The following is a 56635-nucleotide window of genomic DNA, read 5'->3' as shown; positions in this document are numbered from 1 at the left end:
TCGCCCCCGTGGCCGAGCTGCACCTCGATGCGCTCCTGGACCGCCTGGGCCCCGGCCGCACCCTCGCCGCCTGAGCGCCCGGCCGAGCCGGTCGGTACCTCGCTGCCTGAGCATCCGGCCCGTCGGCCGGACCGTCGCTGCCTGAGTATCCGGTCCGCCGGCCGGACCGTCGCCGCCTGAGTATTCGGCGGGTTCCGCCGTCTGTTCGCCCTCGACGACGGCGACCGGCGGGCTGCCGCGCTGTTGCGTCACCCCGACCTCCTCGCCCCCGTGGCCGAGCTGCACCTCGATGCGCTCCTGGACCGCCTGGGCCCCGGCCGGACCTTCGCCGCCTGAGCGCCCGGCCGAGCCGGTCGGCCCCTCGCCGCCTCAGCATCCGGCCTGCCGGCCGGACCGTCGCTGCCTGAGTATCCGGCGGGTTCCGCCGTCTGTTCGCCCTCGACGACGGCGACCGGCGGGCTGCCGCGCTGGTGCGCCACCCCGACCGCCTCGCCCCCGTGGCCGAGCTGCACCTCGACGCGTTCCTGGACCGCCTGGGCCCCGGCCGCACCCTCGCTGCCTGAGCATCCGGCTCGCCGACCGGACCTTCGCCGCCTGAGCGCCCGGCCGAGCCGGTCGGCCCCTCGCCGCCTGAGCATCCGGCCCGCCGGCCGGACCCCCGCTGCCTGAGCATCCGGCCCGCCGGCCTGGCCCTCGCCGCCTGAGCGCCCGGCCCGGCGCCGGACGGCCCCCGGTGCCGTACGCGCCCGTCGGGCCGCCTGCCGTGTCGTACGCCCTCCCCGGGGGTACTGCGGAGCTGGTCCGGATCCGTGCGCCGTGAGGTGAGGCCCGGCCATGACCTTCAAGAACCCCGTGCACCGTGGCGGGCCGCGCCGCGGCCCGTTCGAGCAGTTCGCCGAGTACGCCTCCAACTTCACCAGCTCGCCGGTGTTCTTCCTCCTGTGCCTGGCCCTCGTCGGCTTCTTCGTCGCCGCGCACGTCGCGCATCTGCGCCTCGAACTGCTGCTGCTGGCGGGCGAGTCCATGACCGCGGTCACCCTGCTGCTCCTCGCCCTGCTGAAGAACGCCGAGATGCGGGCCGAGCACGCCATCCAGCGCAAGCTCGACGCGATCGCCCGGGCCCTGCTGGAAGCCCACGCCGACGACCGGAGCCGGGCCTATGAGGACCTGCGGAACGCGATCCGCATGGAGGAAGAGACCTGAGCGAGGGGGACGAAACGGCGCGGCGGTGCTTCACGCCGCCCCGGACAGGGACGACGATGCCGTGTCATGGACATTTTGCTCGTCGCCAGCGCGTTCAACAGCCTCACCCAGCGGGTGTTCGCCGAACTGACGGACCACGGGCACCGCGTGGACGTCGTCCTCGCCTCGCACGGCCCCGACCCCGTCCGGGCCGCCGTGCGCGAACTGCGGCCGGACCTCGTCGTCGCGCCGATGCTCAGGACCGCGCTGCCCGAGGACCTGTGGCGCGACCACACCTGTTTGATCGTGCACCCGGGGCCGCCCGGCGACCGCGGCCCGTCCTCGCTGGACTGGGCCGTCGCCGAAGGAGCGGAGGAGTGGGGTGTGACCGTCCTGCAGGCCGAGGCGGCGATGGACGCGGGCCCGATCTGGGCGGCGGAGCCGTTCCCCGTACCGCCCGTCGGCAAGAGCGACCTGTACCGCAACGAGGCCTCCGACGCCGCCGTCACCGCCGTCCTCACCGCCGTGCGGCGCTACGCCGAGGGCTCCTACAAGCCCCGGCCGCAGACGGACGACTCGGTCGGCGTGGTCTGGCGCGAGGTCTTCCGGCAGGAGCGGCGGCGGATCGACTGGGAGCGCGACGACACCGCGACCGTCCTGCGCAAACTCCGCGGCGCCGACTCCCAGCCGGGCGTCCTGGACGACCTCCTCGGCCGGGAGGTGTTCCTGCACGGCGGGCACCCCGAGGACCGGCTGCGCGGCCGTCCCGGCGACCTCCTCGCCCAGCGGACCGGCGCCGTGTGCCGGGCCACCCGCGACGGCGCGGTGTGGATCCCGGAACTCCGCCCCCGCAAGAGCTCCGGCGACCCGGCGCCCTTCCGCCGCCCGGCCGCCTCCGTGCTCGCCGCCTGGGAACCCTCCCTCCGGCTCCCGGAGGACCCCGCCCCCCTGGAGCTGCCGGACGAGCGGCGGACCTGGACCGACATCCGCTACCGGGAGCACGGCGAGGTCGGCCTCCTCGGCTTCTCCTTCCCCGGCGGTGCGATGAGCACCGACCAGTGCCGCAGGCTGCTCGCCGCCTACCGGCACGCGCTGTCCCGGCCCACCCGCGTCCTCGTGCTCGGCGGGGCCCGTGACTTCTTCTCCAACGGCATCCACCTCAACGTCATCGAGGCGGCCCCCGACCCCGCCCAGGAGTCGTGGGTCAACCTCAACGCCATCGACGACCTGGTCGAGGCGGTGCTGCGCACCACCGACCGGCTGGTCGTGGCGGCGCTCGCCGGCAACGCGGCGGCCGGCGGCGTCATGCTCGCCCTCGCCGCCGACGAGGTGTGGTGCCGCACCGGCGTCGTCCTCAACCCGCACTACCGGCGCATGGGCCTGTACGGCTCGGAGTTCTGGACGTACAGCCTGCCGCGCCGCGTCGGACCGGAAGCCGCCCGCCGGCTGACCACCGAGGCCCTGCCCGTGAGCGCGGCGTCCGCCGAGCGGCTGGGGCTCGTGGACCGCCTCGTACCGGCCGCGCCCGGCGCCTTCCCGGCCGAGGTGCGGCGGCTGGCGGCCGAACTCGCCGCCTCGCCCTTCCTGGACGCGCGGATCGCCGCGAAGGCCGCCCGCGCCGACGAGGAGCGCGAACCTCCGCTCGCCGCCTACCGCGAGGCCGAACTGGCCCGGATGCACACCATCTTCCACGACCCCCAGGCCCCCTATCACGCCCTGCGCTCGGCTTTCGTCCGCAAGACCCCGTCCGGCTCGCCCCGGCCCCTGACCCCGCCCGCCGGAGCCCTCCGGTGACGGCGCGGCTGCTGGTGGCCGGCGTCGGCAACATCTTCCTCGCCGACGACGCCTTCGGCCCCGAGGTGATCCGCGCCCTCGCCCGGCGCCCGCTGCCGCCCGAAGTACGGGTGCGCGACTACGGCATCCGCGGCATGGACCTCGCCTACGACCTGCTCGACGGGTACGACACCGCCGTCCTGGTCGACACCGCGCGCCACGGCCACCCCCCGGGCACCCTCGTTCTGATCGAGGCCGAACCGCCCGGCGGCGACGTCGTACCCGAGGCCCACGGCATGGACCCGGCGAAGGTGCTCGCCCTGGCCGCCCACCTCGGCGAGGAGCCCCTGCCCCGGGTCCTGGTGCTGGCCTGCGAGCCCGAGGTGCTGCCCGACGGCGACGAGGACATCCTGCCCGGACTCAGCGCACCGGTCGAACAAGCCGTCCCCCGGACCGTGGACGCCCTGCACACCCTGGTCCCGGCTCTGCTCGCCGACCCCCGCGCGCCCGCGCCCCCGTTGGGCTGCCCGGTGGAATCCGGGCCCCCGCACCCGGCTGCGCTGCCCGGTACGGCGGCCGGCTGAGCGGAAGATCGGTGGAACCCGCGCCGCAGCACGCGGCCGGGCTCCACCACCGCATCCGAGGAGCAGCGCCCATGTGCGGGTCCGACGTCAAGCAGGCCGTCCTCGCGAAGAACGACGATCTGGCCGCCGAGCTGCGCGCCGATCTCGCCCGGCAGGGCGTGACCGTCGTGAACCTGCTGTCCAGCCCCGGCAGCGGCAAGACCGAACTCCTCGGCCGGGTCCTGGCCCGCGCGGTGCAGCGCGAGGTGCCGGTGGCCGCGCTCACCGCGGACCTGGCCACCGAGAACGACGCCGTCCGGCTGGCCCGCTCCGGCGCCCCCGTCCAGCAGCTGCTGACCGACGGCCTGTGCCACCTGGAGGCCCGGCAGCTGCGGGACCGGCTGGCGGGCTGGCTGCCCGAGGACACCAGGGTTCTCTTCGTGGAGAACGTCGGCAACCTCGTCTGCCCGGCCGCCTACGACCTCGGCGAGACGCTGCGGGTCGTGCTGATGGCGGTCACCGAGGGCGAGGACAAGCCGCTGAAGTACCCCACCGCGTTCGGCTCCGCGCATCTCGTCGTCGTCACCAAGACCGACCTCGCCGAGCCGGCCGGCTTCGACGAGGCCGCCTTCCGGGCGAACGTGCACCGCGTCAACCCGGGCGTGGAGATCGTACGGTCCTGCGCCCGCACCGGCGCCGGCGCCGGCCCCCTCCTCGACCGCGCCCTCGCCGCCCGGGACGGCACGCTCCACCGCCCGCCCCTCGCGCCCCGTCCGCACGGCCACCAGCACACCGCGCCCGCCTCCGCCGTATGACGGCCCCCGCCACCGGCCTGGTGCGCCGCCGGCTCACCGTGCGCGGCACCGTGCAGGGCGTCGGCTTCCGGCCCCATGTGCACCGGCTCGCCGCGGGCCTGGGCCTGGCCGGATTCGTCGGCAACACCGGAGACGGAGTGATCGTCGAGGTGGAGGGCCCGGCGCAGGAGGTCGAGCGGTTCTGCGCCGCGCTGGCGGAACAGCCGCCGCCCCTGGCCACCGTCACCGGCATCGCCGGTGAGGACCTGCCCGCGACCGGCGAGGCGGGCCTCTTCACCATCCGCTCCACCGAGCGGGCCGGCGGCCGCACCGAGCTGCCGCCCGACACCGCGACCTGCGCCGACTGCCTGCGCGAACTGGCCGATCCGGCCGACCGCCGGCACCGGCACCCGTTCGTCACCTGCACCCACTGCGGCCCGCGCTTCACCATCGCCACCGGCATGCCGTACGACCGCGTGGCCACGACGATGTCCGGCTTCCCGATGTGCCCCTCGTGCGCCCACGAGTACGGCGACCCCGCCGACCGGCGCTTCCACGCCCAGCCCGTCGCCTGCCCCGGCTGCGGGCCGCGGCTCACCCTCGTCCCCGGCCTCGGCGGCCTGCGCCCGGCCCGGGACGCGCACGCCCTCGCCACGGCGCGGGCGTTGCTGGCCGCCGGCCGGATCGTCGCCGTCAAGGGCGTCGGCGGCTACCACCTCGCCTGCGACGCCACCGACGACCGGGCCGTCGCGACCCTGCGCGCCCGCAAGGAACGCGGCGGCAAGGCGTTCGCGGTGATGTGCGCCGACCTCGCCACCGCCGAGCGGATCGCGGCCGTCTCCACCGCCGAACGGCGCGCGCTGACCAGCCCCCGGCGCCCCGTCGTCCTGCTCCGCCGGCGCACTCCGGCCGACGGCCTGCGCCTCGCGGACCAGGTCTGCCCGGGCAGCCCGCACGTGGGCGTGATGCTGCCCTACACCCCCGTCCACACCCTGCTCCTGGGCCTGCCCGGTGATCCGCCCGGCCCCCGGGTGCTGGTGATGACCAGCGGCAACCGCTCGGGCGAACCCATCGTCACCGACGACGCCGAGGCCCTGGACCGGCTCGCCTCACTGGCCGACGCCTGGCTCACCCACGACCGGCCCATCGCCTCGCCGTGCGACGACTCGCTGCTGCGGGTCCGCCCGGACGGCACCGAACAGGTCCTCAGACGCTCCCGCGGCTACGTCCCCCGCTCCCTGCGGCTGCCGGTGCCCGTCCCGCCCGTGCTCGCGGTCGGCGGCGACCTGAAGAACGCGCTGTGCCTGGCCGAGGGCGAGCACGCCTGGTTCGGGCCGCACATCGGTGACATGGGCGAGCTGGCCACCCTTGAGGCCGCCGAGCGCGCCGAACGGCACCTGACCCGGCTGACCGGAGTCACGCCGGCGCTGGTCGCCGCCGACCGGCACCCCCGATACCACTCCACCCGGCGGGCCCGCGACCGTGCCGCCCGGCTGCCCGACGGCGCCCTGCGGCTGGTCCAGCACCACCACGCCCACATCGCCTCCGCGATGGCCGAAGGCGGCCTGGACGGCACCACACCGGTGATCGGCGTCGCCTTCGACGGCACCGGATACGGCGACGACGGCACCATGTGGGGCGGCGAGATCCTGCTCGCCGACTACACCGGCTACCGGCGCTTCGCCCATCTGACCCCCGCCCCGCTGCCCGGCGGAGACGCCGGTGTGGCCAACCCCTGCCGGCTGGCGCTGGCCCGGCTGTGGGCGGCCGGCCTGCCGTGGGAGCCGGACCTGCCCAGCGTGCGGGCCTGCACCGGGACCGAACGCACCGTTCTGCACCGGCAGTTGGAGCGGGGGCTGGCCTGCGTGCCGACGTCCGGCATGGGCCGCCTGTTCGACGCCGTGTCGTCGCTTGTGGGCGTGTGCCACCGGGCGGAGTACGAGGCGCAGGCCGCGATGGAGCTGGAGGCGGTCGCGCTCGAGGCCGTGGACGCGGACCGCGGGGCCTACCCCTTCGGACTCTCCCGGCCGGGACACATCGACCCGGCGCCCATGCTCCGCGCCCTCCTGGACGACCGGCGGCGCGGCACCCCCGCACCGCTCCTCGCGGCCCGCTTCCACCGGGGCGCCGCACGGGCCGTCGCCGGCATCTGCCGGCGCGCCCGCGCGGAGACCGGCCTGACCACGGTCGCCCTGACCGGAGGCGTCTTCGCCAACGGCCTGCTGGAGGAGGAGTGCACCGCGCTGCTGGCCGGGGACGGCTTCACGGTCCTGCGGCACGGCGAAGTCCCCCCGAACGACGGCGGGTTGGCGCTCGGTCAGCTCATGGTCGCGGGAACAGCAACCCACCACGAGACGGAGTGACCCCATGTGTCTGGCAGTGCCCGGCAAGGTCGTGTCCATCGACCATCGCGCCGACCCCCTCACCGGGCTGATCGACTTCGGCGGAGTGCGCAAACAGGCGTGCCTGGAGTACCTGCCCGATGTGCGGGTGGGGGAGTACGTCATCGTCCACGTCGGCTTCGCGCTGCAGCGCCTGGACGAGGAGTCGGCACGCGCCTCCCTGGAGCTGTTCGAGCAACTGGGGCTGCTGGAGGAGGAGTTCGGGGACGCCTGGGAGCAGGCGGCCCGGCAGGAGAGCGGGAGTGAGGCGCGGTGAAGTACATCGACGAGTTCAACGACCCCGAGCTGGCGCGCCGGCTGCTGGACGAGATCGGCGCCACGGTCACCCGGCCCTGGGCGCTGATGGAGGTCTGCGGCGGCCAGACCCACTCCATCATCCGCCACGGCATCGACCAACTCCTCCCGGAACAGGTCGAGTTGATCCACGGCCCCGGCTGCCCGGTGTGCGTCACGCCGCTCGAGGTCATCGACAAGGCCCTGGACATCGCCGCCCGGCCCGAGGTGATCTTCTGCTCCTTCGGGGACATGCTGCGCGTGCCCGGCACCGACCGGGACCTGTTCCGGGTCAAGGGCGAGGGAGGCGACGTACGCGTCGTCTACTCACCGCTGGACGCCCTCGGCCTCGCCCGGAAGAACCCCGACCGGCAGGTGGTGTTCTTCGCCATCGGCTTCGAGACCACCGCCCCGGCCAACGCCATGGCCGTCCACCAGGCGCGCCGCCTGGGTCTGGACAACTTCAGCCTGCTCGTCTCCCACGTCCGGGTCCCGCCCGCGATCGAGGCCATCATGACGGCGCCTCAGTGCCGGGTGCAGGGCTTCCTCGCCGCCGGGCACGTGTGCAGCGTCATGGGCACGGCCGAGTACCCCGGGCTGGCCGACAAGCACCGGGTTCCGATCGTCGTGACCGGCTTCGAGCCGCTGGACATCCTCGAGGGCATCCGCCGCGCCGTGCACCAGCTGGAGCGCGGCGAGCACCGGGTGGAGAACGCCTACCAGCGCGCCGTGCGCGAGGAGGGCAACCCGGCGGCCCTGCGCATGCTGGAGGACGTGTTCGAGGTCGCCGACCGCAACTGGCGCGGCATCGGCCGCATCCCCGCCAGCGGCTGGCGGCTGTCCGACGCCTACCGCGCCTACGACGCCGAGCACCGCTTCGACGTCACCGGCATCCGCACCGAGGAGCCCGCCGTGTGCCGCGCCGGCGAGGTGCTGCAAGGACTGATCAAGCCCACCGAGTGCGAGGCGTTCGGGAAGGCCTGCACCCCGCGCACCCCGCTGGGCGCCACCATGGTCTCCAGCGAGGGCGCCTGCGCCGCCTACTACCTGTACCGCCGGATGAACACCCCGGCGTCACAGGAACCGCAGGTCCGGCAGGTATCTGAGATTCCGCAGGTCTCGCACGAGGAGATGAACCCCGTTGGCTGACATCGCCACGCCCGGGACGGAGGTCGTCGACCCCGCGAACTGGAGCTGCCCGGCACCCCTGCGCGACCAGCCGGTCGTCGTCATGGGGCACGGCGGAGGCGGCGCCCTGTCCGCCGAGCTGATCGAGCACGTCTTCGCCCCCGCCTACGGCAACCCCGTCCTCGCCGCCCTCACCGACTCGGCCGTCCTCGAACTCGGCGGCGCCCGGCTCGCCTTCTCCACCGACTCCTACGTCGTACGGCCGCTGTTCTTCCCCGGCGGCAGCCTCGGCGACCTCGCCGTCAACGGCACGGTGAACGACCTCGCGATGAGCGGCGCCCGGCCCGCCTACCTGTCGACGGCGTTCGTCCTGGAGGAGGGCGTGGAACTGGAGGTCGTCGGCCGGGTGGCGCGGGCCGTCGGGGCGGCGGCGAAGGCCGCGGGCGTCACCGTCGCCACCGGCGACACCAAGGTCGTGGAGTCCGGACACGGCGACGGCGTCTACGTCACCACCGCAGGCGTGGGACTCGTACCCGACGGGGTCGACATCCGCCCGCAACGCGCCCGGCCCGGCGACGCCGTGATCGTCAGCGGGCCCATCGGCCTGCACGGCGTGGCGGTCATGAGCGTGCGGGAGGGCCTGGAGTTCGGCGTCGAGATCGCCTCGGACACCGCGCCCCTCGCGGACCTCGTGGCGGCGATGCTGGCGGTCACGAAGGACATCCACGTGCTGCGCGACCCGACCCGGGGCGGCCTCGGCGCCTCCCTGAACGAGATCGCCCACGCCTCCGGCACCGGCGTCCGCCTGCGCGAGCGGGCCGTCCCGGTCCCGGAGGAGGTGCAGAACGCCTGCGGCTTCCTCGGCCTGGACCCGCTGTACGTCGCCAACGAGGGCCGGCTGGTCGCCTTCGTGCCCCCGGAGCACGCCGAGGCGGTGCTGGCGGCGATGCGGGCACACCCGCAGGGCGCCGGCGCCGCCCTCATCGGCGAGTGCGTGGCGGACCACCCGGGCATGGTCGTCGTCGCCACCGGTCTCGGCGGCACCCGGGTGGTGGACCTGCCGCTGGGCGAGCAACTGCCCCGCATCTGCTGAGCCGCGCCCCGGGCCCGTCCTCAGCGCGGGGCCGGGTCCGGTTCGGCCGGCCGGACCTCCGTGATCTCCAACTCCCGTCCGCTGCGCAGCTCCTGGGAGGGCCGGTCGCAGCGCGGGCACCAGAAGAACGGCGGCATGCCCACCGCGAACTCCTCGGCGCACGGCGCGCACCAGGCGCGCGCCGTGACCTGCTCGACAACCAGTTCGGCCGCGGCGAGTGCCGTGTCCTGCCGGGCCACCTCGAAGGCGAAGTGCAGTGCGTCGGGCACCACACCGGCCAGCTCGCCCACGCGGACGGTCACCGCCGAGACGGTGTCCGTCCCGTCCGCGCGGGCGAGTTCGCCGGCCTGCTCCACGATCGCGGTCGCGATCGACAGCTCGTGCACGGCCGGCTCAGCGCGGGCGCTTGGCGCCGGAGCGCAGATTGCTCATGCGCCAGATGCGCACCTCGCGCACGATGCCCGGCATTTCCCGGACGAGCAGCGCGAGCGTGACAGCGCCGACCAGCACACCCTGGGCGATCAGCACCCGTTGTGCCGTCGTCCCCGTGCGCGCCGCGCCGCAACTCCTTGCCGCTGGTCGCTTTCCCATCCCGATGCCCTTCCGCTTGCGCATCCCGCCGGTCATCCCGGCGAGATGTTCGGCATGATCTTCATGATGGCGTTGTGCCGCTTCCAGTGGATCCCGGTGGAGCGGCGCGCGTCGGAGGTGCCGTCCCTGTGGTGTCCGGTCTGGTGCTGGTACGGGCCCTTGTTGCCCTGGTGCAGCCCGGGCACGTGTGTCGGTGTGTCGGGCTTCGCCTGGGGGCGGCCCACCCGGATGGCGCTCATGACTGTTCTCCTCTCCGGTCCTCACGACCGCTCGGTCAGCTCGGTGAAGAACCGCTCGACGGCCGGCCACACCCGGCCCCCGCCGGCGAGGCCCCGCCACTCCCGGCGGACCAGCGCGACCATCCGGAAACAGTCCTCGACCGGCACGATCCAGTGGTGGTCCATGCCCCGCACGGTGTTCACCAACAGAGCCTCCACCTCCGGCGCCATGGTCGCCAGCGGTGGACAGGCCGCGCGCATCACCGCCCAGCGGCCGGCGTCGACCTCCCAGCGCATGGCGCCGGCCGGGCTCGGGCCCTGCGCGGTGACCGTGCCGTCGGCCCGCGGCACGAAGAACACCAGCCCCACCGGCACCCCGAGCGGGGCGGTGTCCACCGGCTCCAGACGCACCCGCCGGCGCGGCACCAGCAGGTACCGGCCGCCGCCCGCGCCGTCCCCGGCGAACAGCACCGCGCACGCCCCGCAGGCGCACAGCAGCTCCGCGCGCTCGGCGGCGTACAGATGGCGGTGCTCCTCCGGCACGGGCTGTGCGCACAGCTCGCACCGCTCGGGGCCGTCCCGTTCGGCGGCGGAGCGGATCACCCGGGCCAGCGCGCCGTCCACGCTCACCGCGCCTCCCGTACCAGCAGGGAGTCGAGCGGTACGAAGGCGGGGGCGGGCGGCGCCGGCAGCTGTTCGACCGCCGTCAGTTCCGGCGCGGCCGCCAGCACCGCCTCCCGGACCGCGTCCGCAACCGTGGGCCCGCCACCGCAGCCGGAACCGCAGCCGCCTCCCTCGCTGACCCGCACCCGGGCCACCTCGCCCTCGACGCCGACCAGTTCCACGTCGCCGCCACGCTCGCGCACGGCGGGCCGGAGCCGGTCGACCGCGCGTTCGGCCCGGCGGGCGGGCGGCTCCGGGTGCAGCCCGTGCAGCACCAGCAGGTGCCCCAGCAGTTCGTCCCCGGCCAGCTGCCCGGACAGCTGCTCTGCGGCGAGATCCAGCACCCGGGCCAGCGCCTCGCCGTACACCTCGGTCAGCACCCGGACCGCCTCGACGGCCGTGGTCCCGGCGGGACCCGGCGCGGACTCAAGACCGGCCAGCAGCTCGTCCAGCCGGGCCAGCCGCGCCTCCACCTCCGGATCCGCCAGACGCCCGGCGTCAGCCATGGTTCGCCCCGTACGTCGGCGAGTGCACCGTCGTCAGCGTCCTGCCCTTGCCCACGTACATGTGCACCCCGCAGGGCAGACACGGGTCGAAGCTGCGCACGGTGCGCATGATGTCGACGCCCTTGAAGTCGTCCGGACCGTTCTCCTCGAAGATCGGCTGGCCCTGCACGGCGTCCTCGTACGGGCCCGGGGTGCCGAAGCTGTCACGGGGGCTGGCGTTCCACGGGGTCGGCGGGTACGGGTGGTAGTTCGCGATCTTCTTGTCCCTGATCACCAGGTGGTGCGAGAGGACACCGCGCACCGCCTCGTGGAAACCGCAGCCGATCGCCTCGTCCGGCACCTCGAAGTCCGTGAAGATCTTCGTCTCGCCGGCCCGCAGCAGTCCCATCGCCTCCTCGAGGAACTGCAGGGCCATCGCGGCGGCGTAGGCGACGAAGTAGGGCCGGGCGCGGTCCCGTTCGATGGTGTTGCTCCACTTGGGGATGTGCCACTCCAGCGTGGTCTCCGGCAGCGACTCGCCCTTCGGCAGGGTGATCCGCACACTGCTGCCGGTTGCCTTGATGTACGGCGTGTCGACCAGGGCGCTCAGCGCGGTGGACCACAGCCGGGCCAGCGGGCCGCCGCCGGTGTCGAGGGCGAGGTGCTGACCGGTCTCCGGGTGGTACCAGCGCGGGCTCATCACCCAGCTGTACTTGTCGCCGAAGTCCCGCTTCTGCGGCACCGGCACGGTGGTCTGGTTCCACGGGTGGCGCATGTCGACGGGGTTGCCCAGCGGGTCGTGGGTGACGAACGGCTGCTCGTTGACCCAGTCCTCGTAGTAGGAGCTGCCCAGCATGATGCGCAGGCCGAGGTTGATGTCGATCAGGTTGTTGGTGACGAGCTTGCCGTCGACGATGATGCCGGGGGTGACGTACATCGCCTTGCCCCACCGGTTCATGTTCTCGTAGCGGTAGTCCACCACGTCCGGGTTCTGGAAGGCGCCCCAGCACCCCAGCATGATCCGGCGTCGGCCGACCTCTTCGTAGCCGGGCAGGGCCTCGTAGAAAAAGTCGAAGACGTCGTCGTTCATCGCCACCGCCTTCTTCACGAAGTCGATGACGCGCATCAGCCGGGCGAGGTAGTCGGTGAAGGTGTTCGGCTGCGGCATGGTGCCGACCCCGCCGGGATACATGGTGGAGGGGTGCACATGGCGGCCCTCCATCAGGCAGAACATCTCCCGGGTGACCCGGCTGACCTTCAGCGCCTCCTTGTAGACCTCGCCCTCGAAGGGGTTGAAGGCCTTCATGATGTCGGCGATGGTCCGGTAGCCGTGGATGTCCCCGCGCGGCGCGTCGGTGCGCTCGGCGCGGGAGAGCAGCCCCGGGTTGGTGGCCTTGACCATCGCCTCGCAGAAGTCCACGAACACCAGGTTGTCCTGGAAGATCGTGTGGTCGAACATGTACTCGGCGGCCTCGCCGAGGTTGGTGATGTGCTCGGCCATCCGCGGCGGTTTGACGCCGTAGGCCATCTGCTGGGCGTAGTTGGAGCACGTGGTGTGGTTGTCGCCGCAGATGCCGCAGATCCGCGAGGTGATGAACCCGGCGTCGCGCGGGTCCTTGCCCTTCATGAACACCGAGTAGCCGCGGAAGAGCGAGGAGGTGCTGTGACACTCCACGACTTCCTGGTTGGCGAAGTCGATCTTCGTGTAGATGCCGAGATTGCCGATGATCCGGGTGATCGGGTCCCAGGACATGTCCACGATCTGCGCGGGCTTGCGCGCACCGGCCCGCGTGGTGTCGGTGGTGGTCATCCTGGTTCCTGCCCCTCGTTCGTCGTACGCATGGGTCTGTGGTGGCCTTCCGTCAGGGACGCCAGTGGGGGTCGTAACCGGTGGTCAGTTCCGGTCCGTTGTGATGCCACTTGGGTTCGCGGTTGACCGCGATGCTGGTCAGCCCGCGCAGCCGGCGGATGACCGCCCCGTACGGCTTGATCAGCGCGGACGACAGCGCACCGCCGGTCGGCTCGTCCATGAACGGCATGAACGCGTCCGGGAACCCGGGCATGGTGCAGCCGATGCAGATGCCGCCCACGTTCGGGCAGCCGCCGATGCCGGCCATCCAGCCGCGCTTGGGCACGTTGCAGTTCACGACCGGACCCCAGCAGCCCGTCTTCACCAGGCACTTGGGGGAGTTGTAGTCCCGGCCGAAGTCGGCCTGCTCGTAGTACGCGGCCCGGTCGCAGCCCTCGTGCACCGTCTTGCCGAACAGCCACTGCGGACGCAGCATGTGGTCCAGCGGGGGCGGCGGCGCCGCTCCGGCCGCGTGGTAGAGCACCCAGATCAGGGTCTCCATGAAGTTCTCCGGCTGGATCGGGCAGCCGGGCACGTTCACCACCGGCAGCGCGCCCTGCGACTTGAAGTCCCAGCCCAGATAGTCCGCGAGCCCCATGCAGCCGGTGGGGTTGCCGGCCATGGCGTGGATGCCGCCGTACGCCGCGCAGGTGCCGGCGGCCACCACCGCCCAGGCTCTGGGCGCCAGCTGGTCGATCCACCAGTTGAGGGTCTGCGGCTCGCCGGTGTCCGGGTCGTTGCCGAAGGACGTCCAGTAGCCGTCGCCCTCGATGATGTTCTGGTTGGGGATCGAGCCCTCGATGACCAGGATGAACGGCGACAGCTCCCCGCGCGCCGCCGCCCGGTAGGGGGCCAGGAAGTCCTCGCCGCCCAGGCTCGGGGAGAGCACCTTGTTGACCAGGTTCACCTTCGGCAGGCCCGGGATGAGCCCGAGCACCAGGTCCTCGATGGCGGGCTGCCCGGCGGCCGTCAGGGACACGGTGTCGCCGTCGCAGCTCATGCCCTCGGAGATCCAGAGGATGTGGATCTCGTCGAATCCGTCCCCGCGCGCCTTCGCCCGGCTGGGTTCGCGGGTCACTTCGGTGGTGCCGCTCTGCGTGGTCATGTCCTCGGCCTCCGCTGCAGTCGGTCCCGGAGTCGGTCGTAGGCCGCGGCCACCGGGGCCGCGAAGGTCAGGGCGGGCGGGTGGTCGGGGGCGCTCGGGTGCGGGCGGGTCGGTGCGCCCGCCTTCCCCTGCGCGATCAGCCGGCCCAGCCGGTCCAGGTCCGGCTGCGAGACGTGCTGCCGCAGCTGTGGCATGAGGGTGCCCTCCTCTTCCCGGATGTGTTCCGCCACCTCGTGCCGCAGCTGCTCGACCAGTTCGCCGGTGCGCTGGTCGCCCTCGCCGAGCCGGTCGAGTTCGAGGAGGATCTGCTTGACCCCCATGTGCTCGCTCAAGTGCTCGTCGACCTCCCGGTCGCCGTCCGGCAGCACCTTCCTGGCCAGCGGGTAGAGATGCATCTCCTCCAGCGCCGCGTGCTTGGACAGCTCCCGCACCAGCAGCTCCACGACGCCGCGGCGCTGCCGGTCGGAGGCCGCGGCCTGGTAGTCGCGGAACAACTGCTCGACCATCCGGTGGTCGTGCGTGAGGACGTCAAGGGCGTCCATCGAACCGTCCCTCCTCCGGCCGGCCGGCCGGACGCTCGGGGGGCCGCGGGGGCTGCGGCCGCAGTGGCCGGCCCGGGCCCGGTGGGCCGGCGGGGCCGAGGGGTTCGACCTCGTCGGGCCGGAAGTAGTGGAAACGGCCGTACCAGCCGTGCAGTTCGGCGGCCGGGTCGTCGTCGACCGTGACCGCGAGATGGACGCTGCCGTCCACGTCGTGGAAGACCGCCGCGACCTGCGCGGTGCGGCCGGCCAGGAACATGTCCTGCGCGTCGGCGCCCCGGCCGCGCGGGCGCAGCCGCACCCGGCTGCCGCCGCCGACGCGCACCCCGTCCACGAGCACCGTGTCGGTCGCCGGGGACAGGCCGTCGTCGCCGCCCTCCTGCCACCAGGCGGGCCGGTCGGCGGGCGGGGCCGCCGGCGTCAGGGAACGGATCGCGCCGTGCAGCCGCTCGAAGACCTCGCGGGGCATGGCCTCCACCCGGTCCACGATCTGCGCGGCCCGTGGGTCGGTGGCCCTTGCCTCGGCCTTCTCCTCGTCGGTCAGCAGCATGGTGCGCAGCGTGAGGATCTCGTCGATCTCCGCCGCGTCGTGCAGGTCGCCCGGACTCTCCGGCGCCACCTGCGGCCAGTCCGGCAGGATGATCGGGGCGGACAGCGCGGCGGCGCCGGTCGAGCCCTCCTGGGCGGCGCCGCCGAGCACGGGGAACGTGAACGCGTTGCGGCAGCCCCGCGCCTGATCGGCGAGCGCCTCGGGCGGATCGATCAGGGACACGAACTCCACGCCGTCCCCGCCGAGGAGGGTGTGGGTGGCGATCAGCGCCTGCCGCAGCGCCTCGCCGCGCGGGGCGTCCGGGTCCGCCGCCTCGCCGGTGTTCTCGGTGCGGACCCGCAGCCGGTACAGCTCCGGCGCCAGCGGCTCCGCCACGACCGTGACGGCGCCCCGCACCTGACGGCGCCGCCGCACGGTCCGGCCCGCCCCGTCCGGCAGCGGCTCGGTGTCCGTGCCGGCCGCCGCCGCGACGAGCGCGGTACGGCCGCTGCCGGTCAACTCCTTGAGCGGCAGCGCGAGTTCGCTCTCGCGGGGCACCGCCTCCTCGAACGACAGGTGTGCGGCGCCGTCGGCCGTGCGCAACGACTCGACCGGCCGGTGCTCCCCGTCCGGGCAGGCCGCCTCGATCTGCTTGTCCTGCATCTGCAGATACCGCACCCGCACCCGTACGACCGCGTCCGCGTCCCGGGCGCGCAGCAGGCACTCGGTCTGCTGGTACCAGGAGTCCGCGGAGCCGGAGATCCCCGGCGTGACCGGTCCGTCCCGCTCCACCCAGTCCCGGGGCAGCAGGACGCCGAACTGCCAGCGGACCCGGTTCTTCGGCGAGGACCGGCGGTAGGGGTAGAGCAGGTACCCCTCGTAGAGCACGGCGTCCGCGACGGCGCCGATCTGCTCGAAGGCGTCACCGGCCGGGCCGCGCGGCGCACCGGCGCACCGGTCGTCCAGCACGGCGGCGCGCGCCGCTCCGCCCTCGCCGCTTCCGTCGGGCATGCCGCCTCCTCGTCGCAGGTCTGCCGGCCCACTCCTTCCACCACGGTCACACCGGTCACAGACCCGCGCCCCTCCGGCGCACCGCCATTGCGCCGCGCGGGGGAAAACGAGAGCCCGTCAGGGCCTGTCGACACGCTGGGTGACGGGAGCAGGCGGTGGCTGCCCGCACGGACTGCTGGAGCGGCGAAGCCGGGACAGTCGGGCAGGGTGAAGACGCGTTGGCCGGGCACCCGGAGGACACCCCTCCCTTCAGGGCCGTCGTGCCCGTACCCGTTGGCGAGGGCGCTCAGCCAGTCGTCGGGGCGAGCACGGCGCCGACGTAGAACAGCACCAGTCCGGTGTCGGCGGCGAGCCCCAGCGGCTTCGCGTCGAGCAGCCCGAGCAGCAGTCCGGCCGCTCCCACCGCCTTGAGCAGGGCCAGGGCGGGGAGCCACGCGCGGGGCACGACCGGCGCCTGGCGCGATCACTGGCTGGCCGCAGACGAGCGCGAGGGCCGGCCGGTCCGGATCGGCGCGGTCACCGAGCACCTGCTCGCGGCGGGGGCGCTGGCGCCGGCGGCCGTCCGCTGAACCGGCGGGCCGGGCCTCTCAGGGCAGGCGTTCCAGGACCACCAGGGCCGCGTCGTCGCCCAGGTCGCCGTGCACGTGGTGCAGCAGGCCGCGGCGCAGGGCGGCCACCATCGCCTCCAGCGGCCGGCCGGCGTGCGCGCGCACGGAGGCGGCCAGGTCGTGGAAGCGGCCACGACGGTCGCGGCCCTCGATGAACCCGTCGGTGTACAGCACGAGACGGTCGCCGGGCCCGAACGGCACGGCCTGGGACGGGGGTTGGGCCGCCAGCAGGTCGCCCAGGCCGAGCGGCGCGCCGGGCTGCTCGGGCTCGTACGGCCGTGCCTCGCCGGCGTGGACGACATACGGCTCGGGGTGGCCGCAGTGCACGATGCGGGCCACGCTCTCGCCGGGCGGGAACTCCACCAGGAGCGCCGTCGCGAACCGCTCCGCGAACAGGGCGCCCGGGCCGTCGGGGCCCGGCCCGTCCGGTGTGCCGTCGAGGGCGGCGATCCGCCGGCGGGCCCGCTCGTCGAGCTGCTCCGCCACCTTCGTCAAGGACGGCTCCTGGTACGCCAGTTCACGGAACGCGCCGAGCAGCGTCGCCGAGGCGCCGACGGCCTCGAGCCCCTTGCCCCGTACGTCGCCGATCACCAGCCGGGTTCCGTACGGCGTGCTGAGCGCTTCGTAGAAGTCACCGCCCATCCGCGCCTCCGACTCGGCCGGCAGATACACCCCGCTCAGGGCGAGCGAGCCGATGCGGTGCGGGAGGGGATGCATCAGGGCGCGCTGCGCTGTCTCGGCGACCGAGCGGACCTGGCGCAGCTGCCGCTCCCGGCGCTGTCTGAGCGAGCACGCGGCCAGCGAGGTGAGGCCGACCACGAACAGGCTGCCGAGGGTGACGTCCGCGTCCGGGTGCCCGCAACTGCCGGCGTCCCACTGGAGCAGCCCCGTGATCACGAGCACCCCGCCGGCGAGCGCCGCCGTCGCCCAGCACGGCAGCAGCACGGCCGCCAGCACGGGGACGGCGGCCATCACCGGTGAGACGTGCAGCCAGTCCGGGGTGAGCAGATCGGTGACGGCGACGACCACCATGAGCAGCACGGGGGCCGAGGCCGGCAGTGCTCGGGTGGCGCGGCCCCAGGGAGCCCGGGCCGTGCCGCGGCGCGCGGGGTCGGGGGTGTGTCCGGATCCGGTGGGGGCGTCCTGGAGCTGGGAGGTGTGTGTGGTCATCGTCGCGGTGCGTGCCGTAGCGGGTCGAGGAGCCGGTGGGACCGGGCGGGCGGAGCCGGCGCAGGCGCCGACAGGCAGGTCAGCGCCGACGACAGAGGACGCAGCAGACGCTGGTCGGGGCCGCCGGTGCCGTCCGGCGGATCACAGCCATGGGCGCCGAGCCGGGCGAGGGCCTGGCGGGCGGCGGGCAGGGCGGGGTGCGGCCGGCCGCCGCGGCAGGAGTAGGCGCACAGTGCGGTCGTCCGCAGCAGACGGGCGTACGGCTGCGCGAAGGCGGAGCCGGGGCGGGAGCCCTCGGCCGCGCCGGGGTGGGCGTCGAGGAGCCGGCCGGCCGCCGTGACCTGCCCGGCGACGTCGGTCAGCGTGCGCAGCACCCGGTGGTCCAGGTGCCAGCGGCGGCGCCGGGCGGCCGGCCGCACGTTCCAGCGCAGGCTCTCGTGCGCCTCGTCCACGGCGGCACGGGCCCGGATCAGGGCCGTACCGAGGTCGTCCTCCCAGGCCGGCCCGAGGACGCCCCGCGGCCGCTCGCGGCGTACGACGGCGTCGGCGAGGCCGTCCAGGCAGCGGGCGACCCGCAGCCGCAGGTCCTCCAGGGCCCGCTCGGCGGACCGTACGCGCACGGCCGGGAACAGCAGCACGCTGCACAGCAGCCCGGAGCCGATGCCCAGCAGGATCTCCGCGAGGTGGGCGGCCAGCTCGTCGGGGTGGCCGCCGCGCACCAGGGCGAAGGTGAGCAGGGCGGTCATCGGCACATGCAGTCCGTGGTGCCCGAGGAATCCGTGCCGGGCCAGCAGCGCGGAGGCGAAGACGACCAGGGCGAGACCCGCCATGGGGGGTCTCGCGTACAGCGCCGCGGGCACGGCGAGCAGGGCGCCGAGCAGGCATCCGGCGGTGTAGCGGGTGGCGGCGGAGACCGTGGCCGCCACCGTGGTCTCCACGATGAGGACGGCGGCGACGGCACCGGTGCAGGGCGCGGGGATGTGCAGCAGCCGCGCGCAGGCCTGCCAGGTCAGCCCCGCCGCCACGGCCGCCCGTGCGGCCTCGGCGCCGCCGGCCCGTCCGATCCGTGCCAGGAGAGCGGGCAACCGCGCGCTGAGCATGTCCCGTCCGTTCCTTCCCTCGGATGCCGTCGATGTCATCGGATGCCGCCGGACCTCTCCGACCGGGCACGGCCGCCCAGGATAATCGGACAAAAGGGGCATGAGGCAAATAAGAAGTAGGAAGAGACGGCCAAGGGCCGCCTTATGCGCAACCTGTTCAATTCTCAACCGTGTGGGGCGTGTTCGGGCCTCTGTCCAGTCGGCACGCGGGCCCGTACACTGCGGATCCGCGGCCATGGGGGGCGCCGCTGACGGGGGGAGTGAGCATGTCCGGAGGTCCGTACGGTCCGAGCCAGGGGTTCGCGGTGCCGCCGCCGGTCCCGCCCATGCCGACGAGCCCGCCGCCCGCGCCGCCGGACGGATGGCGCGCCGCCGCGGTCGCCCTGCTCAACCTGAGCGGTCTGGGGCTCGGATACGCGCTGCTGCGGCGGTGGGTGCTCATGGCCGTGTGCTGGGCGGCGACCGTCGTCCTGCTGCTCGTGGCGCTGCCCGCCGACGCCGACGGGGTCCCGTCAGCCGCCCTCGCCGGTTACGCCGTCGTCCTGCTGCTCGCCGCCCTCCACGGCGGGATCGCCGGACTGCGCACCCGGCTGTCCTGGCCGCCCAGGGCGCCGCTGGCCCTGCTGCTGGGGATCGTGCTGCTGGCCGTGCCGGCGGGCGGCGCGCTCTGGTACCGCGACGCCCACGACGAGGCCGTGGAACAGGCGCTCCTCGCCCGCCTGGACAAGGCCGACCTGCTGGTGGCGACGAGCGGCCGCCGGCCGTTCACGTCCGCCGAGCCGGGCTACCGGTCGGCGCTGGAGGTCTACCGCGACCTCGCCGAGCACCACGCCGGCTCCCGCGCGGCCCGGCGACTGCCCGACAGCCTGCGGATCTACTACACGACGGTCGGCGCGGCCTACGGCCACCAGGACTACTGCGACGCCGTCGAGCCGCTGAAGTACCTGCGCACGGTGCCCGGCACCCTGCCGAAGGGCCGGCTCGGGTCATTGGCGGGCTGGCCCGACGACCGGCTCGCGAACTCCCTGTTCGAGTGCGGGTCACAGCGCCTGACCGCCGGCGGGACGGACTGGGACGCCCGCTTCGGCGACCTGCTGGACACCTTCCCGCGCTCCGAGGCGGCGGCCAAGGTGTCCCCGGCCGTCGACGCGGCGGTACGGCGGGCGAAGAAGGCCGTCGACGGCAGCGAACCCTGCGCCGCGGTCCAGCAGTTGCGCGACCTCGACACCCGGATCGGCGCACTGGCGAAGTCGTCGGGCGACGCGGACGGCACGCTGGCCGAGGCCGCCGGGCAGGCCGGCCGCAGCGGCGACGCAGGCGAGTACGCCTGCGGCGTCGACCAGTACAAGGACGGCGACTTCGACGCCGCCCAGAAGACCATGGAGCAGTTCGTCGCCGACAACAAGAACGCCCGGAACGCCGCCCGCGCCAAGAAGATCGCCATAGCCGCCGAGGTCGCCCAGACGCTCCCGAAGGCCGGGAAGAAGCTGCCCACCACCGGCTCCGGCGGCGGCATCTCCGTCACGGTGAAGAACGCGAGCCCGCACGACATCACCGTGCTCTACACGGGCCCGGTCACCGGCAGCTTCACCCTGAAGGCCTGCGGCGGCTGCAAGGCGTACACCCTCGCCGAGACCCTGACGACCGGCTTCAAGCCGTGCAGCGACAGCTCCAGGCACTATCCGCAGCGCACCATCAGCCTCCCGGCGGGCACCACCTACTTCGTGCACAAGCCGAACGGCACCAGCACCGCGACCCCGGCCTCCGACACGGCCGCTCTGCGACCCGGGTACATCTACACGGAGTGCGCCTACACGACCCAGACGTTCGGATCCGGTTACTGACGGAAGGCCGTCAGCGGCAGGTACGACTCAGGGCCTCCCCGGTGTGTCCGGGCAGGCCCTGAGCACGCCTACTCGTTCTCCGGGCGCTCGCCCTTGGGGCCGCGGCCGCGTTCCGTCCTCGGGCCCCGGCTCCGCCACCGCTCGTCCTCCTGCAGGGACTCGTTGGCGACGGCGTTCGCGTCCTGGTCGGAGAGGCCGGAACGCTCGGCGTCCTTGCGCAGCCGCGCCCTTCGGGTGTCGTACTTCTTGCTGCCGGGTTCAGGCACGACGATCACCTCCGCTTCCCGGGTCCCCAGCGTTTTCCGACGGCAAACGGGGGTCCCGCGCCGGGGCCGGGACCTCAGCCGGAGGGGTTGTCCACGCGCAGGCGCACCTGCTCCTCGAGGCGCCGCAGACTGCTGTCCAGTGCGCCGAACACCGTCTCCTCGCCGGGATCGTGATCGGTGTCGAAGAACGACAGGTGCACGGTGACCTCGCTGGCCCCGCTGCCGATGCCGGACACCTGCAGCCAGCCGGTGTAGCTGCCCTGCTCGCGCGTGCCCCACTCCAGACGCATCTGGTCGGGCTCGGCCCGCAGCAGGGCGGGCATGTCGTGGCCGTAGCGGTCCTCGTGCACCGTGACGGCGGGCGGGTCCTCGGCCTCCACGTGCACGGCGTCGGGGAGCCATGCGTCGAGCTGGCCCATGTTGGCCGCCTGGTCGAAGACCTGCTCGGGCTGTGCGGGCATCGTGCGGGACCATTCGTACTCGCTCATGCTGATACCGCCCTCCGCTCGGGAGTCCTACCCCGACCGCGTGCCCCGTCCACGGCGCCCGAAAAGTCCCCCCCCGTGTCGCCGGCGGTGATGTCGAGTGCGGCGCGGCGGGAGCCGAGGGGCACGTCCGCCGAGGCGCTAGGCGACGGCCGCGCGTGCCGTTCGCTCCACCAGGGAGACGCCCTCGCTCATCGAGGCGCTGCCGTTGGACAGGACGGCGACGAGGTACCGGTGTCCCTTGACGGTGACCTGGCCGATGCTGTTGACGTCCCAGAGGTTGGTGGTGGTGCGCTGCAGCCAGCCGTTCTTCAGCGCCCGCGGCGTCCCGGAGGCGCCCGCGGCCGAGACGCCCCAGCTCTGCTCGGGCACGACCCGGCCCATGAGCGTGCGGATGTAGGCCCGGGAGCGCGCGTTCAGGCCGGTGGCGCCGGAAGGAGCCGTCGCGCTGCCGTCGAACACGTCCCTGAGCAGCCGTATCTGGTCGCTCGCGGTCGTGCGGGTCAGGCCCCACTTCCCGCCGGACCCGGCCGTGGTCGAGGTCAGCCCCAGCCGCTTGTTGGCCGCCGCCAGCCCGGAGGCCTGGCCGATCTGCCGCCACAGCGCGTCGGCCGCCGTGTTGTCGCTGCGCTCGATCATCGGCTCGGCATGCCCGCGCTCCTCGGCGGTGAGCTGCCGCCCCGCGTCCTGCGCCTTCAGCAGCAGCGCCGCGAGGATGTCGACCTTGACGATGCTCGCGGTGTCGTACGCGCTGTCCGTTCCGCGCACCACCGGGGTGCGGCCGGCTGCGTCCAGGTCCAGTACGGCGGCCGTGGAGTGCGGGGAGGCGGCCGGCGCGGGGGCGGCCGCGGCCGGTGCGGGGTGCAGGGCGGCCAGAGAGGCCAGGGCCGCGGCCGAGGCCAGGAGGGCACCGGCCCGTGAGCGTGCGGAGGCGGGGGAGAGGTGAAACGGCATGGCCACGAACGTAGAGAAAACGTGCGCCCGCCGACGTGGCGGCGGTCACCATCACGCGCGTTCCGGGCGAATTGTGAGAAGAGCCACCGGCCCCCTGCTCTTCTACGCACCGCCCGCCGATTCCTCTGGTCGGCGGGGCCCGGCGACACCTTCTCGCGAGCCTCTTGGGCACTCAGCCCGCCGACATCCGCATTGAGGTGCACGATGGTGGGGTGACACTCGACGGCCGGGCCCGGGAGACCGCCCCGAGCCCGCTCGCCGCCCGCCCGGCGCACTCCTGCCCGGCGAGGGGTACGTGGAGTGGAGGCGACGAAGCCGCCGGTGCGCGAGAGGAGGCGGTGACGATGACCCGGACACCTCCCACGACGGTCACACCTGTACGGCTGTGGCGCTGGCACAGCAACCCGCTCAGGCGGCACAGCGACGTCGTCGAGGCCTGGATCGTCCTGGCCACCTGGGTGCTCGCCGTGTTCGGCGGCGCCGCCGCCGGGCTCGCCGCGGCCGAGACCGCGGGTGCGGCCTTCTCCGCCCGCCAGGCACAGGTGCACGCGGTGTCCGCCGTGGTCACCGACGGCGTGGCGCGGACCTCGGCCTCCGGGTCGGGCTACGCCGACGGGCGGGTCTGGGCCACCGTGCGCTGGACGGACGCCCACGGCGCCGTGCACACCGACCGGGCGAAGGTCCTGCCCGGCGTCCCCGCCGGATCCCAGGTCACCGTGTGGACCGACCGCGCGGGGCATGTGGTCTCCGCGCCCGTCACCGGCGCCGCGGCGGACCTGCAGGCGGCCCTCACCGGCGTGCTCGTCGCCCCGTCGGCCGGTGCGGCGGTCTGGGGCGCGGGATGGGTGGTCCGCGGCCGGCTGATCAAGCGGCGCATGGCCGAGTGGGACGAGGAGTGGAAGCAGATCGGACCCCGGTGGGGGAACCTCAGCGGGGGACGCGGCTGACCTGCGCCTGCGCAGAGTCGCCGCAAGGTGCAGGCCAGACGCGAGGACGGCACGGCGGATGGCTGCGTGCCGGGGCGGGAAGGGCCACCCGCTTCTCGCGGATCCGGATTGCGCGGTGCACGGCTGCGAGCCGCTTCCCCGCGTCTGTTCTCGGTCCTTCCCGCCACCACCAGCACACCACGGAATCCGCCGTCCCACCAGGCCTGGCGCCCCTTCACGGCCGTACTCCCGCAGGGACCGTCACCCGAAAGGGTCGTTCCGCCGCCGCGCGGGGCGCCCCGGCGCATGTTCGGGGCCGGGCAGGTCAGACATCCGTCATGGACGGACCGACTCCCGGAAACCCGCTGCCGCCCCCGCGCGTCCCGCCGCACGCCGACGTCGTGTTCACGGCGGACTTCGGCTCCACCCGGCAATGGGTGGCCGGCCGCACCTGGGCGTATCCGGACTCAGGCCCGGTCAACCCGGGCGACGACAAGCTGGACCACCTGGTGCCCGACGCCGCCTACTCCCGCTCCGGCGTGTTCAGGGCCACTCGCCGGGCGGACGGCTACTGGGACACCGGCCTGCTGACCACCGAGGGGAGCGAGGAGGCGTTCACCGTCCGCTCGGGAGACATCCTCCAGGCGCGGGTAAGGCTGCCGGGCGAGGCCGGGGCGTGGCCGGCGATCTGGACCTGGCGCGACGGCGACCAGGAGATCGACGTGTTCGAGTACCACCCCGACCACCCGGACCTGCTGGAGTTCGGCAACCACGTGCGCGGCGCCGGCCACTCCTTCCAGGACGCCGCCGTCCGCCCCGGCGCGTGGCTGGACCTGCGCACCGAGTTCGGGCCGCGCTCGGTCGTCTGGTCGGTGAACGGCGCCCCGGTCTTCGCGGACCACCGCGGCGTGGGCCACGGCTGGCACGCCTACCTCATCGTCAACCTGTCAGTGTCCGCGGGCCGTTACCACCCGGCGCCCGCCGCCGACACGACCGAGATGTCCTTCGAGGTGAGCAGCCTGGTCGTACGCCGCCCCGCCCACCGCGACGCGCCGTGCGCCGGGACGCGGGGCAGCGCGCTCCGCGACGACCGGGCCCCGTGACCGACGAGCCGGAGCGCACCCTGTGCGGCCCGGCTCCGGTGCCCCGTACAACCTCTGGCCCTCCTCGCGTGTCCAGTACATGATCAGCCGGCCGTAACGGGCCGGGTCGTGTCCTGCGCCTTTTCCGAGGAGACACCCATCGTGCGCTCAGCCTTCCGCCCCGCCGCGACCTGCGTGGCCGCCACCGCGATCGGAATCGGCTTCCCCCTGCTCGCCGCACCCGTGGCGCACGCCGAGGACCCCGCCCCCGATCTCGTGGTCTCCGCGCTGCCCGCCGCCGCGCCCAAGCCGGGCGAGGTGTACGACCGGTCCGTCACCGTCACGAACAAGGGCACGGCGGCCGCGGACGGGCTGACCTTCCGGATCCGGCTGACCCGCGGCCTCGACTTCCCGGCGCACGTCGACGGGTGCACGTACTCCACCGACGCCGACCAGGTCGGGCAGGCGCTGTGCCGGCTGGACACGGTGGTCGAGCCCGGCGCGTCCGTCACCGTGCCCGTACGGTTCAAGGCGCTGCCGAAGGCCCTGATGGAGGCCGTCGAGTACGGCACGAGCCCCACCGGCGCGGTTCCGGGGGAGGGTTACGACGACAGCTACCGGCTGCTGAACCTCACCGCGGACAGCACGGCCGACCTTCACGCAGAGGGAGACCTGGCCGAGGGCGCGCCCGGCAGCAGGGTGACCGTCACGGCGACGCTGCGCAACGACGGCCCCGGCTGGATCCGGAACCAGCAGAGCGACGACCAGCCGGCCCTCATGGTACGGATCCCGAAGGGCACCGTGGCCGTCGAAGTGCCCGAGGACTGCCAGCCGTTCGGGATCGACGGCCCGACCGGACCGTCCGAGCCGGGGCATCCCGTGTACGTGTGCTCACCCGCGGACCACACCTTCGAGGTCGACCAGTCCCTCGACTACCCCTTCGTGCTGAAGATCGGCAAGAAGGCCGAGGACACCCAGGGCGCGGTGACGGTCAGCTCCGTGTACGGCATCCACCCCGACTTCGACAAGAATCCGGCGAACGACACGGCCTACCTGAACGTCGACGTGACCCGCGACGGCGACCCGGGCACGAGCACCTCCGGCGGCGGCACGAACGGCGGGGACTCCGGCGACGGCGGCACCACTTCGAGTGGCGGGGGCAACGACCCGCACGGCCAGTCGACCGGCGGCTCGGGAACCACGGGCACGACAGGAACCACCGGCACGACGGGCGCGACAGGCACGACGGGGACGACCGGCGCCTCGGGGACGTCCGGAACGTCGGGTGCGTCGGGCTCCGGCGGCAGCCTCGCGGCGACGGGCAGCGACGACATGCCGGTGCTGGCCGCGGGCGCGGTGGCCGTGACGGCGATCGGCGGCCTGGTGCTGGCGGCCGTACGCCGCCGGCCGGCCGGAAAGTGAACCCGGCCGGGGAGTCCGCCGTACGCCTCACGCCTTGCGCAGGACGACGAGGAGCACCAGCAGCACGGTCGCGCCGGCGGCCGTGCCGTGGGCGACCACGGCCGTGAGCGGGAAGTGCCGTTCGGCCGTGGCGGCCCCGTGGGAGTGGCGGCCGGAACTGGGCAGCCAGCGCAGCAGCATCATGAAGCCGAACGCGGCCACGATCAGCACCACCGCGCACGCGGCCCAGGCCGAACTCCGCACCCCTCCCACCACATAGGCGGTCCAGGCGGCCAGCCCGGCCACGGCCAGGGCCACATGCCCGAGCACGAGCCACAGCGGCAGTCGCGTCACACCGGGCGTGCGCTGCCGCAGACCGCCGTGCCGCACCCAGACCGTGGCGAGGTATCCGCCGAGCCCGGCGGTCAGCAGCCACGCGCACAGAACGAAGCCACGCATGCGTCCCGCCCCCTGTCCTGTCTCCGACCGGCCTGCGACGGCGTCAGGCCCGCGTGGCCAGCACACCGCACAGCGCAGGAGGAGTCCGGACATCCATCCGCCGATTCACCCGTAGGGATGAAAAGTGGTGCTGCCGTCCCATGGGCCGCCGGAAGAGTGCAAGAGCGCGCCGTTCAGACCGAAAGCCGACCGCGCATCGCCCGGGCTTCGCCCACCCGTTGATCACCACGACCGGGCTTCGTACGCTCTCCCGATGGGACACGACGACCTTCCGATGCTCGAACTCGCCTTTCCCGGACCGGAACGCGACCGTGGCGTCGCGGCGATCCTGAACGGGGAGAAGACCGCGCTCACGGGCCTCATGGAGATCTACGAGCACGCCGGAGAGGCGGTGCCCCGAACCGGCCAGCGGTTCTCGGTACTCGACTCCGAGGGGCGTCCGGCCGTCACCATCGAGGTCGTCGACGTACAGGTCGTTCCCATGAAGGAGATCGACGACGACTTCGCGCACGCCGAAGGGCGCGGCTACCGCGATGCGAAGGAGTGGCGGGCGGCCCACGAGGAGTTCTTCCGGAGCGCCGGCGTGAGCGAGTTCCTGGGGCACACGCCGGTCATCGACGACGACACCCTCGTCGTCGCCGAACGCTTCCGGGTGGTCGAGGCCGACGCCCCGCGCGACCGCTAGCAACTCGCCGGTCCCCGCGGCGACGTCAGGAGGAACGCCGTCTTGCCCCGGGCCGCCCCGCCCACTTCAATGCTCCTACCTCCCACAGGAGAACACCTGTCCCACCACATCCAGTGAAGGGGTTCTTCTTGACCGCTCTACGCGTCACCGCCGTCACCGCGGCGGCCTGCGCCACCGTGCTCGCCGTCGCGCTGCCCTCCTCCGCGATCAACTCCTACAACGCCACACCCGCACCCGAACGCACCGAGGTCGGGGCGCTCGTGGCCACCTGGGACGACGACAACGACCCGGCGACCCCGGACCGCGTCGACTGGGTGTGTTCCGGCACGATGATCGACGCGGACACCTTCCTGACCGCCGCGCACTGCACCAGCGACTGGCCGGCCGGCGTCCGCTTCTACGTCTCGCTCGACCAGGACGTCCAGTCCGGGCTCGACGCCGCCGCGAAGAAGTACCCGGGCGACCCGGCCGCCCAGGCGAACGCCGTCGCCGTCGAAGGCGTCGCGCACACCCACCCCGACTATCCGGGCCCGGCCTCCGACCCGCACGACATCGCGGTGATCGAACTGCCCGCCGCGAAGGTCGCCTCCCGCTGGTCCTTCACCCCGGCCACCCTGCCGACGGCCGATCAACTGGGGGCGCTCGCACCGCAGGGCCTGAACTCCACCGACTGGTTCGTGGCCGGGTACGGCACCCAGGAGGCCGCCAACGGGCCCGGCGGCCAGACCCACCCCGGCGGCGGCGTCCGCATGAAGGCGCCCCTGACCTTCGACGCCCTCAACCCGGCCTGGGTCCGGCTCGCCATGACGGCCCCGCAGGGCAACGGCGGTGCCTGCTACGGCGACTCCGGCGGGCCCAACTTCGCGGTCATCGGCGGCAGGAACGTCCTCGCCGCCACGACCATCACCGGCGACACCCCCTGCTACGCCACCAACGTCGCCTACCGCCTCGACACGCCAGGAGCCCGGTCCTTCCTGGCGCCGTTCGTGAAGCTGCCCTGACGGCCAACGCCTCACGCCGAGCAGGTCATTGACAGCAAGGTAGCGGCGCCGCTGGATCAGTGGGGGACCCCACGTCCGGCGGCGCCGCTCCTTCTCGCCCACAGCCGGTGGGCCAGACGCCGGTCTCTGGTGACGACCGTCGAGGTACTGGTACATGATCAAGACATGGCGCAACCGGGAACTCGAAGGGGTCCCGGAACGTCGATCATGATGGACGCGCGAAGTGTGAACGGCTGCGGAGGACGTCGATGGGTGTGGCCCTGACCAAGGGCGGCAATGTGTCGCTGAGCAAGCAGGCCCCCGGTCTGACTGCGGTGACGGTCGGGCTGGGCTGGCAGGCGAACACCGGCTGCGAGCTGGACGGCAGCGCCCTGCTGTGCGACCGCACGGGCAAGGTGCTCTCGGACGAGCACCTCGTCTTCTTCAACAACCTCACCAGCCCCGACGGCTCGGTCAGCCACTGCGGCAGCGGCGCACCCGTCGACGGCGACGACCAGCGGATCGAGATCGACCTGACCAGGGTTCCGGACGAGGTTGAGAAGATCGTCTTCCCTGTGTCGCTCTACGAAGCCGCGAGCCGCGGCCGGTCCTTCGGCCAGGTGCGGCGGGCGCACATCCGCGTCCTCGACCAGGAGGGCGGCACCGAGCTGGCCCGTTATGACCTGGCCACCGGCGGCCTGTCCACCGAGACCGCGCTGGTCTTCGGCGAGCTGTACCGGCACGGCGCGGGGTGGAAGTTCCGCGCCGTCGGGCAGGGGTACGCCTCGGGACTCGCCGGCATCGCCGCCGACTACGGCGTGGCCGTGCTCAAGGACACCTCCCCGGCCCCGGCGCCGACCCCCGCCGTCCTACCGGGGACGCACGCGGCTGCGCCCGTGCCGTCCGCACCGCAGACGCCCGCTGATCCGTACCAGCCGTCCGTACCGCACACGCCCGCCGATCCGTACCGGTCGCCCGTTCCACCGAACCCGCCGGCCGCCGGTGCCCCCGCGCCGGACCCGGCGTCCCCCACATCCCCGTACACCACCGGGAGTTCCAGCGTGACCTGCTTCTTCGACCCCCACCACGGCCCCGGCACGACGACCGTCACCTGGTCCCCGCAGTGGGGCGTGCCCCGGCCGGTCCAGACCTGCGCCGCCTGCGCACAGCGCGTGCAGACCACGGCGCCGCCGTTCTACACCCCGCCCCAGCAGGGCTATCCGCAGCCCGTGCCGCAGGGCTATCCGCAGCAGGGCTACCCCCAGCAGGGATACGCGCAGCCGTACGCCGACCACGACCATCACCACCACGACGGCGGCGGCCGGCGTTTCGGCGCGGGCGCGCTCATCGGCGCCGGTGCGGCGGGCCTCATCGGCGGCGCGCTGCTCAACGAGGCGTTCGACGACGACGAACCGGACGTCGTGGTCAACAACTTCTACGAGGACTGAGTCCTCGGGACTCCGGGGACGGCCTCTCCCGTCCCCCCGCGGGGATGCGTCGGGTCCGGCGACGACGGCCGGACCGTCCCGGCGAGGCCCGTGCGCGCGACCGGACGCCTACAGTGGGTGGGCGCACATGAGTCGCCGGTGACGGCGAGGGCGGGGACGGGAGAGGGCTGTGCCGGAGAACGCCGCGGGCTTCGAGGACCCGTCCGCCGAGGTGCTCGCCGAGGCCGCCGCGGCGTTCGGGCTGCTCGCCTCCTCCGCCCGGCTGCATCTGATGTGGGCCCTGTCGGAGGGCGAGAGCGATGTCACGCATCTCGCCGACCGGGTGGGCGGAGCCCTGCCCGCGGTCAGCCAGCACCTGGCGAAACTGAAGCTCGCCGGGCTCGTCGGCTCGCGCCGGGAGGGCCGGCGGCAGATCTACTACATAGGCGACCCGGACGTCGTGGCGCTGGTCCGGGTGATGGTGGAGCAGCTGACCGCGCGCTCCGCGCAGGCGCCGGTCCCGGTCCGCCCTCTGCGGGGGAGCGGTGGCTGACAACGCCGTGCCCGGGGCCGGGCCGTTGCCGATGCGGTGCCGGGTGCCGTCAGTGTGATGAGCCCCACACCTTCATACAGAACACTTATATAAGGCGCGTACACTCCGGCTGCCATACCGTTTGCGGTCCGCACGGCGGTTCCATGAGGTGCCCCGCCTGTGAAGCGTGTGTGTATTTGTGCTGTTCGGGCCCCAGGTTTGTTAGATTGCGCAACCATGCAAGCAAGGCGGAGCCACGGGCTTCGCCCCGCCGGACCGTTCATGGGAGTGGGAGATGAGCGACCCGTGGGACGGGCCCGCCGGGCAGGCCACCCGCAGCCGTAGCGCGCGGGTGCCGGGGCAGCGCGTGGCCGAGCCCGACGGGACGCGCCAGCCGGGCGGCCGGGCGGCGGCCCGGGCGGCTGCCCGCGGGCGCGGCGGCACAAGGGGCCACCGGGCGCGCCCGGTGGGCCGTGCCAAGAAGGTCCTCAAGGGCCTCGGGATCGGCATGTCGGTCGTCATCGTGGTCACGGCCGGCGCGGGCTGGTGGTTCTACGAGCACCTGAACGGCAACATCCACAGCCTCTCGCTCGACGGCAAGGGCGGCAGCGAGAAGGCCGACGCCTTCGGCCGCACCCCGATCAACATCCTGGTGATGGGCTCGGACGGCCGCACCAACGCGGCCGACTGCAAGCTCGGCGGCGGCTGTTCGAAGACCGGGGTGCAGACCGGCAGCAACGCGGACGTGGAGATGGTGGTGCACATATCCGCCGACCGCTCCAACGCGACGGTGATGAGCATCCCCCGCGACACCATGACCCAGGTCCCGGCCTGCAAGGACAGCGAGTCCGGCCAGTCCACGTCCGGCTACTACGGCCAGATCAACAGCGCCCTGCAGTACGGTCCCGCCTGCCAGGTGGCCACCGTCCACCAGCTCACCGGCATCCCCATCGACCACTTCGTCAAGCTCGACTTCTCCGGTGTCGTGAAGATGTCCGACGCGGTCGGCGGTGTCCCCGTCTGCGTCAGCGACGACGTGTACGACACCTACTCCCACCTGAAGCTGTCCAAGGGCACCCACACCCTCAAGGGCGAGGGCGCGCTGGAGTTCGTGCGCTCCCGGCACGGCTTCGGCGACGGCAGCGACCTCGGCCGCACGATCTCGCAGCACATCTTCCTCAGCGCGATGATCCGCAAGTTCAAGAGCGCCGGCACCCTCACCGACCCCACCGCGGTCTACGGTCTGGCCGACGCCGCCACCAAGGCGCTGACCGTGGACGACGGCCTGGGCAGCGTGAAGAAGCTCATCTCGCTCGCGGCGGACGTGAACAAGGTGCCGACGAAGCGGATGACGTTCACGACGATGCAGACGGCCCCCGATCCGGACAACAAGGACCGGGTGGTGGTGGGCCCGGGCGCCAAGACCCTGTTCGCCACCATCGCCAACGACCAGTCGCTGACCACCGGCTCCGGCAAGAAGTCCACGGCGGCCTCGGCGACCGCGAAGGCCACGACCCCGGCCGTGCCCGCCTCGCAGATCGCCGTCACCGTCGAGAACGGCACCGCCGTCACCGGCCGCGCCTCGGCCATCGCGGCCGCGCTCACCGACCAGGGCTTCAGCTCCGGCACCACCACGGCCAACGCGCCGAGCCCCGCGACGACCACCACCCTCACCTACGGCACGGACCAGAAGGCGCAGGCCACGACCGTCGCCAAGGCGCTCGGACTGCCCACCTCGCATCTGCAGCAGGGCACCGGCACCGGTCTGACCCTGGTCATCGGCAGCGACTGGGCCAGCGGCACCAGCTACCCGGGCGGCAGCTCCTCGGCCGCGCCGGCCGACACCAAGACGGCCGTGGGAGGTGCCCACGCCTCGACCGCCGACCAGGCCAAGACCTGCGCCAAGGTCAGCCCGTACAAGACGGTCAGCCTCAACGGCGTCGCCATGACCCCGGCCCAGGCGTACGCGGCGGCGCGCGGCAAGCCCGACTCCGACGACTGAGCGGCGCAGCCCGCCGCGCTCGTCAGGGGCTGGCGATGTCGAAGCCGTACCGCAGGGGCTCGCTGGTGACGCCGTAGTCACGCCGGTAGAGGTACACCGCCTCGGCGCGTACGCCGCCGGGCGGTGCGGCCTCGATCCGGCAGGGGTACGTGACCTGGATCACGCGCGGCCGGCCGGAGACCTTCATCCGCAGCCCGGCCGCCGGCCCTCCCTCGAGCACGGCGGTCTCCCAACCCGTCACCTCGGTAGTCTCCACGGCGCAAAGTTTAGGGCTTGCGCGCGTTTCGGCCTGGTGAGCCGGGTCACCGGCTGTCCGCCGCACGCACCTGTGTCCCTGCGGCTACGCGGGCCGCTGGGAGGCGGCCGCGGCGGGGTGCAGGTCGGACAGGCTCAGGGGATGGGCCGGGGGATCGGGCAGGGCGATGCGGGAGGTCACCCGCAGATCGGGGCCGACGTGGAGCAGCTCGCCGGACGCGAGGAGCCGCCAGTCGGGGCTCTCGTCCAGGCGCTCGCTGGCCACGACGACCGACGGACGGTCGGCCAGATGCGCCGAGCGCACTCGCAGATGACCGTCCCGGCCGGCGTGGTCCAGCTGCCGCGTCCCGTGCGGGCCGCCGGCCGGGCGCCGCAGCGCGTACAGCTCGTGGGTGGCGGGATAGCGCAGGGCCCACAGCTCCCGGGCGGTGACGAGGACGACGTTGAGGGCGTAGAGGGGCAGGTTCCCGGCGACCCAGCGTGCCGCGGCCACCAGGCCGGCGGACACGTCCCCGCCGTGCGCCGCGGTCTCCCGCGTGACCAGGGCGAAGAACCGCTCGGAGTCGGTGTCCCCGCGCACGAGCGCGAGATCCTCGCCCAGATGCCGGTCCAGCTCGTCCAGCCCCTCGATCACCCCGTTGTGCGCGAACAGCCGCCCGTCCTGCTCGAAGGGATGGGTGTTGCGCAGGTCCAGGCCCCCGGTCGAGGCGTACCGGAGATGGGCGAGGAAGGTGGCCGACTCCACCTCCCGGGCCTCCCGGGCGAAGGCGCGGTCCTCGTAGGCGGCGATCGGCGCCTTGTGCACCTGCGGGGTGCCGTCCGCCGCGAAGAACCCGAGACCCGTGCCGTCGGGTTCGCGGTGACTCTGCGCGCTGAGGCTGTCGGGTGCGTCCAGCAGCCAGAACGTGGCGTGCGTGCGGAGCGGGGAGCTGGTCAGCCCGAACAGTCGGCACACGGCGTCCTCCTCGTCGCCCGTCTTCCGCCGGGCCCGTCATCCGGGCCACGCCCGGGCGACCATGGTCCCGCGCCGGGGACGTTCCCGCACGCACTGCCACGGGCGAGTCCGGTTTCGCGCGCGCCTGGCTGTGCTCCCGCCGGGGCTTCGTCAACCGGCCGTTCGCAGCGCCGAGTCGAGCGCGCCGTCGATCGTCGGGTGGGCGGAGACGAAGCCCGCCCTCTGCAGGGCGGCCGGTACGACGCGTGCGCTGCAGGTGATGCTCTCGGCGAACCCGCCGAGCGCCGCGCGCAGGGCGAAGGCGGGTACGGCGGCGAGCGCGGGCCGGTGCAGGGCACGGCTCAGCGCCCGGGTCACCTCGCGGTTGGTGACCGGTTCGGGCGCCGTGAAGTTGACCGGCCCGGACAGCTCCCCGGCGGTGAGGGCGAAGCGGAGCGCCGCGATCTGGTCCGTCAGCGAGATGAACGGCCAGTACTGGTCGCCCGATCCGAGCCGGCCGCCCAGACCGAGGCGGAAGAGCGGGAAGAGCCGGCCGAAGGCACCGCCCTCGGCGGCGACGACGAGACCGGTGCGCGGGTGCACCACCCGGATGCCGGCCTGCCGGGCCGGGTCGGCGGCCGCCTCCCAGGCGACGCAGACGCCGGCCAGGAAGTCGTCCCCGGCCGGCTCGCTCTCGTCCACGACGCGTGCGCCGGTGTCGCCGTAGTAGCCGGTCGCGGACGCGGAGACCAGGACGCGCGGCGGGTCGGCGCACGCGGCGCAGGCCCGCGCGACGGCGTCGGTGCCGCGCACCCGGCTGTCGCGGATCTCCCGCTTGTAGGCGGCGGTCCACCGCTTGTCGCCGACTCCCGCGCCGGCGAGATGGACGACCGCGTCGACACCGTCCAGCGCGCCAGGATCGACGCGGCCCGCGACCGGGTCCCAGTGCGCGCACACGCTGCCGTCGTGCGGGGCGGCGCCGGAGCGGCCACGGACCAGGCGGACCACCTGGTGGCCGTCCGCGAGGAGGGAACGGGTGAGGGCGGAGCCGATGAGCCCGGTCGATCCCGTGACCGCGACGCGCATGGCGTCCTCCAGAGGAGTGCGTGCTTCACCTGCCTGGTGTGCCGCACGATACCCCAGTTGCTTGCAGGTTCAAGGAAGCGCCCGCGTCACCGGGACGCCTTCACCCGGCGTACGAGGTCCACGGCGGCCGGCGGCCAGTCGGGATACGCGAAGTCGAACCCGGCCGCGCTGAGCCGGCCCGGGACCACCCGGCGGCTCTTGAGCAGCAGCTCGGTGTCCGAGCGCAGCGCGAACGCCCCCAGCTCCGCCATCCACCGGGTCGCCGGCAGGCCCACGGGAACGCCCCGCGCCGCGCGCAGCGCCCGCATGAACTCCCGCTGCGGCAGCGGGCCGGGAGAGGCGAGGTTGACCGGCCCTTCGAGGTCGTCCCGGTCGATCAGGAACTCCACCGCCCGTACGAAGTCGGCGTCGTGGATCCAGGACACGTACTGCGCACCACCGGCGACGGGGCCGCCCAGCCCGAGCCGTACCAGCCCCAGCAGGACGTCGAAGACCCCTCCGCGGTCGGGGCTCATCACCATCGCGGTGCGCAGGGCCACCTTCCGCGTCGCCGGCACGGACGCTTCGGCCTGGGCGCGTTCCCAGTTCCTGGCGATGTCGATGCTGTAGGCCCAGTAGCCGGGGACGCCGGACTCCGAGCCGCCGATGACGCCGGTCGCCTCGTCGTTGGGCGCGTCGAAGCGGTGGGCGTAGATGGTCGCCGTACTCATGTGCAGCCACACCCGCGGCGGACGCGACGCGGCGGCGATCGCTTCGCCCACCACGCGCGCCGAGTCCACCCGCGAATCCATCATGGCCCGCAGGTTCTCGGGCGTGTAGCGGCAGGAGACGCTGCGCCCGGCCAGGTTGACGACGACATCGCTGCCGTCGATCACCTCGGCCCAGCGGCCGAGCGTGGCGCCGTCCCAGCCGACCTGCCGCTCCCGCGTCGGATGCCGGGTCAGCACGGTGACCTCATGGCCGGCCGCCGTCAGCGCACGGTCGAGAAGCGTCCCGACCTGTCCGGTTCCCCCGGGCAGAATCACCTTCATCGAGCCCCCTAGGTTGGTGCACCCAGACTACCCCCGCTTTTGAACGCGTTCAAAAGCGGGGTGCAAGCGGGCGTGCAAGGGGAATGGAGCGGAGGCGGCGGCCGGACGTCAGGAGGGCTGGGCCAGGGCGGCGACCTCGGCCGCGGTCAGGGTCCTGCCGAGGGACCGGAGGGGCCCGCCGGTAATTCACTGGACAACTCGCCCGAACGCGGCGAGCGTTGGCGCAATGGAGCAGGAGAGGATCTGGGACGCTGCCGTGGCCCAGCGATACGACACGCCCGGCACCGGCATGTTCGCGCCCGAGGTGCTGACGCCCACGGTGACCCGTCTGGCCGAGCTGGCGGAGGGCGGAGCGGCGCTGGAGTTCGCGATCGGGACCGGCCGGGTCGCGGTCCCGCTCGCCGAGCGGGGCGTCCCCGTCACCGGCATCGAACTGTCCGGGCCGATGGTGGAGCAACTGCGGACCAAGGCCGACGAAGCCACGATCCCCGTCGTCATGGGCGACATGGCGACGACGCGCGCCCCGGGGACGTACAGCCTCGTCTACCTCGTCTACAACACGATCTCCAACCTGCTCACGCAGGCCGAGCAGGTCGAGTGCTTCCGGAACGCCGCCCGCCATCTCGCACCGGGCGGCCGGTTCGTGATCGAGCTGTGGGTGCCCGAGCTGCGCACACTTCCCCCGGGCAAGGAGGCCACCGTGTGGCGCGCCGACCCGGGGTACATCGGGCTGGACACCTACGACCTCCTCAACCAGCGTGTCGTGTCGCACCACTTCCACTTCGACAGGGACGAAGGGACGCCGGAGGCCCGGCTGTTCCGCAGCCCGCACCGTTACATCTGGCCGTCCGAACTCGACCTCATGGCCCAGCTGGCCGGACTCGAGCTGGAGTCCAGGCACGCCGACTGGTCCGGCGCCGAGTTCACCGCCGAGTCGCGCTCGCACGTCTCGGTGTACCGGCTTCCGGCGGCGCCCTAGCCGTCCGCGCCGGGATGGCAGCACGAGCCGCGCCGGAGCCGGTCGGCCACCTCCAGCCAGGACATGTCCCGGGGAGGTTCGTGCGCGGAGACGGACCGGTGGGCCGACGCCAAGTCGGCCTGCGCGTACGGGACTCCGTCGCGTACGACGACCGGCACGTCGATCAGGGTGTCGAAGTCGGCGAACGGGTCGCCGTCGACGAGCGTCAGGTCGGCGATCCTGCCCTCCTCGACCGTGCCGAGATCGGCGTCCAGACCGAAGAGACGGGCCGGCGCGAGAGTCGCGGTGTGCAGGGCCTCGGCGGCCGTGAAGCCGTGCGCGTGCAGGGCTCGCAGGGCCAGGTGCAGGGAGAGGCCGACGGGGACCAGGGGCGCGTCGGTGCCCAGCGCGATACGGGCGCCGTGCGCGGCCAGCCGCCGGTAGTCCGCCATCTCCGTGGCCAGGGCCCGCTGTTGCGCCTGCGTGGGCGCCGTCCGGGCGCGTTCGCGGACGGCGGCCGTGTCCCACGGCGGCATCAGGCGCGTCACCCGTGGATCCTCGGCCAGCCGGGGATCGGAGGCGAGCAGGATCTGCGCGCTGAACGGCGTGATGATCAGGGCGAAGGAACCGTCGGCGTACTGGCGCACCACGTCCTGGCCGATGCGGCCGAGCGGGGTCACGGCGTGCCCGTACTCCAGGCGCTGGGTGGCCTGCAGATGGGTGGTCAGGTCCTGGCCCGCCGCCCGCCCCGGCGCGCACAGGTGGCTGCCGCTGGGCACGCCCAGCGCGTGGGCAGTCGCGGCCGCCTCGGCCATGACCTCGCCCGGGGCGCGCACATACGTCTTCACGAAGTCGACGTCCAGGGCGGCGGCGCGCCGGAGCGTGCGCCGGACACCGTCCGGGGTGCGGTGGGCGCGGCCCATGCTGTACGCGGTGCGCGCGCCGTCGATCAGTTCGGCGCAGGCGAGCTGCCGCGGGCCGAGCAGAGCACCGGATGCGGCCGCCTCCCGCAGCCGGACCGCGTCGTACAGCGGCCCGCCCAGGCAGAACGTGGTCGTGATGCCGTACGCGAGCGTGGTCAGGCTCTGCCGGGCGCCGTAGGTCGCCGCGTACGGGTGGGTGTGGCTGTCGACGAGACCGGGGACGACGGTCCGGCCGGAGGCGTCGAGGGTGCGGTGTCCGGGACGCCGGGGACGGTGCGGCTCCACGCCGGTGATGCGCGTGCCGCTGACGAGGACGTCGACGTCGTGCCGGGGCGGTGCGCCGGTGCCGTCCCACAGCTGCCCGGCGTGGATCCGCAGCGGCTCCGCCGGGACGGTCGCGCCGCGCCGCGAGGTCAGGCGTACCGGGAGCGTGCGGGCGCGTGACGTGGTGACGGAGAGCCGGCGCAGCCTGTCCGCGGAGAGGTAGAGCAGGGCGCCGGAGTCCGCCGACCAGCTGGGGTGGTCGGCCGGCTCGTCGGTGAGCCGGCGGGCGGGGCCGGCCGGGGTGCCGTCGGCCGTCACCGGCAGCAGCCACAGGGCGGACTCGGCCACCAGCGCCATCCAGCGCCCGTCCGGGGACCACACCGGCCCCGCGGCGACCCGGTCGGACAGCGACTGGTGCTCGGCGGGCAGGTGACGGCGCTCGCCGCCGGTGCGCGTGTCGACGACGCGGATGAGGTTGTATCCCTCGCGGAAACGCTGGTTGAGCCGATTGCGGTCGCAGAACGCCACGTACCGTCCGTCGGGCGACCAGGTGGGCGCGCCGGGCGGACCGTCGGTGGCCAGCGGCCGGGCCAGCACCTCTTCGGCGCCCGTGGCCAGGGTGCGCACCAGCAGGTTCCCGGTCACGTCCTGGCAGGCCAGCCGGGCGCCGTCCGGTGACAGCGCGGGATACAGCCGGCCGTCCCCGGTCAACGGCTCGTCGGCGCCGCCGTGAAGGTGGTGACGCCGTACGGCGACCAGCCCGTCCCGGTCGGTGCAGTACAGCACGCTGCGCCCGTCCGGCGCCCACGCCGGCATCTGGACCAGGTGGACGTCGGCGGCCTGCAGCAGCTTGCGCGGCGTGCCGCCGACGGGCATCAGCCACAGCGCGTTCAGCGCCACGAAGGCCACGCTGCGCCCGTCCGGGGACAGGGCCGGCCGGTGCAGACCGCGCACCGGCGCCGGCGACTCCGGGGCGAGCGCTGCCCGGCGGCGTCGCCGGGACGGAGCGGGGACCGGCATCCGCGCGGTGAAGGGCACCTCCCGCACCGAGGAGCCGGCGAGGGAGCGGACGCGGATCCGGCCGTCACCGACGTACAGCAGCTCGTCCTCGCTCAGCCAGCACGGCGGGGCGGCCGCCAGGTCCTCGTCCTTCGAGACGGCCTGGCCGTCGACCATCAGCCAGGCCGCGTCGGCCGGCAGCGCGGGGCTGCCCGCGCCGGTCAGGTGCAGATGGGCGATCCGCCCGGAGGGCGACACGGAGGGGCACAGCAGCCGGCCCTCGGTCACCGTGCGCAGCACCTCGGCCGGGCCGCCCGAGACCGGCACCCGGACCAGCGACCGCCCGCCGTCGTTGCCGCCGCCCGGCGTGTGCGCGGCGCGCACGCACACCAGCGAGCGCCCGTCCGCCGACCAGGCCGGATCGAAGTCCTCGAAGTCCCCGCCGGTGAGCCGCCGCAGCCGGCCGTCGGACACGTCCAGCACCCACAGCCCGTACGAGGAACCGGTCGTGGCGTCGCCGCCGCGTTCGGAGGAGAAGGCCAGCCGCGTGCCGTCCGGCGACCAGGCGACCCCGCGGTCGTCCCAGGGCCCGTCCGTCAACCGCCGCAGTCCGCCGCCGTCCGGCCGCAGCGCCCACAGATGGAAGCCGCCCCCGCGATACCCGCCCACGGCCAGCGTCCTGCCGTCGGGCGACAGCGCGGGGCGGGTGGCCTCCAGCTCCCAGTCCGTCACCCGTACGGCCGTTCCGCCGCCCCGCGGCACCCGCCACAGCACCCCCTGGACCTCGGCGATCAGATCACCGCCGGCCCGGCTGCCGGTCACCGAACCCCCGGTGATCTGCGTGTGGGTGACGTAGCGTGCACCGCCGCCCGCGTCCCTCACGGGCACCGCTGCCGCCGCCCGGGTGGAGACCGCCGTGACCACGGCCGCCGCCGTACCGAGAAACCCGCGCCGGCCGATCCTGCCGAAAGCCATGCCCTGTCCTTCCTGCCGTCCCCGTTCAGCGAAGTGGCAGCGGTACGTCCCGCACCAGTACGCGATTCCGGCCACGACCGGACTCGTGCCACGCCCGGGGCAACGCCCGCACCGGAACGGCGGTCACGGGGCGTCACTCCTGCGGCCAGGTGCGGCCAGGCGCGGCCGGGAGGCTCACCAGCCGGTCAGCAGCAGGTGGTTGAGGAGCAGGGCCAGGACCGCCTGGGCGGCCAGCCAGGGGCGGGGGCGGGGCAGGAGGGCGCAGGCGGGGAGGAGCCAGAGGGCGAAGGGCAGCCAGATGCGCTCCGTCTCCGCCTTGCTCATGCCGGACAGGTCCGCGATCAGCAGGGCGAGCAGTGCCGCGGTGACGAGGAGAGCGAGAGCTGTCTCCGGCAGGCGCCTGGGGCCGGACCCGGGAAGCAGGGCCGTGGTCGTCCGGCGCAGGCCCGCCGCCGTCGCCGGGCCGGTGATCACGGCGGTGCAGGCGAGGTTGGCCCAGACCCAGTAGCCGTAGGGGCGGGTGCCGCCGACGCCCTGGTAGTAGCGCGTGACGAGGAGGTGGTACGCGTGCCACCAGTCGAAACCGGCGAGCGTGAACACCACGGGGAACACGGCCAGTCCGGCGAGCAGGGACAGCACGAGCGCGGGGCGCTCTCGCAGTCCGCCGCGCGCGAGGACGACGACGGCCGCGCCGATCAGGGCGAAGAGCGTCAGGCCGTAGGAGAGGTAGCAGGTCAGGCCGAAGAGCAGCCCCGAGGCCGCCGCGCACCCGTGGGACCGCCGGGTCACGGCCAGGGCGAGCAGCGCCAGGGACCAGGCGGCGACGGCCGCGAAGTAGCCGTCGGCGGAGGCGCCCTGCCACACCGCGGCCGGGGCGAGCACCAGGAACGGCGCGGCACGGCGCGCGAGCGCCTCGCCGGCCAGTGCGCGCAGCGCGATCAGCACGGCCACGCACCCTGTCGCGCCTACGGTGATGCACCACATTCCGGCCCAGCCGCCGCCCCGCAGCCCGATCCGGTCCAGCAGCACGAAGGTGAGCGTCGCCGCCGGCGGATGGCCGGCGATGTGGGCGGGCCACGGGTCGGGTGTGCCGCTGACGATGTGGTGCGTGAAGTCCCGCAGGGCGGCCGGGATGTCGTGGAAGCGGCCGATGACCCGGAGGTATTCGTTGCGGGTGGTCAGCCGGCCCGCGATGCCCCGGCGCCAGCCGTCGACCAGGGCGAGGGACACGATCCAGGCCAGGGCGCTCGCCCAGGCCGCCGCGAGCAGCCCGCGCCAGGGCAGCCGGGCCGCCACGGCGGGGCCGTACGCGACGACGGCCGCCGCCACCGCCAGGGCCGCCGGCGTGCCGGGCCCGAGATGCGGGTCCCAGTCGGCGAACAGCGGCGGCCAGTGCACGAACAGGGTGTGGCGGGTGTCCTGGATGTGCCGGCCGACCAGGACCGCCGCCGTCACGAGGAGGGCGGCGGCACACGCGGCGTACAGGTCACGGCGGAGAGATCGGGTCACACCGGCACGCTAGGCCGGGCGAGCGGCATGCGGCCGCCGTGCGGGCCGGACGTCAGCGTTTCGTCACCGGTCGCGCACCCTTTCGCGGGGGTGTCCCGGCCTACGGTCGGGACATGCGCGATCATCCCCGGCTTCCCACTTCCCCAGGTTTCTGGCGCAGCCCGCTGCGCGGCCCCTGGTTCACCTCCGTGCTCGGCCTCGTGCTGCTCGCCGGCATCACCGTCCTGTTCGTGACCGGCCTGGTGTCGTACGCCGCGTACAACCCCGGCCTGGCACGGGTGAACGACCAGACACCGGACAAGGGCGTCCTGGGCTTCTACCTCTTCGCCTGGCCCACCGACCCGGTGTGGCTGTACCGGCTCACCCAGGGCGTCCACGTCACGCTCGGCATCACCCTGATCCCCGTCCTGCTGGCCAAGCTGTGGTCGGTGGTGCCGAGGCTGTTCACCCTGCCGCCGGCCCGCTCCCTCGCCCACGCCCTGGAGCGGCTCTCCCTGGTGCTGCTGGTCGGGGGAGGGCTGTTCGAGTTCACCACCGGTGTCCTCAACGTCCAGCTGGACTACGTCTTCCCCGGCTCCTTCTACCCGCTGCACTTCTACGGCGCCTGGGTGTTCTTCGCCGCGTTCCTGGCCCACGCGGCGCTCAAGACACCGGCCGCGGTGCGCACCGTACGCGGCAGGCGACGGCCGGAGGCCGGCGACCTGGTCGCCCCGCGCCCGGACGCGCCCACCACCTCCCGGCGCGGCGCGCTGGGGCTGGTCGGCGGTGGTTCGCTGCTGCTGTTCCTGACCACCGTCGGGCAGAGCCTCGGCGGCCCCTTCCGCCGTACGGCCCTGCTCGCGCCGCACGGCACGGCCGACCCCGGCGGCGGCCCGAACGGCTTCCAGATCAACAAGACCGCCGCCTACGCCGGCATCACGGCGGCCGACACGCACGAGGACGCCTGGCGGCTCGTCGTCACCGGCCGCACCGGAACCGTCCGGCTCAGCCGCGCCCAGCTGCTCCAACTGCCGCAGCACAGCGCGTCGTTGCCGATCGCCTGCGTGGAGGGCTGGTCCACCGCCGACCAGTGGTGGCGCGGGGTGCGGCTGCGCGACCTCGCGGCGCTCGTCGGGTACGACGGCGATCCGCCGGACGTCCTCGTGGAGTCCCTGCAACGGCACGGCGCGTTCCGCCGCGCGGCCCTGCGCGCCAACCAGGTGGCCGACGGACGCTCCCTGCTCGCGCTCTTCGTCAACGGCGAGGAACTCTCCCCCGACCACGGCCGCCCGGCGCGGATCATCGTCCCCGCGGCGCCCGGGGTGCTGAACACCAAGTGGGTGGCCCGACTGACCTTCGGAGACCTGTGATGCCGCGACGCCTGAGCCTGGGCAGCCCCTTCCAACTGCTGCTGCTCGCCTGCTCGTTCGCCCTCGCCGCCTACGCCGGGATCCGGCTGCTGGCCGGTGACTGGTTCGGGGTGGCGCTGTGGATCGTGGGCGCCGCCCTGCTGCACGACCTCGTGCTGGTGCCGCTGTACACGGTGGCCGACCGGGCCGTCGTCCGCGGTCTCGGGGCGGCCGGACGGCGCGGCCGGACGCTGTACGTGCGCGTCCCCGCGCTGCTGTCCGGGCTGCTCCTGCTCGTCTGGTTCCCGCTGATCAGCGGCATGACGACCCGGCGCTACCGGTCGGCGACCGGACTCTCCCCGGACGGCTTCCTCACCCGCTGGCTGCTGATCACCGCCGTGCTCTTCGGCGGCTCGGCGCTGCTGCTGGTGCTTCGGGTGCGCAGGGAGGCGAAGCACCGGCCGCCCGCGGACCACTGAGCGACCGGATACCACCCGGCCCTGCGCGCGTACCGCAGCAGGGCCGGGGTGCCCAGGCGCGCCCACGGGAACGGGGCGCCGGCGACCCGGGCGCCGGCGACCGTGTCGACCACCTGCACCCGGGCGCGTTCGTCGACGTGCCCCGGCACCGTCTCGGCGATCAGCAGTCCGCCGGGGCGCAGCAGCGCGGCGACCCGCTGCAGCAGGGCGGCCGGCTCACCGCCGATGCCGATGTTGCCGTCCATCAGCAGCACGGTGTCCCAGCGGCCCTCGCCGGGCAGCGGCTCGAACACCGAGCGCCGCAGCGCCTGTCCGCCGAGCCGGACGGTGTGGTCCACGGCGGCCTCGCTGACGTCGATGCCGAGCACCGTACGGCCGCGGGCGGCGAGTTCCGCCACCAGCCGGCCCGGCCCGCAGCCGACGTCCAGGACGGCGCCCTCGCAGTGGTCCAGTACCGCCCGGTCCACGGCGTCCGCGCGGGCGCACCAGCGCTCCACCTCCAGCGGCAGCAGCCAGCCGTCGGTGCGGCGCAGGAACAGCGGGCCGCGGCCGGTGCGCAGCGCGGTGGAGTAGGGGTCGGCGGCCGCCCAGGCGACCGAGCTGCCCGTCATCGCGGGCCGACCGGTGCGCAGCCGGCGAGCTGTGCCGCGAACCGGCCGTGGGGGGCGAGTGCGGCGACGGCCCGGGCGTCGTCGGCGGTGTCGACGTCCCGCAGCCGGGGCAGCTCCCGCACCCGCAGCCCGGCCGCGAGCAGCCGCTCCCGCTGCACGGCCCCGGTCACCGGTGTCGACATGGGCACGCCCCGCAGCAGCGCGGGTTCGGGCCGGGCCAGGCCCAGGGCCCAGAAGCCGCCGTCCTCGGCCGGTCCGAAGTAGGCGTCGCAGCCGACGAAGTCGACGGTGAGCAGCTCGGGCGTCACCTGCGGGGTGTCCATGCCGATGAGCAGCGCCGGGCCGGTGCAGTGCGCGAAGGCGTCCGCCAGCCGTTCGTCGAGACCGCCCGCGCACTGCGGCAGCACCTCGAAGCCGGGCGGCAGCCAGGAGCCGGGCGTGCCGTCGAGGACGAGGACACGCCGGGTCGCGGGGGCCGCCGCCACCGCGTGCAGGGTGTCCACGAGCGCCGCTTGCGCGAGCCGTGCCGCCTGCTGCGGGGTGAACGGCGGGGTGAGCCGGGTCTTGACCCGCCCCGGCAGCGGTTCCTTGGCGATGACGAGCAGCGTGGTCACCGTACGAGCTCCCCGCCGGCCGGGGTCTCCGCCAGCACGCGGCTCATGTCCCGCACGGCCTGCCAGGTGCCGCGCCAGGTGCCCGTCACCTTGGAGGCGCCGGTGCGCGGCCGGTAGGGCACGTCGTGCTCGGTGACGCGCCAGCCGGCGTCGGCCGCGCGGACGACCATCTGCAGCGGGTAGCCGCTGCGCCGGTCGGTGAGGCCGAGCGCGAGCAGCGGCTCGCGGCGGGCGGCCCGCAGGGGTCCGAGGTCGTGCAGGCGCAGTCCGGTACGGCGGCGCAGCATCCGGGCCAGCGCCAGGTTGCCCGCGCGGGCGTGCACGGGCCAGGCGCCCCGGCCCTCGGGGCGGCGCCGGCCGAGGACCAGGTCGGCCGCGCCCTGACGGATCTCCCGTACGAAGGGCACGAGCAGCGCGGGGTCGAGGGAGGCGTCGCAGTCGCAGAAGCACACGATGTCGGCCGTGGCCGCGGTCAGCCCGGCGTGGCAGGCGGCGCCGAAGCCGCGGCGCGGTTCGTGCACCACCGTGGCGCCGAGTGCGCGGGCGATGCCGGGGGAGCCGTCGGTGGAACCGTTGTCGACGACGAGGGCGCGCCAGCCGGCCGGGATCCGGCCGAGCACCCAGGGCAGGGCCTCGGCTTCGTCCAGGCAGGGCAGCACCACGTCGACGTCCGCAGAAGTGGTCGTCACGGTTTCACCCTACGAACGCGGATCGGGCAAATCGGACTCATGGTCCTTACGAAACGCGGACGCCCGACCCGCGGCCCACCGGCGGCGGGCGCGTGGTGCGAGGCTGGAGGCATGCACTCGCCGTACGAGCCCCGAGGGACCGACGCCGCCGGCGCGACGGCCCGGATCCTGGTCGTGGACGACGATCCGACCGTCGCCGAGATCGTCACCGGATATCTGCACCGCGCCGGCTATGTGGTCGACCGCGCCGACGACGGCCCGACCGCCCTCACCCGCGCCGCCGCGCACCGGCCCGACCTGGTGGTGCTCGATCTGATGCTGCCCGGCATGGACGGCCTGGAGGTGTGCCGGCGGATGCGGGACGGCGGGCCCGTGCCGGTCATCATGCTCACCGCCCGCGGCGACGAGGACGACCGCATCCTCGGCCTGGAGGTCGGCGCCGACGACTACGTCACCAAGCCCTTCAGCCCGCGCGAACTCGTCCTGCGCGTGGAGTCGGTGCTGCGCCGCAGCCGCCCCGCCGCCACCGGGCACCGGCTGGCCGCGGCAGGGCTCCGTGTCGACCCCGATGCCCGCCGGGCCACCAAGAACGGCCATGAACTCGCCCTCACGCTTCGGGAGTTCGACCTGCTCGCGTTCTTCCTGAGGCACCCGGGCCGCGCCTACAGCCGCGAGGACCTGATGCGCGCGGTGTGGGGCTGGGACTTCGGCGACCTGTCGACCGTCACCGTCCATGTCCGGCGCCTGCGCGGCAAGATCGAGGACGATCCGGCCCGGCCCCGGCTGATCCAGACGGTGTGGGGCGTGGGCTACCGCTTCGACCCGGGCTCCGAACCCGGAACCGAAACGGGCTCCGAGCCTGGCTTCGAATCCGGCTCCCCATCCAGCTTCGAAACCGGCTCCGGGCCCGGCAGGGAATCCGGCTTGGAATCCGGCTCCGAGCCAGGCTCCCAGCTCGGCGCGGAAACCGGCTTCGGATCTGGCTCGGAGCCCGGCTTTGAAACCGGCTCCGAGCCCCGCTCCGTGCCCGCCTTCGAACCCGGTCCCGGGCGCGGCCCCGGACGCGGCTTCGAAACCGCATCCGAGTGCGGCTCCGAACCCAGCCCCGAACCCCGCTTCGAGTCCGGCTCCGAGCCCCGCTCCGAGCGCGGCTCCGGAACCGGCTTCGGGGGCGGCCCTGAGCGAGGCTTCGAGGGCGGCTCCGAACCCGGCGCCGAGCGCGGCTTCGAAACCGGATCCGAGTGCGGCTCCGAATCCGGCTCCGAACCCCGCTTCGAGTCCGGCTTCGAGCCCCGCTTCGAGTCCGGCTCCGAGCCCCGCTCCGAGCGCGGCTCAGGAACCGGCTTCGGGGGCGGCCCTGAGCGAGGCTTCGAGGGCGGCTCCGAACCCGGCGCCGAGCGCGGCTTCGAGCCCCGCTTCGAGTCCGGCTCCGAGCGCGGCTCCGGAACCGGCTTCGGGGGCGGCCCTGAGCGAGGCTTCGACGGCGGCTCCGAACCCGGCGCCGAGCGCGGCTTCGAAACCGGCTCCGAGTGCGGCTCCGAGTCCGGCTCCGAACCCCGCTTCGAGTCCAGCCCCGAACCCCGCTTCGAGTCCGGCTCCGAGCGCGGCTCCGGAACCGGCTTCGGGGGCGGCCCTGAGCGAGGCTTCGACGGCGGCTCCGAACCCGGCGCCGAGCGCGGCTTCGAAACCGGCTCCGAGCCCGGCAGGGAATCCGGCCCCGAACCCGGCCCCCAGCGCGGCTTGCGTCCCGGTGAGGCGGTGCACTGACCATGCGTGCCACTCTCCTCATCGCCTTGTACGCCTTCGCCGGTGCCGCGGCCGCGGGGGCCGCCGGAGCGGGCCTGCTGCGGTTGCTCCGGCGCCGCTCGCTCACCGCCTCCATCGCCGTGGTCGCGGCGGTCGGCGTCGTCGCCATGCTCGCGGGCACGCTCGCCGTCGCCTGGGCCATGTTCCTGTCCTCGCACGACCTGAGCGTGGTCACCACCGTCGTCGCCATGGCGGCCGTGGTCTCGCTCGTCACCGCGCTGCTCCTGGGCCGCTGGGTGGCCGCCCGCAGCCGTGAACTGACCGACGCGGCCCGCTCGTTCGGCGACGCCGGCGCCTTCGCCGCCCCGCACGGGCCGGCCACCGCCGAACTGGACGCGCTCAGCCGCGAGCTGGCCGCCACCAGCGCGCGGCTCGCCGAATCCCGCGAGCGGGAGCGCGCGCTGGAGAAGTCCCGGCGCGAGCTGGTCGCCTGGATCTCGCACGACCTGCGCACCCCGCTGGCCGGACTGCGTGCCATGTCGGAGGCGCTGGAGGACGGCGTGGCCGCCGACCCCGGCCGCTATCTCAAGCAGATCCGCACCGAGGTCGAACGGCTCAACGACATGGTCGGCGACCTCTTCGAACTCTCCCGCATCCACGCGGGCACCCTCCCGCTCAGCCCGTCCCGGATCTCCCTGTACGACCTGGTCGGCGACGCACTCGCGGGCGCCGACCCGCTCGCCCGGGAACACGGCGTACGTCTCGTGGGCGACCGCGTCGAACCCGTGCCGGTGGAGGTGGACGGCAAGGAGATGACCCGGGTGCTCGGCAACCTCCTGGTCAACGCCATCCGCCGGACCCCTCCCGACGGCACGGTCGCGGTGGCCGCCGAGCGCACCGCCGACGGAGTGGTCCTGTCCGTCACCGACGGCTGCGGCGGCATCCCCGAGGACGACCTGCCGCGCGTCTTCGACACGGGGTGGCGCGGCACCGACGCCCGCACCCCGCCGGCGGGCGCGGGCCTCGGCCTGGCCATCGTGCGGGGCATCGTGGAGGCCCACCAGGGCCGGGCCAGCGTGCAGAACATCCCGGGCGGGTGCCGCTTCGAGGTGACACTGCCTGTGGTGCCGGTGTCCTGAGGCCCATGCGCCGTTCCCTTTTCCGCAGTGGTCACTTCTCGCGCGGTACGGCGCCCTCGGCGAACTCCCGCATGCCCTCCGCGAATCCGACCTGCGGCTTCCAGCCCAGGTCGGCCCGCAGCCGCGAGGAGTCGGCGGTGATGTGCCGTACGTCCCCCAGCCGGTACTCCCCGGTGACCACGGGCTCCGGGCCCCCGCAGGCGCCGGCCAGGGCCCACGCCAGCTCGCCGACGGTGCGCGGCTCGCCGCTGCCGGTGTTGTACGCCGTGAGCACACCCGGTGCCGGCTCCGCCTCCAGGGCGGCCACGTTGGCCGCGGCCACGTCCCGGACGTGCACGAAGTCCCGCCGCTGCCGGCCGTCCTCGAAGACGCGGGGGGCCTCGCCGCGGGCGAGCGCCGAGCGGAAGAAGGACGCGACACCCGCGTACGGGGTGTCCCGGGGCATCCGGGGCCCGTACACGTTGTGGTAGCGCAACGACACGGCCGAACCACCCGTGCTGCGGGCCCAGGCGGCGGCCAGGTGCTCCTGGGCCAGCTTGGACGCGGCGTACACGTTCCGGGGATCGGGCGCGGCGTCCTCGCCCACCAGGCCGGCGCTCAACTCCGCCCCGCAGCGCGGGCAGGAGGGCTCGAACCGGCCCGCGTCGAGATCGGCCACGGCCCGCGGGCCCGGCCGTACGGCGCCGTGCCGCGGGCACTCGTACCGCCCCTCCCCGTAGACCACCATCGAGCCCGCGAGCACCAGCCGCCGTACCCCCGCCTGCGCCATGGCCGCGACCAGCACGGCCGTGCCGAGATCGTTGCGCGAGACGTACTCCGCCGCGTCGGCCACACCGTCGCCGAGGCCGACCATCGCCGCCTGGTGGCAGACGGCGTCCACGCCGGCCAGCGCGCGGGCGACGGCCGCCGGGTTGCGGACGTCCGCGCCGGGATCGTCGCGGACGTCGTACACGAGCGGCTCGTGCCCGCTCGCCTGCAGCGCCTCGACGACATGGGACCCGATGAACCCGGCACCGCCGGTGACCAGTACACGCATACGGCCACGCTAGACGTGGCCGGCACCGGCGGCGGGCGGCGCGGCCGGTGCGTCATGACTCCGTAAGAGGTGTGGGCTCAGCCCGTCCTGGGCCCCCGGTGGGCGTCGAACCGTTCCCACTCCGCGGCCCACTGCTCCATGCGCCGCTCGTCGATCCGGCTGCGCACCGCCCGGGTCCCGGCCCACACCAGGCCGCCTGTGGCCGCTGCCGCCATCATGGCGACGACGGCCTTCGCGCCGGGCGACTGCTCGGCGACGGGACGGCTGGTCTTCGCTGCGTCGTCTGCCGCCCCGGGGCTCGGGGGCTGCGCGCTCTCGGGGTCCGTCACCGCCGTGGCGGCGGGCGGGGCCGAGCGGGGCGTCACGTGACCCACGGCGTCCGCGGTCAGGAGTCCCACGATGAGGCCCGACACCAGGGCGATGGTCCAGGCCCCGAGAAGCAGCCAGGCCTCGACGACATCACTGCGCCGCCGGAGCGGGTTCCGGCGCCACCGCCAGCCGCGCATCCGCACGCTCCGAGGCCTCTTCAACGCTTCCACTCCCTCGGTCGCTGCGGCCCGGCCCCCGGCGGCCCGGGGGACGGGCCGGGCGTGCCGCCTGTCCACCACCGCGGCACGCCGTCGGTTTCAGATGGTCACCGGGGGGCGCGCCGGGCGAGACCCACGGTCAGTCCCATGGCCGCACAGCCCAGCAGGAAGGTGATGGCGCCCAGCCAGCAGTTGTTCCAGATGATGCCGGCGCGTGCGCCGTGGGCGGCCGTCACCACCCAGGGCGAGATCATCAGCCACACGCCGAACGGGGCGACCACCCAGGCCATGCGGAACATCCGCTCCGGGGCCAGGGCCAGACCCAGGCCGATGAGGCCCACGGTGATGCCGACGATCAGGTTGTTGACGGTGATGTTCGGGTTGGTCGCCGCGAAGTGCACGACCCAGGGCGAGATGGCGGCGTACACACCGGCCAGGAGGATCAAGCCCTCGACCATGATCGCCTGTCTGCTGGACGCCGTACGCTCGAGCCGTTCCCGCATCTCGGCGATCTCGGGGTGCCCGGACATCCCGGTGGAGTGCTGCGGATACGACATCTCTGCCGCCTCCTCTGCATGTCCGTAGGGTCCTTGTGCCACGACGCGTTCCCCCACAGGGGTGAAATAGCGGTCTTTGGCCCTATTTACCCAGTGATCTGGGTCACAGTGACTGGCGGGGTTTTAAGAATCTCTGTCAACAGCGTTGACTCCGCGGTGCGGCGCCCGCACATTACTTATCGGTAGTACCAGCGGTAACCCCGCGAAACAGCACGTCACGGCCGTTGTGGCGGGTGCCCCACGCCCACGCCGCAACGGCCGGCACCTCCGCACGCTCTGAGCCGCCGCGTTCTCCCGCACCGGCGCCCGTGCGGGCATCCCCGTGCCCGCCACTCCGGTGTCCCCATCCCGAGAAGAGAGAGCCCTACACCCATGCCCAAGTCCGCCCTGCGCCGTGTCATGGCCGCGACGACCGCGCTCGCCGGCGCGCTGGTCCTCGGCGTCACCGCCGCCCCCGCCCAGGCGTCCACCACCCTCAACTACGCCGCCCTGGGTGACAGTTACAGCGCCGGTTCCGGCGTGTTGCCCATTGACACGAGCAACCTGGTCTGTCTGCGCTCCACGGCGAACTACCCGCACGTGCTGGCCGCCCGCACCGGCGCCCGGCTGACGGACGTCACCTGCGGCGCCGCCCAGACCAAGGACTTCACCGCGTCGCAGTACCCCGGGGTCGCCCCGCAGGCGGACGCGGTCGGCGCGGACACCGACCTGATCACGCTGACGATCGGCGGCAACGACAACGGCACCTTCATCAACGCCATGCTGGCCTGCGGCAGCGCGGGCGTCCTCACCGCGGGACAGGGCAGCCCCTGCAAGGACACCTACGGCAGCTCCTTCGACGACGCCATCGACGCCAAGACCTACCCCGCGCTGAAGAACGCGCTGCGCGCCGTACGCGCCAAGGCCCCGAACGCGCGGGTGGCCGTGCTCGGTTACCCGTGGATCACACCCGCCAAGGCGGACCCGTCCTGCTTCGCGAAGCTGCCGATCGCCTCCGGCGACGTGCCGTACGTGCACGCCCTCCAGGCCCATCTCAACGCGGTCGTGCAGCGCGCCGCCGAGGAGAGCGGCGCCAGGTTCGTGGACTTCTCCCAGGCGTCCGAGGGTCACGACGCGTGCCAGGCCGTCGGCACCCGGTGGATCGAGCCGCTGTTGTTCGGGCAGAACCTCGTCCCGGTGCACCCCAACGCGCTCGGCGAGCAGCGCATGGCGGAGCGCACCATGAGCGTGCTCGGTCTGGGCTGACGCAGGCGCCGGGCGTGATCAGGCCCGGGCGCCGCCGTCGACCCGCAGCACCGTCCCCGTCACGAAGGAGGCACGGTCGCTGAGCAGCCAGGCGGCCGCCTCGGCGATCTCCTCCGGCGCGGCCCCGCGACGCAGCGGGGTCAGCGCCGTGAGCCGGTCCTGCAGCCCGGGGGACTCCGCCTCCCAGGTCCGGATCATCTCGGTCAGCGTGTTGCCGGGCGCGATCGCGTTGACGCGGATGCCCTCGGGACCGTAGGTCACGGCGGCCGACTCGGTCAGGCTGTTCACCGCCCGCTTCATCGCGCCGTACGCCGGGAGTTCGGGGTTGCCCCGCAGGCTGCCGATGGAGGAGTTGTTGACGATGGCGCCGGTCCCGGCGGTGGCGCGGATGGCGGCGACCTCGGCGACCATGGCCAGCCAGACGCTCTTGAGGTTCACCGTGTACAGATGGTCGAACACGGCCTCCGGCAACTGGTCCATGGGGCCGGGCGGCTGGATGGCCGCCCCGTTGTTGAAGGCGATGTCGAGGCGGCCGTAGAGGTCCACGGCACGGTCCACGGCGGCCCGCACGCTCGCGGTGTCGGCGAGGTCGCACACCACGTAGTCCGCGGTGCCGCCCGCGGACCGTACCTCCTCCGTGACCGCCTTCAGCTGCGCCTCCGTGCGGGCCGCCAGCAGGACCCGGGCGCCTTCCCGGGCGAACAGCCGCGCGGCGGCGGCGCCGATGCCGCGCCCGGCGCCGGAGACGAAGGCGGCCTTGCCGGCCAGCAGTCCCCGCCCGGTCGTGTCCTTGCTCGGTGTGTTGTCCATGGCAGCGAGCCTGCGTCCGCGGGCGGGAGCCATCCAGGCACCGCCAGTACCTGGATCACCCGCCCGGCCCCCGCGCACACTGGGGGTGTGGACAGAGCAGAACTGGCGGGCTTCCTGCGCAGCAGGCGCGAGCGGATCAGCCCGGCCGACGTGGGCATGGCCGCGGGGCCGCGCCGCCGCACACCCGGCCTGCGCCGCGAGGAGGTGGCGCAGCTGGCGTTCATCTCCACCGAGTACTACACGCGGCTCGAGCAGGCCCGCGGCCCGCGCCCGTCCCGCGAGGTACTGGCCGGGCTGGCCCGCGCCCTGAGGCTCACGGACGCCGAGCGCGAGCACCTGCACCTCCTCGCCGGGACCCCGCCGGCCCCGGCGCCCGGACCCTGCCGCGAGGTGCGGCAGAGCATCCTCGACCTGGTGCACCGGCTGCCGCAGTCCGCCGCCTTCGTCACCTCGGCCACCCTGGAGGTGCTCGCCTGGAACGAGCTGGCCGCCGCCCTCATGGAGGACTTCTCCGCCCTCTCCCGCCGCGACCGCAACCTCGCGCGCCGCGCTTTCCTCGGCCCGCGCTCCGGAGAGCGGCTGTTGTACGGCGTGTCCGACGTGGCGGCGTTCTCCCGGCACGCGGTGCACCGGCTGCGCACGGCCGCCGCCCGCTACCCCGACGACCCCGAGGTGACCGGGCTGGTCCGTGAACTCCGGTCCGGCAGCGAGGAGTTCGCCCGGCTGTGGGACTCCCATGACGTGGACGCGCAGCCCGCGCACCGCAAGACGTTCCGGCATCCCCTGGTCGGGCCGGTCACCGTCGACTGCGACGCCCTCGACATCACCGGCCGGGACCAGCAGGTCGTGATCTACACCGCCGTCCCCGGCACGCCGTCCGAGGAGGCGCTGCGGCTGCTGGCGGTGCTCGGCACCCAGCGCATGGACACCACCCGCTGAACCGGACCCGCCGTACGACGCCTCGCGGCATGAGGGAAAATAGTTGCCCGAAGAAACTACGGGGAACCGTGAAAGGCCGCCCTCCATGCCGCACCTCACCATCGACTACTCCTCCCGGCTGGCCGGAGCGTTCGACGCCCGCGCCTTCGTGGAGGAGCTGCACCCGCTCGTGGTCGAGGAGTCCGGCACCTCGGGGGTGTGCAAGACGCTGCTGCGGCCGGCCGGGACGTACGTCGGGGACGGACCGGGTACGGACGCCGTCTTCGTCCATGTGGAAGTCGGCCTCATGCCCGGCCGCCCCGAGGATCAGAAGGCGCGGCTGTCCGAGAGCGTGCTCGCCCTGCTCGCCAAGCATCTGCCCGCCGACGACGGCGACCGCGAGCGGGTGTTCCTCTCGGTGGAGGTGCGCGACCTCGCCGCCTCCTACCGGCTCGCGCCGTCGGCGCGGTGAGCCGGCCGCCGGAGCCGGGCCGGGGAGGCCCGCATTCGGTTGTCTCCGTCGGCGCGGTGAGCCGGCCGCCGGAGCCGGCCCGGAGGGGCCCGAATTCGGTTGTCCGCCGCACCGGGCCGCACTAGCGTGCCGCCGGTGGACCTCTTCTCACGCTCCTGGACGGCATTGCGCACCGCGGTCGCGGAACTCCCGGACGAGGACTTCGAGCGGCCGTCCGGCTGCGCCGGCTGGCTGGTACGGGACCTGGTGTGCCACCTGGTCATCGACGCCCAGGACGTCCTGATCACCCTCGTGACGCCGGCGGACACCGAACCGACCGTGGACGCGGCCACCTACTGGAAGCTCGTCGAGCCGCCGACCGGAGACGACCCGCTGGATGCGCTGATCCCCCGGCTGGCCGCCGCCTACGGCGAGCCGCGGCTGCTCAAGTTCCACCTGGACGACGTCGGTTCGGCCGCGGGCCGCGCCGCCGCACTCGCCGACCCGGCCGCCCGCGTCCGCACCCGTGACGACGTCCTGACCGTCGGCGACTACCTGTCCGCGTACGTGCTCGAGTGGACCCTGCACCACCTCGACCTGATCGCCCAGCTGCCGCCGGGGTCGGCCGCCGGGCCGCCCGCCGAGACCCTCGCGGCGGCGCGCGCCGCGCTGGAGAAGATCGCCGGGACCGCGTTCCCCGATTCCTTCTCCGACACGGACGCGCTGCTGGTGGGCACCGGACGCCGCGCGCCGAGCGACGCCGAACAGACCGCGCTGGGCGACGTGGCCGGCCGGCTCCCGTTCGTCCTCGGCTGAGCGGCCGCCGTCCGCTCCATCGTCTCCAGCGCCGAAAACCGCCGTGCCCCTTGGGTGTTCGTGCGTCCCTCTGTGCGCCCCGACCTGCCGAGCGCTCGAAACTCGCTCGAACCCGGGCCCACCTGATGAGATGATCTTCGCATCGGGTCACTACCATGTGGCCCACAAGACAACCATCCAACCGGTCCGTTACATACGTGCCGTTCTGGGTCGCCGATGCCAGGGACCGCTCCCCGGGCTGCGGTGATCTTCCTGCCCAGGAGGACCTTCCGCATGTTCCGACGAATTGGCAGCACCGTCGTCCGACATCCCGTGTGGACGATCGTGGCATGGCTGATCGCCGCGGTGGCGATCGTCGCCACCGCGCCGAGTCTGCCCTCGAACAGCGACGAGAGCAGTTTCCTGCCGAAAAGTTACGAGTCCATCAAAGCGGCGGATCTCCAGCAGAAGGCGTTCCCCAGCGCCTTCACGCCGTCCGCGATCGCGCTGTACCAGCGCACGGACGGCGGCAGGCTGACCGCCGCCGACAAGAAGGACGTCGCCCGGATCACCACCGAACTGGGCGGCAAGCACATCGACCAGGTGCAGAAGGTCGTCCCCGGCCCGCCGTCCAAGGACGGCAGGTACGCCCTCACCCTGGTGCAGATGGACAGCAAGAACGCCGGTCAGCCCAAACAGGCCGACGCGGCCAAGGTGTTGCGCGACGACGTCAAGCAGCTGGCCAAGGGCACGCATCTCGACGTCAAGCTCGGCGGCTCCGCCGCCCAGGCCCTCGACCAGCAGGACTCGTCCAAGCGAGGCCAGGCGCTGATCGGCTTCGGCACCTTCGCGATCATCCTGGTGACCCTGCTGATCATCTTCCGGGCGCCGATCCTGGCAATCCTGCCCCTGGTGCTGATCGGCCTGGTGTCGGCCGTCGCCAACGGCCTGATCGCCTACGCCACCAAGCTGTTCGACCTCCAGGCGAACAGCTCGATCTCGTCCATCCTGATCGTCGTGCTCTTCGGCGTGGGCACGGACTACTTCCTGTTCCTGATGTTCCGCTACCGCGAACGTCTGCGCGCCGGTGACGAGGCCAAGGAGGCCATGATCAACGCGGTCGGCCGGGTGGGCGAGGCCATCGCCTCCGCGGCCGGGGCCGTCATCATCGCCTTCCTCGCGCTGGTGCTGTCCACCCTCGGCTTCCTCAAGCAGATGGGTCCGGCGCTCGCCATCGCGGTCGGCGCGACCCTCGTCGCCGGCCTGACCCTGATCCCGGCCGTGGTGTCGCTGATCGGGCCGAAGGTCTTCTGGCCGTCCAAGTCCTGGCAGAGGGAACCGGAGAACGCACGCTTCGCCGCCCTCGGCCGCGGAGTGCAGCGCCGCCCCGCACTGACCGCCGGGCTGTCCGGTCTCGTCCTGATCGCGCTGTCGCTCGGCATCTTCGGCTACCACGCCACGTTCGACCTGGCCTCGGGCTCCATGCCGAAGACCAAGGAGTCCATGGTCGTCCAGGACCAGATGCAGAAGGCGTACTCGGCCGGTGCGGCGGCGCCCACGGACGTCTACCTCTCCAGCACCGACGGCAAGCCGCTGGACAAGTCCGGCTTCGCCGCGTACGCGCAGAAGCTCGGGGCCGTGGACGGCGTCGCCAACGCCCGGTTGACGCAGCTGAACAAGGACGGCACCACCGCGGACTTCACCGTCACCCTCAAGTACGAGGCGTCGACGGACAAGGCCATCGACGCGGTGGGCACGGTGCGCGACGTCGCCCACGCCAACGCGCCGGACGGCACCAAGGCGGTCGTCGGCGGCATGTCCTCGATCTACAAGGACATCAACACCGCGGTGAACCACGACTACAAGACGGTCTTCCCGGTGGCCGCCGTCCTCATCATGATCATCCTGGGCCTGCTGCTGCGCAGCGTGGTCGCTCCCTGGTACCTGATGGCCTCGGTGGGCCTCGGGTTCGGCGCCACGCTCGGTGCCACCGTGTGGATCTTCCAGAAGGGCGAGGGCCACTCCGGGCTGATGTTCATGCTCCCGGTGATCATGTATCTGTTCGTCGTCGCCATCGGCACCGACTACAACATCCTCATGATCGCCCGGCTCCGGGAGGAGGCCCGCGAGGGCCGCGAGCCGCGCGAGGCGGCCGGCATGGCACTGCGGCACGCCGGGCCGACCGTCGCCGCGGCCGGCTTCATCCTGGCGGCGACCTTCGCCACGATGATGCTGGCGGGCAACTCGCTGCTCACGGAGATGGGTTTCGCGGTCTCCTTCGGCATCGCCGTCGCCGCCTTCGTCATGGCGATGTTCTTCACCCCGAGCCTCACCGCGCTGATCGGCCACGCCGCGTGGTGGCCGGGGCACGGGGACCGGGCGGAGGTGACGACCACCGGGGCCGGCGGTTCCGCCCCGGGCGCGGGCACCGACGACTACTCGGCCGCCCACGACCCCGCGGGGCGCCGCAACTAGCGGCAGCGCGCGGGTGACTGACGGGGAGTCCTGCCGGGCGACGACCGCCCGGCGGGGCTCCCCGTCGGCGTCCGCGGTGAACACCGCGGCGCCCAGGACCCCACACGGCCCTGCACCACGTCTCCTTCGAGATGCGCGGCCTCGACGAGTACATGCGCGGCT

At 73.7% G+C, this 56635-nt stretch carries 53 protein-coding genes and 3 pseudogenes (1 of these 56 cut by a window edge); 27 read left to right on the top strand and 29 right to left on the bottom strand.

Annotated features, from left to right (window positions below):
* From AB0950_RS34330 to hypE, 9 genes are all read left to right on the top strand, one after another.
* Positions 1–74 carry the 3' portion of a hypothetical protein gene (locus tag AB0950_RS34330; protein WP_360151197.1) on the top strand. It extends 457 nt beyond the left edge of the window, so only the last 74 of its 531 coding nucleotides appear in the window; its start codon lies beyond the left edge, outside the window; the stop codon is at positions 72–74.
* A 760-nt stretch (positions 75–834) separates the two neighbouring features.
* Complete coding sequence (locus AB0950_RS34325; RefSeq protein WP_360151200.1) at positions 835–1203, top strand: low affinity iron permease family protein; 369 nt, start codon at positions 835–837, stop codon at positions 1201–1203.
* A gap of 66 nt (positions 1204–1269) precedes the next feature.
* Positions 1270–2976, top strand: a complete 1707-nt coding sequence (locus AB0950_RS34320; protein WP_366780176.1) for a hydrogenase maturation protein — start codon at positions 1270–1272, stop codon at positions 2974–2976.
* Positions 2973–3539: a hydrogenase maturation protease gene (locus tag AB0950_RS34315; protein ID WP_360151206.1), complete on the top strand. Its 567-nt coding sequence runs from the start codon at positions 2973–2975 to the stop codon at positions 3537–3539. The genes AB0950_RS34320 and AB0950_RS34315 overlap by 4 nt, the downstream gene beginning before the upstream one ends.
* 71 nt (positions 3540–3610) lie before the next feature.
* Entirely contained in the window at positions 3611–4333 is a 723-nt protein-coding gene (hypB, locus tag AB0950_RS34310; RefSeq protein ID WP_360151212.1) for a hydrogenase nickel incorporation protein HypB, read from the top strand.
* Positions 4330–6675, top strand: a complete 2346-nt coding sequence (gene hypF, locus AB0950_RS34305) for a carbamoyltransferase HypF (RefSeq protein WP_366780175.1) — start codon at positions 4330–4332, stop codon at positions 6673–6675. The genes hypB and hypF overlap by 4 nt, the downstream gene beginning before the upstream one ends.
* 4 nt (positions 6676–6679) lie before the next feature.
* On the top strand, positions 6680–6970 hold the full coding sequence (locus tag AB0950_RS34300) for a HypC/HybG/HupF family hydrogenase formation chaperone (protein WP_076096141.1): 291 nt from the start codon (positions 6680–6682) through the stop codon (positions 6968–6970).
* The gene (gene hypD / locus AB0950_RS34295) at positions 6967–8136 is read left to right on the top strand and encodes a hydrogenase formation protein HypD (RefSeq protein ID WP_360151218.1); all 1170 of its coding nucleotides are present in this window, start codon (positions 6967–6969) and stop codon (positions 8134–8136) included. The genes AB0950_RS34300 and hypD overlap by 4 nt, the downstream gene beginning before the upstream one ends.
* A complete protein-coding gene (hypE, locus tag AB0950_RS34290) occupies positions 8129–9208 on the top strand; it encodes a hydrogenase expression/formation protein HypE (protein WP_366780174.1) in 1080 nt (359 codons plus the stop codon). Before hypD ends, hypE begins: the two co-directional genes overlap by 8 nt.
* A gap of 20 nt (positions 9209–9228) precedes the next feature.
* Here hypE and hypA read toward each other — a convergent pair whose 3' ends face one another.
* From hypA to AB0950_RS34230, 12 genes and pseudogenes are all read right to left on the bottom strand, one after another.
* Entirely contained in the window at positions 9229–9594 is a 366-nt protein-coding gene (gene hypA / locus AB0950_RS34285; RefSeq protein ID WP_360151224.1) for a hydrogenase maturation nickel metallochaperone HypA, read from the bottom strand.
* Between the two features lie 7 nt (positions 9595–9601).
* The gene (locus tag AB0950_RS34280; protein WP_360151227.1) at positions 9602–9799 is read right to left on the bottom strand and encodes a hypothetical protein; all 198 of its coding nucleotides are present in this window, start codon (positions 9797–9799) and stop codon (positions 9602–9604) included.
* Positions 9800–9831: 32 nt separating this feature from the next.
* A complete protein-coding gene (locus AB0950_RS34275) occupies positions 9832–10038 on the bottom strand; it encodes a hypothetical protein (RefSeq protein ID WP_360151230.1) in 207 nt (68 codons plus the stop codon).
* Between the two features lie 21 nt (positions 10039–10059).
* Positions 10060–10647 carry a DUF5947 family protein gene (locus tag AB0950_RS34270; RefSeq protein ID WP_360151233.1) on the bottom strand — a complete coding sequence of 196 codons (588 nt, stop codon included), beginning with the start codon at positions 10645–10647 and terminating at the stop codon, positions 10060–10062.
* On the bottom strand, positions 10644–11186 hold the full coding sequence (locus AB0950_RS34265; RefSeq protein WP_360151236.1) for a NifU family protein: 543 nt from the start codon (positions 11184–11186) through the stop codon (positions 10644–10646). The genes AB0950_RS34270 and AB0950_RS34265 overlap by 4 nt, the downstream gene beginning before the upstream one ends.
* Positions 11179–12975 (bottom strand): nickel-dependent hydrogenase large subunit, encoded by a 1797-nt coding sequence (locus tag AB0950_RS34260; protein ID WP_360151239.1) that lies wholly within the window; start codon positions 12973–12975, stop codon positions 11179–11181. The genes AB0950_RS34265 and AB0950_RS34260 overlap by 8 nt, the downstream gene beginning before the upstream one ends.
* A 52-nt stretch (positions 12976–13027) precedes the next feature.
* Positions 13028–14119 carry a hydrogenase expression protein HypE gene (locus tag AB0950_RS34255; protein WP_360151242.1) on the bottom strand — a complete coding sequence of 364 codons (1092 nt, stop codon included), beginning with the start codon at positions 14117–14119 and terminating at the stop codon, positions 13028–13030.
* Entirely contained in the window at positions 14116–14661 is a 546-nt protein-coding gene (locus tag AB0950_RS34250) for a hemerythrin domain-containing protein (RefSeq protein ID WP_360151245.1), read from the bottom strand. Before AB0950_RS34250 ends, AB0950_RS34255 begins: the two co-directional genes overlap by 4 nt.
* Positions 14648–16198: a hypothetical protein gene (locus AB0950_RS34245; protein WP_366780173.1), complete on the bottom strand. Its 1551-nt coding sequence runs from the start codon at positions 16196–16198 to the stop codon at positions 14648–14650. Before AB0950_RS34245 ends, AB0950_RS34250 begins: the two co-directional genes overlap by 14 nt.
* Before the next feature lie 301 nt (positions 16199–16499).
* Positions 16500–16643 (bottom strand): annotated as a pseudogene (locus AB0950_RS34240) (DoxX family protein); the annotation flags it as partial.
* Between the two features lie 142 nt (positions 16644–16785).
* The gene (locus AB0950_RS34235) at positions 16786–17976 is read right to left on the bottom strand and encodes a PP2C family protein-serine/threonine phosphatase (RefSeq protein ID WP_360151251.1); all 1191 of its coding nucleotides are present in this window, start codon (positions 17974–17976) and stop codon (positions 16786–16788) included.
* Positions 17973–19076, bottom strand: coding sequence for an FUSC family protein (locus tag AB0950_RS34230; protein ID WP_366780172.1), 1104 nt, complete (start codon positions 19074–19076; stop codon positions 17973–17975). The genes AB0950_RS34235 and AB0950_RS34230 overlap by 4 nt, the downstream gene beginning before the upstream one ends.
* Positions 19077–19342: 266 nt before the next feature.
* Here AB0950_RS34230 and AB0950_RS34225 point away from each other — a divergent pair, with 266 nt between their 5' ends.
* The gene (locus AB0950_RS34225) at positions 19343–20920 is read left to right on the top strand and encodes a hypothetical protein (protein WP_366780171.1); all 1578 of its coding nucleotides are present in this window, start codon (positions 19343–19345) and stop codon (positions 20918–20920) included.
* Positions 20921–20988: 68 nt separating this feature from the next.
* Here the strand turns inward: AB0950_RS34225 and AB0950_RS34220 are convergent, their stop codons facing one another.
* The 3 genes from AB0950_RS34220 to AB0950_RS34210 form a co-directional block, all read right to left on the bottom strand.
* Positions 20989–21186, bottom strand: a complete 198-nt coding sequence (locus tag AB0950_RS34220) for a hypothetical protein (protein WP_360569896.1) — start codon at positions 21184–21186, stop codon at positions 20989–20991.
* Positions 21187–21260: 74 nt separating this feature from the next.
* A complete protein-coding gene (locus AB0950_RS34215; RefSeq protein ID WP_360151263.1) occupies positions 21261–21674 on the bottom strand; it encodes an SRPBCC family protein in 414 nt (137 codons plus the stop codon).
* A 138-nt stretch (positions 21675–21812) separates the two neighbouring features.
* Positions 21813–22625 (bottom strand): serine hydrolase, encoded by an 813-nt coding sequence (locus AB0950_RS34210; RefSeq protein WP_366780170.1) that lies wholly within the window; start codon positions 22623–22625, stop codon positions 21813–21815.
* A 344-nt stretch (positions 22626–22969) separates the two neighbouring features.
* On the opposite strand from AB0950_RS34210, the gene AB0950_RS34205 reads away from it, so the two are divergent.
* The 3 genes from AB0950_RS34205 (at position 22970) to AB0950_RS34195 (ending at position 26055) form a co-directional block, all read left to right on the top strand.
* The gene (locus AB0950_RS34205; protein WP_366780169.1) at positions 22970–23572 is read left to right on the top strand and encodes a hypothetical protein; all 603 of its coding nucleotides are present in this window, start codon (positions 22970–22972) and stop codon (positions 23570–23572) included.
* Positions 23573–23889: 317 nt separating this feature from the next.
* Positions 23890–24654 (top strand): beta-glucanase, encoded by a 765-nt coding sequence (locus AB0950_RS34200; protein WP_360569890.1) that lies wholly within the window; start codon positions 23890–23892, stop codon positions 24652–24654.
* A 141-nt stretch (positions 24655–24795) separates the two neighbouring features.
* Complete coding sequence (locus AB0950_RS34195; protein WP_366780168.1) at positions 24796–26055, top strand: hypothetical protein; 1260 nt, start codon at positions 24796–24798, stop codon at positions 26053–26055.
* Positions 26056–26082: 27 nt separating this feature from the next.
* Here AB0950_RS34195 and AB0950_RS34190 read toward each other — a convergent pair whose 3' ends face one another.
* Positions 26083–26493, bottom strand: a complete 411-nt coding sequence (locus AB0950_RS34190) for a hypothetical protein (RefSeq protein ID WP_330341905.1) — start codon at positions 26491–26493, stop codon at positions 26083–26085.
* Positions 26494–26746: 253 nt separating this feature from the next.
* On the opposite strand from AB0950_RS34190, the gene AB0950_RS34185 reads away from it, so the two are divergent.
* From AB0950_RS34185 to AB0950_RS34165, 5 genes and pseudogenes are all read left to right on the top strand, one after another.
* Positions 26747–27178: an ASCH domain-containing protein gene (locus tag AB0950_RS34185; RefSeq protein WP_366780167.1), complete on the top strand. Its 432-nt coding sequence runs from the start codon at positions 26747–26749 to the stop codon at positions 27176–27178.
* A gap of 128 nt (positions 27179–27306) precedes the next feature.
* Positions 27307–28179, top strand: coding sequence for a trypsin-like serine protease (locus tag AB0950_RS34180; protein ID WP_366780166.1), 873 nt, complete (start codon positions 27307–27309; stop codon positions 28177–28179).
* 248 nt (positions 28180–28427) lie between these two features.
* A pseudogene (locus AB0950_RS34175) lies at positions 28428–28985 on the top strand (TerD family protein); the annotation flags it as partial.
* A 790-nt stretch (positions 28986–29775) separates the two neighbouring features.
* Complete coding sequence (locus AB0950_RS34170; RefSeq protein WP_360151289.1) at positions 29776–30138, top strand: metalloregulator ArsR/SmtB family transcription factor; 363 nt, start codon at positions 29776–29778, stop codon at positions 30136–30138.
* Between the two features lie 274 nt (positions 30139–30412).
* The gene (locus AB0950_RS34165) at positions 30413–32119 is read left to right on the top strand and encodes an LCP family protein (RefSeq protein WP_360151292.1); all 1707 of its coding nucleotides are present in this window, start codon (positions 30413–30415) and stop codon (positions 32117–32119) included.
* 22 nt (positions 32120–32141) lie between these two features.
* On the opposite strand, the gene AB0950_RS34160 is transcribed toward AB0950_RS34165, so the two are convergent.
* The 4 genes from AB0950_RS34160 to AB0950_RS34145 form a co-directional block, all read right to left on the bottom strand.
* Positions 32142–32375 (bottom strand): hypothetical protein, encoded by a 234-nt coding sequence (locus AB0950_RS34160; protein WP_360151295.1) that lies wholly within the window; start codon positions 32373–32375, stop codon positions 32142–32144.
* A gap of 84 nt (positions 32376–32459) precedes the next feature.
* Positions 32460–33329: a class II glutamine amidotransferase gene (locus tag AB0950_RS34155; RefSeq protein ID WP_366780165.1), complete on the bottom strand. Its 870-nt coding sequence runs from the start codon at positions 33327–33329 to the stop codon at positions 32460–32462.
* Positions 33330–33479: 150 nt separating this feature from the next.
* Positions 33480–34394 carry a TIGR01777 family oxidoreductase gene (locus AB0950_RS34150; RefSeq protein WP_366780164.1) on the bottom strand — a complete coding sequence of 305 codons (915 nt, stop codon included), beginning with the start codon at positions 34392–34394 and terminating at the stop codon, positions 33480–33482.
* An 86-nt stretch (positions 34395–34480) separates the two neighbouring features.
* On the bottom strand, positions 34481–35425 hold the full coding sequence (locus AB0950_RS34145; RefSeq protein ID WP_366780163.1) for a TIGR01777 family oxidoreductase: 945 nt from the start codon (positions 35423–35425) through the stop codon (positions 34481–34483).
* Positions 35426–35651: 226 nt separating this feature from the next.
* Here AB0950_RS34145 and AB0950_RS34140 point away from each other — a divergent pair, with 226 nt between their 5' ends.
* Complete coding sequence (locus AB0950_RS34140; RefSeq protein WP_366780162.1) at positions 35652–36404, top strand: class I SAM-dependent methyltransferase; 753 nt, start codon at positions 35652–35654, stop codon at positions 36402–36404.
* On the opposite strand, the gene AB0950_RS34135 is transcribed toward AB0950_RS34140, so the two are convergent.
* Together AB0950_RS34135 and AB0950_RS34130 are read right to left on the bottom strand one after the other, a co-directional pair.
* Complete coding sequence (locus AB0950_RS34135) at positions 36401–39544, bottom strand: amidohydrolase family protein (protein ID WP_366780161.1); 3144 nt, start codon at positions 39542–39544, stop codon at positions 36401–36403. The genes AB0950_RS34140 and AB0950_RS34135 overlap by 4 nt on opposite strands.
* A gap of 174 nt (positions 39545–39718) precedes the next feature.
* Positions 39719–41053, bottom strand: a complete 1335-nt coding sequence (locus AB0950_RS34130; RefSeq protein ID WP_360569874.1) for a hypothetical protein — start codon at positions 41051–41053, stop codon at positions 39719–39721.
* Between the two features lie 113 nt (positions 41054–41166).
* Between AB0950_RS34130 and AB0950_RS34125 the strand changes: the two genes are divergently transcribed.
* A complete protein-coding gene (locus AB0950_RS34125; RefSeq protein ID WP_360569873.1) occupies positions 41167–42402 on the top strand; it encodes a molybdopterin-dependent oxidoreductase in 1236 nt (411 codons plus the stop codon).
* Positions 42403–42715: 313 nt separating this feature from the next.
* Here the strand turns inward: AB0950_RS34125 and AB0950_RS34120 are convergent, their stop codons facing one another.
* From AB0950_RS34120 to AB0950_RS34110, 3 genes are read right to left on the bottom strand one after another with little or no spacing between them, the layout of a single operon-like run.
* Positions 42716–43471: a class I SAM-dependent methyltransferase gene (locus AB0950_RS34120; RefSeq protein WP_360151319.1), complete on the bottom strand. Its 756-nt coding sequence runs from the start codon at positions 43469–43471 to the stop codon at positions 42716–42718.
* Entirely contained in the window at positions 43468–44085 is a 618-nt protein-coding gene (locus tag AB0950_RS34115) for a DUF2064 domain-containing protein (RefSeq protein WP_360151322.1), read from the bottom strand. The genes AB0950_RS34120 and AB0950_RS34115 overlap by 4 nt, the downstream gene beginning before the upstream one ends.
* Entirely contained in the window at positions 44082–44774 is a 693-nt protein-coding gene (locus tag AB0950_RS34110) for a glycosyltransferase family 2 protein (protein ID WP_360569867.1), read from the bottom strand. Before AB0950_RS34110 ends, AB0950_RS34115 begins: the two co-directional genes overlap by 4 nt.
* A gap of 111 nt (positions 44775–44885) precedes the next feature.
* On the opposite strand from AB0950_RS34110, the pseudogene AB0950_RS34105 reads away from it, so the two are divergent.
* Positions 44886–45599: pseudogene (locus AB0950_RS34105) on the top strand (response regulator transcription factor); the annotation flags it as partial.
* A gap of 944 nt (positions 45600–46543) precedes the next feature.
* Positions 46544–47659, top strand: a complete 1116-nt coding sequence (locus AB0950_RS34100) for a HAMP domain-containing sensor histidine kinase (protein ID WP_360569865.1) — start codon at positions 46544–46546, stop codon at positions 47657–47659.
* Positions 47660–47690: 31 nt separating this feature from the next.
* Here the strand turns inward: AB0950_RS34100 and AB0950_RS34095 are convergent, their stop codons facing one another.
* The 3 genes from AB0950_RS34095 to AB0950_RS34085 form a co-directional block, all read right to left on the bottom strand.
* Positions 47691–48695, bottom strand: a complete 1005-nt coding sequence (locus tag AB0950_RS34095; protein ID WP_366780160.1) for an NAD-dependent epimerase/dehydratase family protein — start codon at positions 48693–48695, stop codon at positions 47691–47693.
* A 77-nt stretch (positions 48696–48772) separates the two neighbouring features.
* Entirely contained in the window at positions 48773–49225 is a 453-nt protein-coding gene (locus AB0950_RS34090; RefSeq protein WP_360151334.1) for a hypothetical protein, read from the bottom strand.
* Positions 49226–49329: 104 nt separating this feature from the next.
* Positions 49330–49779 (bottom strand): SPW repeat protein, encoded by a 450-nt coding sequence (locus AB0950_RS34085; RefSeq protein ID WP_366780159.1) that lies wholly within the window; start codon positions 49777–49779, stop codon positions 49330–49332.
* A 372-nt stretch (positions 49780–50151) separates the two neighbouring features.
* On the opposite strand from AB0950_RS34085, the gene AB0950_RS34080 reads away from it, so the two are divergent.
* Entirely contained in the window at positions 50152–51024 is an 873-nt protein-coding gene (locus tag AB0950_RS34080; RefSeq protein WP_360151340.1) for an SGNH/GDSL hydrolase family protein, read from the top strand.
* 18 nt (positions 51025–51042) lie between these two features.
* Here AB0950_RS34080 and AB0950_RS34075 read toward each other — a convergent pair whose 3' ends face one another.
* Positions 51043–51834, bottom strand: a complete 792-nt coding sequence (locus tag AB0950_RS34075) for a glucose 1-dehydrogenase (RefSeq protein WP_360151343.1) — start codon at positions 51832–51834, stop codon at positions 51043–51045.
* An 87-nt stretch (positions 51835–51921) separates the two neighbouring features.
* On the opposite strand from AB0950_RS34075, the gene AB0950_RS34070 reads away from it, so the two are divergent.
* The 4 genes from AB0950_RS34070 (at position 51922) to AB0950_RS34055 (ending at position 56473) form a co-directional block, all read left to right on the top strand.
* A complete protein-coding gene (locus AB0950_RS34070; protein ID WP_360569863.1) occupies positions 51922–52773 on the top strand; it encodes a helix-turn-helix transcriptional regulator in 852 nt (283 codons plus the stop codon).
* An 85-nt stretch (positions 52774–52858) separates the two neighbouring features.
* Complete coding sequence (locus AB0950_RS34065; RefSeq protein WP_360569861.1) at positions 52859–53224, top strand: 5-carboxymethyl-2-hydroxymuconate delta isomerase; 366 nt, start codon at positions 52859–52861, stop codon at positions 53222–53224.
* A 135-nt stretch (positions 53225–53359) separates the two neighbouring features.
* Entirely contained in the window at positions 53360–54019 is a 660-nt protein-coding gene (locus tag AB0950_RS34060) for a maleylpyruvate isomerase N-terminal domain-containing protein (protein WP_360151352.1), read from the top strand.
* A gap of 273 nt (positions 54020–54292) precedes the next feature.
* On the top strand, positions 54293–56473 hold the full coding sequence (locus tag AB0950_RS34055) for an MMPL family transporter (protein WP_366780158.1): 2181 nt from the start codon (positions 54293–54295) through the stop codon (positions 56471–56473).
* Positions 56474–56635 lie beyond the last annotated feature (162 nt).

The sequence above is a fragment of the Streptomyces sp. NPDC007189 genome (assembly GCF_040703635.1).
Taxonomy (GTDB): Bacteria; Actinomycetota; Actinomycetes; order Streptomycetales; family Streptomycetaceae; genus Streptomyces.
Note: the sequence above shows the minus strand (reverse complement) of the source record. Positions and strands in the feature narration are given on the sequence as shown.

What these genes read in the sequence shown, in the direction of transcription:
- AB0950_RS34325 (WP_360151200.1), top strand. Translation starts at nt 835, where the DNA reads ATGACCTTCAAGAACCCCGTGCACCGTGGCGGGCCGCGCCGCGGCCCG.
- AB0950_RS34320 (WP_366780176.1), top strand. Translation starts at nt 1,270, where the DNA reads ATGGACATTTTGCTCGTCGCCAGCGCGTTCAACAGCCTCACCCAGCGG.
- hypB (WP_360151212.1), top strand. Translation starts at nt 3,611, where the DNA reads ATGTGCGGGTCCGACGTCAAGCAGGCCGTCCTCGCGAAGAACGACGAT.
- hypF (WP_366780175.1), top strand. Translation starts at nt 4,330, where the DNA reads ATGACGGCCCCCGCCACCGGCCTGGTGCGCCGCCGGCTCACCGTGCGC.
- AB0950_RS34300 (WP_076096141.1), top strand. Translation starts at nt 6,680, where the DNA reads ATGTGTCTGGCAGTGCCCGGCAAGGTCGTGTCCATCGACCATCGCGCC.
- AB0950_RS34280 (WP_360151227.1), bottom strand. Translation starts at nt 9,799, where the DNA reads ATGGGAAAGCGACCAGCGGCAAGGAGTTGCGGCGCGGCGCGCACGGGG.
- AB0950_RS34275 (WP_360151230.1), bottom strand. Translation starts at nt 10,038, where the DNA reads ATGAGCGCCATCCGGGTGGGCCGCCCCCAGGCGAAGCCCGACACACCG.
- AB0950_RS34265 (WP_360151236.1), bottom strand. Translation starts at nt 11,186, where the DNA reads ATGGCTGACGCCGGGCGTCTGGCGGATCCGGAGGTGGAGGCGCGGCTG.
- AB0950_RS34260 (WP_360151239.1), bottom strand. Translation starts at nt 12,975, where the DNA reads ATGACCACCACCGACACCACGCGGGCCGGTGCGCGCAAGCCCGCGCAG.
- AB0950_RS34255 (WP_360151242.1), bottom strand. Translation starts at nt 14,119, where the DNA reads ATGACCACGCAGAGCGGCACCACCGAAGTGACCCGCGAACCCAGCCGG.
- AB0950_RS34250 (WP_360151245.1), bottom strand. Translation starts at nt 14,661, where the DNA reads ATGGACGCCCTTGACGTCCTCACGCACGACCACCGGATGGTCGAGCAG.
- AB0950_RS34245 (WP_366780173.1), bottom strand. Translation starts at nt 16,198, where the DNA reads ATGCCCGACGGAAGCGGCGAGGGCGGAGCGGCGCGCGCCGCCGTGCTG.
- AB0950_RS34235 (WP_360151251.1), bottom strand. Translation starts at nt 17,976, where the DNA reads ATGACCACACACACCTCCCAGCTCCAGGACGCCCCCACCGGATCCGGA.
- AB0950_RS34230 (WP_366780172.1), bottom strand. Translation starts at nt 19,076, where the DNA reads ATGCTCAGCGCGCGGTTGCCCGCTCTCCTGGCACGGATCGGACGGGCC.
- AB0950_RS34225 (WP_366780171.1), top strand. Translation starts at nt 19,343, where the DNA reads ATGTCCGGAGGTCCGTACGGTCCGAGCCAGGGGTTCGCGGTGCCGCCG.
- AB0950_RS34215 (WP_360151263.1), bottom strand. Translation starts at nt 21,674, where the DNA reads ATGAGCGAGTACGAATGGTCCCGCACGATGCCCGCACAGCCCGAGCAG.
- AB0950_RS34210 (WP_366780170.1), bottom strand. Translation starts at nt 22,625, where the DNA reads ATGCCGTTTCACCTCTCCCCCGCCTCCGCACGCTCACGGGCCGGTGCC.
- AB0950_RS34205 (WP_366780169.1), top strand. Translation starts at nt 22,970, where the DNA reads ATGACCCGGACACCTCCCACGACGGTCACACCTGTACGGCTGTGGCGC.
- AB0950_RS34200 (WP_360569890.1), top strand. Translation starts at nt 23,890, where the DNA reads ATGGACGGACCGACTCCCGGAAACCCGCTGCCGCCCCCGCGCGTCCCG.
- AB0950_RS34190 (WP_330341905.1), bottom strand. Translation starts at nt 26,493, where the DNA reads ATGCGTGGCTTCGTTCTGTGCGCGTGGCTGCTGACCGCCGGGCTCGGC.
- AB0950_RS34185 (WP_366780167.1), top strand. Translation starts at nt 26,747, where the DNA reads ATGGGACACGACGACCTTCCGATGCTCGAACTCGCCTTTCCCGGACCG.
- AB0950_RS34165 (WP_360151292.1), top strand. Translation starts at nt 30,413, where the DNA reads ATGAGCGACCCGTGGGACGGGCCCGCCGGGCAGGCCACCCGCAGCCGT.
- AB0950_RS34150 (WP_366780164.1), bottom strand. Translation starts at nt 34,394, where the DNA reads ATGCGCGTCGCGGTCACGGGATCGACCGGGCTCATCGGCTCCGCCCTC.
- AB0950_RS34145 (WP_366780163.1), bottom strand. Translation starts at nt 35,425, where the DNA reads ATGAAGGTGATTCTGCCCGGGGGAACCGGACAGGTCGGGACGCTTCTC.
- AB0950_RS34140 (WP_366780162.1), top strand. Translation starts at nt 35,652, where the DNA reads ATGGAGCAGGAGAGGATCTGGGACGCTGCCGTGGCCCAGCGATACGAC.
- AB0950_RS34135 (WP_366780161.1), bottom strand. Translation starts at nt 39,544, where the DNA reads ATGGCTTTCGGCAGGATCGGCCGGCGCGGGTTTCTCGGTACGGCGGCG.
- AB0950_RS34125 (WP_360569873.1), top strand. Translation starts at nt 41,167, where the DNA reads ATGCGCGATCATCCCCGGCTTCCCACTTCCCCAGGTTTCTGGCGCAGC.
- AB0950_RS34120 (WP_360151319.1), bottom strand. Translation starts at nt 43,471, where the DNA reads ATGACGGGCAGCTCGGTCGCCTGGGCGGCCGCCGACCCCTACTCCACC.
- AB0950_RS34100 (WP_360569865.1), top strand. Translation starts at nt 46,544, where the DNA reads ATGCGTGCCACTCTCCTCATCGCCTTGTACGCCTTCGCCGGTGCCGCG.
- AB0950_RS34095 (WP_366780160.1), bottom strand. Translation starts at nt 48,695, where the DNA reads ATGCGTGTACTGGTCACCGGCGGTGCCGGGTTCATCGGGTCCCATGTC.
- AB0950_RS34085 (WP_366780159.1), bottom strand. Translation starts at nt 49,779, where the DNA reads ATGTCGTATCCGCAGCACTCCACCGGGATGTCCGGGCACCCCGAGATC.
- AB0950_RS34080 (WP_360151340.1), top strand. Translation starts at nt 50,152, where the DNA reads ATGCCCAAGTCCGCCCTGCGCCGTGTCATGGCCGCGACGACCGCGCTC.
- AB0950_RS34075 (WP_360151343.1), bottom strand. Translation starts at nt 51,834, where the DNA reads ATGGACAACACACCGAGCAAGGACACGACCGGGCGGGGACTGCTGGCC.
- AB0950_RS34065 (WP_360569861.1), top strand. Translation starts at nt 52,859, where the DNA reads ATGCCGCACCTCACCATCGACTACTCCTCCCGGCTGGCCGGAGCGTTC.
- AB0950_RS34055 (WP_366780158.1), top strand. Translation starts at nt 54,293, where the DNA reads ATGTTCCGACGAATTGGCAGCACCGTCGTCCGACATCCCGTGTGGACG.